This is a genomic window from Streptomyces sp. NPDC026500 (assembly GCF_055567635.1).
In genome coordinates, this window is the sequence record NZ_JBVHQB010000036.1 from 1 (window position 1) to 56,283 (window position 56,283).

At 68.1% G+C, this 56,283-nt stretch carries 51 protein-coding genes and 10 pseudogenes; 20 read left to right on the forward strand and 41 right to left on the reverse strand.

The annotated features are described in order from the left end of the window. Window positions 1-242: 242 nt before the first annotated feature. The 4 genes and pseudogenes from ACZ4N5_RS39330 to ACZ4N5_RS39345 form a co-directional block, all read right to left on the reverse strand. Window positions 243-596, reverse strand: coding sequence for a hypothetical protein (locus ACZ4N5_RS39330; RefSeq protein WP_467761779.1), 354 nt, complete (start codon window positions 594-596; stop codon window positions 243-245). 289 nt (window positions 597-885) lie between these two features. After that, window positions 886-1,083: pseudogene (locus ACZ4N5_RS39335) on the reverse strand (SpoIIE family protein phosphatase); the annotation flags it as partial. Window positions 1,084-1,150: 67 nt separating this feature from the next. Beyond that, window positions 1,151-3,832 carry a P-loop NTPase fold protein gene (locus ACZ4N5_RS39340; RefSeq protein WP_467761780.1) on the reverse strand — a complete coding sequence of 894 codons (2,682 nt, stop codon included), beginning with the start codon at window positions 3,830-3,832 and terminating at the stop codon, window positions 1,151-1,153. A gap of 760 nt (window positions 3,833-4,592) precedes the next feature. Beyond that, window positions 4,593-4,769, reverse strand: a complete 177-nt coding sequence (locus ACZ4N5_RS39345; RefSeq protein WP_467761781.1) for a hypothetical protein — start codon at window positions 4,767-4,769, stop codon at window positions 4,593-4,595. A gap of 1,311 nt (window positions 4,770-6,080) precedes the next feature. On the opposite strand from ACZ4N5_RS39345, the gene ACZ4N5_RS39350 reads away from it, so the two are divergent. Next, a complete protein-coding gene (locus tag ACZ4N5_RS39350) occupies window positions 6,081-6,401 on the forward strand; it encodes a hypothetical protein (protein ID WP_467761830.1) in 321 nt (106 codons plus the stop codon). A gap of 30 nt (window positions 6,402-6,431) precedes the next feature. On the opposite strand, the pseudogene ACZ4N5_RS39355 reads toward ACZ4N5_RS39350, so the two are convergent. The 3 genes and pseudogenes from ACZ4N5_RS39355 to ACZ4N5_RS39365 form a co-directional block, all read right to left on the reverse strand. Further along, a pseudogene (locus ACZ4N5_RS39355) lies at window positions 6,432-6,815 on the reverse strand (IS701 family transposase); the annotation flags it as partial. 368 nt (window positions 6,816-7,183) lie between these two features. Then, window positions 7,184-7,537 carry a hypothetical protein gene (locus ACZ4N5_RS39360; protein ID WP_467761782.1) on the reverse strand — a complete coding sequence of 118 codons (354 nt, stop codon included), beginning with the start codon at window positions 7,535-7,537 and terminating at the stop codon, window positions 7,184-7,186. An 82-nt stretch (window positions 7,538-7,619) separates the two neighbouring features. Continuing rightward, window positions 7,620-9,845 carry an RHS repeat-associated core domain-containing protein gene (locus ACZ4N5_RS39365; protein ID WP_467761783.1) on the reverse strand — a complete coding sequence of 742 codons (2,226 nt, stop codon included), beginning with the start codon at window positions 9,843-9,845 and terminating at the stop codon, window positions 7,620-7,622. A 7-nt stretch (window positions 9,846-9,852) separates the two neighbouring features. Between ACZ4N5_RS39365 and ACZ4N5_RS39370 the strand changes: the two are divergent. Beyond that, window positions 9,853-11,017: pseudogene (locus ACZ4N5_RS39370) on the forward strand (ISNCY family transposase); the annotation flags it as partial. A gap of 600 nt (window positions 11,018-11,617) precedes the next feature. Here the strand turns inward: ACZ4N5_RS39370 and ACZ4N5_RS39375 are convergent. The 10 genes and pseudogenes from ACZ4N5_RS39375 to ACZ4N5_RS39420 all read right to left on the reverse strand — a co-directional run bounded on the left by ACZ4N5_RS39375 (window position 11,618) and on the right by ACZ4N5_RS39420 (window position 21,892). Further along, window positions 11,618-12,124 carry a DUF4232 domain-containing protein gene (locus ACZ4N5_RS39375; protein ID WP_467761784.1) on the reverse strand — a complete coding sequence of 169 codons (507 nt, stop codon included), beginning with the start codon at window positions 12,122-12,124 and terminating at the stop codon, window positions 11,618-11,620. A gap of 304 nt (window positions 12,125-12,428) precedes the next feature. After that, window positions 12,429-12,699 (reverse strand): annotated as a pseudogene (locus ACZ4N5_RS39380) (IS701 family transposase); the annotation flags it as partial. Between the two features lie 917 nt (window positions 12,700-13,616). After that, window positions 13,617-14,534 (reverse strand): carbohydrate kinase family protein, encoded by a 918-nt coding sequence (locus ACZ4N5_RS39385; protein ID WP_467761785.1) that lies wholly within the window; start codon window positions 14,532-14,534, stop codon window positions 13,617-13,619. Next, complete coding sequence (gene melA / locus ACZ4N5_RS39390) at window positions 14,534-15,856, reverse strand: alpha-galactosidase (protein ID WP_467761826.1); 1,323 nt, start codon at window positions 15,854-15,856, stop codon at window positions 14,534-14,536. Before melA ends, ACZ4N5_RS39385 begins: the two co-directional genes overlap by 1 nt. An 8-nt stretch (window positions 15,857-15,864) precedes the next feature. Continuing rightward, a complete protein-coding gene (locus tag ACZ4N5_RS39395; protein WP_467761786.1) occupies window positions 15,865-16,704 on the reverse strand; it encodes a class II fructose-bisphosphate aldolase in 840 nt (279 codons plus the stop codon). A gap of 72 nt (window positions 16,705-16,776) precedes the next feature. Beyond that, window positions 16,777-17,691 carry a 1-phosphofructokinase family hexose kinase gene (locus tag ACZ4N5_RS39400; protein WP_467761787.1) on the reverse strand — a complete coding sequence of 305 codons (915 nt, stop codon included), beginning with the start codon at window positions 17,689-17,691 and terminating at the stop codon, window positions 16,777-16,779. Further along, entirely contained in the window at window positions 17,688-18,581 is an 894-nt protein-coding gene (locus ACZ4N5_RS39405; protein ID WP_467761788.1) for an SIS domain-containing protein, read from the reverse strand. Before ACZ4N5_RS39405 ends, ACZ4N5_RS39400 begins: the two co-directional genes overlap by 4 nt. Window positions 18,582-18,720: 139 nt before the next feature. Continuing rightward, window positions 18,721-19,569, reverse strand: a complete 849-nt coding sequence (locus ACZ4N5_RS39410) for a carbohydrate ABC transporter permease (RefSeq protein WP_467761789.1) — start codon at window positions 19,567-19,569, stop codon at window positions 18,721-18,723. Then, complete coding sequence (locus ACZ4N5_RS39415) at window positions 19,569-20,381, reverse strand: carbohydrate ABC transporter permease (protein ID WP_467761790.1); 813 nt, start codon at window positions 20,379-20,381, stop codon at window positions 19,569-19,571. Before ACZ4N5_RS39415 ends, ACZ4N5_RS39410 begins: the two co-directional genes overlap by 1 nt. 167 nt (window positions 20,382-20,548) lie before the next feature. Then, complete coding sequence (locus ACZ4N5_RS39420) at window positions 20,549-21,892, reverse strand: ABC transporter substrate-binding protein (protein WP_467761791.1); 1,344 nt, start codon at window positions 21,890-21,892, stop codon at window positions 20,549-20,551. A 328-nt stretch (window positions 21,893-22,220) separates the two neighbouring features. On the opposite strand from ACZ4N5_RS39420, the gene ACZ4N5_RS39425 reads away from it, so the two are divergent. Then, window positions 22,221-23,027 carry a DeoR/GlpR family DNA-binding transcription regulator gene (locus tag ACZ4N5_RS39425; RefSeq protein ID WP_467761792.1) on the forward strand — a complete coding sequence of 269 codons (807 nt, stop codon included), beginning with the start codon at window positions 22,221-22,223 and terminating at the stop codon, window positions 23,025-23,027. A gap of 835 nt (window positions 23,028-23,862) precedes the next feature. Beyond that, a complete protein-coding gene (locus tag ACZ4N5_RS39430) occupies window positions 23,863-24,012 on the forward strand; it encodes a hypothetical protein (RefSeq protein ID WP_467761793.1) in 150 nt (49 codons plus the stop codon). 123 nt (window positions 24,013-24,135) lie between these two features. On the opposite strand, the gene ACZ4N5_RS39435 is transcribed toward ACZ4N5_RS39430, so the two are convergent. The 4 genes and pseudogenes from ACZ4N5_RS39435 to ACZ4N5_RS39450 form a co-directional block, all read right to left on the reverse strand. Then, on the reverse strand, window positions 24,136-24,933 hold the full coding sequence (locus ACZ4N5_RS39435; RefSeq protein ID WP_467761794.1) for an alpha/beta fold hydrolase: 798 nt from the start codon (window positions 24,931-24,933) through the stop codon (window positions 24,136-24,138). A gap of 255 nt (window positions 24,934-25,188) precedes the next feature. Further along, window positions 25,189-25,374, reverse strand: a pseudogene (locus tag ACZ4N5_RS39440) (hypothetical protein); the annotation flags it as partial. 328 nt (window positions 25,375-25,702) lie between these two features. Next, window positions 25,703-26,398 carry a hypothetical protein gene (locus tag ACZ4N5_RS39445; RefSeq protein ID WP_467761795.1) on the reverse strand — a complete coding sequence of 232 codons (696 nt, stop codon included), beginning with the start codon at window positions 26,396-26,398 and terminating at the stop codon, window positions 25,703-25,705. A gap of 418 nt (window positions 26,399-26,816) precedes the next feature. Next, complete coding sequence (locus tag ACZ4N5_RS39450; RefSeq protein ID WP_467761796.1) at window positions 26,817-27,104, reverse strand: hypothetical protein; 288 nt, start codon at window positions 27,102-27,104, stop codon at window positions 26,817-26,819. A gap of 117 nt (window positions 27,105-27,221) precedes the next feature. Between ACZ4N5_RS39450 and ACZ4N5_RS39455 the strand changes: the two are divergent. Both ACZ4N5_RS39455 and ACZ4N5_RS39460 read left to right on the forward strand, forming a co-directional pair. After that, window positions 27,222-27,428 (forward strand): annotated as a pseudogene (locus ACZ4N5_RS39455) (SpoIIE family protein phosphatase); the annotation flags it as partial. Window positions 27,429-27,879: 451 nt separating this feature from the next. Continuing rightward, window positions 27,880-29,142: a SpoIIE family protein phosphatase gene (locus tag ACZ4N5_RS39460; RefSeq protein WP_467761797.1), complete on the forward strand. Its 1,263-nt coding sequence runs from the start codon at window positions 27,880-27,882 to the stop codon at window positions 29,140-29,142. Between the two features lie 1,104 nt (window positions 29,143-30,246). On the opposite strand, the pseudogene ACZ4N5_RS39465 reads toward ACZ4N5_RS39460, so the two are convergent. After that, window positions 30,247-30,573: pseudogene (locus ACZ4N5_RS39465) on the reverse strand (YxiG-like protein); the annotation flags it as partial. A 4-nt stretch (window positions 30,574-30,577) separates the two neighbouring features. Here ACZ4N5_RS39465 and ACZ4N5_RS39470 point away from each other — a divergent pair. After that, window positions 30,578-30,878: pseudogene (locus tag ACZ4N5_RS39470) on the forward strand (ZIP family metal transporter); the annotation flags it as partial. 211 nt (window positions 30,879-31,089) lie between these two features. On the opposite strand, the gene ACZ4N5_RS39475 reads toward ACZ4N5_RS39470, so the two are convergent. The 8 genes from ACZ4N5_RS39475 to ACZ4N5_RS39510 all read right to left on the reverse strand — a co-directional run bounded on the left by ACZ4N5_RS39475 (window position 31,090) and on the right by ACZ4N5_RS39510 (window position 37,246). Then, the gene (locus ACZ4N5_RS39475; protein ID WP_467761798.1) at window positions 31,090-31,740 is read right to left on the reverse strand and encodes a hypothetical protein; all 651 of its coding nucleotides are present in this window, start codon (window positions 31,738-31,740) and stop codon (window positions 31,090-31,092) included. After that, a complete protein-coding gene (locus tag ACZ4N5_RS39480; protein ID WP_467761799.1) occupies window positions 31,737-31,934 on the reverse strand; it encodes a competence protein CoiA family protein in 198 nt (65 codons plus the stop codon). The genes ACZ4N5_RS39475 and ACZ4N5_RS39480 overlap by 4 nt, the downstream gene beginning before the upstream one ends. 475 nt (window positions 31,935-32,409) lie before the next feature. Further along, a complete protein-coding gene (locus ACZ4N5_RS39485) occupies window positions 32,410-32,790 on the reverse strand; it encodes a toxin Doc (protein WP_467761800.1) in 381 nt (126 codons plus the stop codon). Window positions 32,791-32,793: 3 nt separating this feature from the next. Continuing rightward, window positions 32,794-33,975, reverse strand: a complete 1,182-nt coding sequence (locus ACZ4N5_RS39490) for an ATP-dependent DNA ligase (protein ID WP_467761827.1) — start codon at window positions 33,973-33,975, stop codon at window positions 32,794-32,796. A gap of 76 nt (window positions 33,976-34,051) precedes the next feature. After that, window positions 34,052-34,885, reverse strand: coding sequence for a transposase family protein (locus tag ACZ4N5_RS39495; RefSeq protein WP_467761801.1), 834 nt, complete (start codon window positions 34,883-34,885; stop codon window positions 34,052-34,054). Window positions 34,886-34,957: 72 nt separating this feature from the next. Beyond that, complete coding sequence (locus ACZ4N5_RS39500; RefSeq protein ID WP_467761802.1) at window positions 34,958-35,413, reverse strand: hypothetical protein; 456 nt, start codon at window positions 35,411-35,413, stop codon at window positions 34,958-34,960. 114 nt (window positions 35,414-35,527) lie between these two features. After that, window positions 35,528-36,043, reverse strand: coding sequence for a GNAT family N-acetyltransferase (locus tag ACZ4N5_RS39505; protein WP_467761803.1), 516 nt, complete (start codon window positions 36,041-36,043; stop codon window positions 35,528-35,530). A gap of 252 nt (window positions 36,044-36,295) precedes the next feature. Beyond that, the gene (locus ACZ4N5_RS39510; protein WP_467761804.1) at window positions 36,296-37,246 is read right to left on the reverse strand and encodes an alpha/beta fold hydrolase; all 951 of its coding nucleotides are present in this window, start codon (window positions 37,244-37,246) and stop codon (window positions 36,296-36,298) included. Between the two features lie 133 nt (window positions 37,247-37,379). Between ACZ4N5_RS39510 and ACZ4N5_RS39515 the strand changes: the two genes are divergently transcribed. Beyond that, window positions 37,380-38,036 (forward strand): TetR/AcrR family transcriptional regulator, encoded by a 657-nt coding sequence (locus ACZ4N5_RS39515; protein WP_467761805.1) that lies wholly within the window; start codon window positions 37,380-37,382, stop codon window positions 38,034-38,036. Window positions 38,037-38,404: 368 nt separating this feature from the next. On the opposite strand, the gene ACZ4N5_RS39520 is transcribed toward ACZ4N5_RS39515, so the two are convergent. The 5 genes and pseudogenes from ACZ4N5_RS39520 to ACZ4N5_RS39540 all read right to left on the reverse strand — a co-directional run bounded on the left by ACZ4N5_RS39520 (window position 38,405) and on the right by ACZ4N5_RS39540 (window position 42,557). Further along, window positions 38,405-38,587, reverse strand: a complete 183-nt coding sequence (locus tag ACZ4N5_RS39520; RefSeq protein WP_467761806.1) for a hypothetical protein — start codon at window positions 38,585-38,587, stop codon at window positions 38,405-38,407. A gap of 397 nt (window positions 38,588-38,984) precedes the next feature. Beyond that, the gene (locus tag ACZ4N5_RS39525) at window positions 38,985-39,122 is read right to left on the reverse strand and encodes a hypothetical protein (protein ID WP_467761807.1); all 138 of its coding nucleotides are present in this window, start codon (window positions 39,120-39,122) and stop codon (window positions 38,985-38,987) included. Window positions 39,123-39,368: 246 nt separating this feature from the next. Further along, window positions 39,369-40,446 (reverse strand): annotated as a pseudogene (locus tag ACZ4N5_RS39530) (IS630 family transposase). 52 nt (window positions 40,447-40,498) lie between these two features. Next, complete coding sequence (locus ACZ4N5_RS39535) at window positions 40,499-41,842, reverse strand: IS30 family transposase (RefSeq protein WP_467761828.1); 1,344 nt, start codon at window positions 41,840-41,842, stop codon at window positions 40,499-40,501. Then, window positions 41,748-42,557, reverse strand: a complete 810-nt coding sequence (locus tag ACZ4N5_RS39540; RefSeq protein ID WP_467761808.1) for a DDE-type integrase/transposase/recombinase — start codon at window positions 42,555-42,557, stop codon at window positions 41,748-41,750. Before ACZ4N5_RS39540 ends, ACZ4N5_RS39535 begins: the two co-directional genes overlap by 95 nt. A 197-nt stretch (window positions 42,558-42,754) precedes the next feature. Here ACZ4N5_RS39540 and ACZ4N5_RS39545 point away from each other — a divergent pair, with 197 nt between their 5' ends. Next, window positions 42,755-43,186 (forward strand): NfeD family protein, encoded by a 432-nt coding sequence (locus ACZ4N5_RS39545; RefSeq protein WP_467761809.1) that lies wholly within the window; start codon window positions 42,755-42,757, stop codon window positions 43,184-43,186. Between the two features lie 4 nt (window positions 43,187-43,190). Beyond that, window positions 43,191-44,228: an SPFH domain-containing protein gene (locus tag ACZ4N5_RS39550; protein ID WP_467761810.1), complete on the forward strand. Its 1,038-nt coding sequence runs from the start codon at window positions 43,191-43,193 to the stop codon at window positions 44,226-44,228. 339 nt (window positions 44,229-44,567) lie between these two features. Here ACZ4N5_RS39550 and ACZ4N5_RS39555 read toward each other — a convergent pair whose 3' ends face one another. After that, complete coding sequence (locus tag ACZ4N5_RS39555) at window positions 44,568-45,452, reverse strand: helix-turn-helix transcriptional regulator (RefSeq protein ID WP_467761811.1); 885 nt, start codon at window positions 45,450-45,452, stop codon at window positions 44,568-44,570. A 64-nt stretch (window positions 45,453-45,516) separates the two neighbouring features. On the opposite strand from ACZ4N5_RS39555, the gene ACZ4N5_RS39560 reads away from it, so the two are divergent. Continuing rightward, on the forward strand, window positions 45,517-46,299 hold the full coding sequence (locus tag ACZ4N5_RS39560) for a phytanoyl-CoA dioxygenase family protein (protein WP_467761812.1): 783 nt from the start codon (window positions 45,517-45,519) through the stop codon (window positions 46,297-46,299). Window positions 46,300-46,339: 40 nt separating this feature from the next. Here ACZ4N5_RS39560 and ACZ4N5_RS39565 read toward each other — a convergent pair whose 3' ends face one another. Beyond that, a complete protein-coding gene (locus ACZ4N5_RS39565) occupies window positions 46,340-46,867 on the reverse strand; it encodes a winged helix-turn-helix transcriptional regulator (protein WP_467761813.1) in 528 nt (175 codons plus the stop codon). A gap of 281 nt (window positions 46,868-47,148) precedes the next feature. Between ACZ4N5_RS39565 and ACZ4N5_RS39570 the strand changes: the two genes are divergently transcribed. Beyond that, window positions 47,149-47,646, forward strand: a complete 498-nt coding sequence (locus ACZ4N5_RS39570) for a tautomerase family protein (RefSeq protein ID WP_467761814.1) — start codon at window positions 47,149-47,151, stop codon at window positions 47,644-47,646. A gap of 28 nt (window positions 47,647-47,674) precedes the next feature. On the opposite strand, the gene ACZ4N5_RS39575 is transcribed toward ACZ4N5_RS39570, so the two are convergent. Further along, on the reverse strand, window positions 47,675-48,379 hold the full coding sequence (locus tag ACZ4N5_RS39575) for a hypothetical protein (RefSeq protein ID WP_467761815.1): 705 nt from the start codon (window positions 48,377-48,379) through the stop codon (window positions 47,675-47,677). Further along, window positions 48,343-48,675, reverse strand: coding sequence for a hypothetical protein (locus tag ACZ4N5_RS39580; protein ID WP_467761816.1), 333 nt, complete (start codon window positions 48,673-48,675; stop codon window positions 48,343-48,345). The genes ACZ4N5_RS39575 and ACZ4N5_RS39580 overlap by 37 nt, the downstream gene beginning before the upstream one ends. Window positions 48,676-48,819: 144 nt before the next feature. On the opposite strand from ACZ4N5_RS39580, the pseudogene ACZ4N5_RS39585 reads away from it, so the two are divergent. Further along, window positions 48,820-49,095, forward strand: a pseudogene (locus ACZ4N5_RS39585) (IS5 family transposase); the annotation flags it as partial. 56 nt (window positions 49,096-49,151) lie between these two features. Here ACZ4N5_RS39585 and ACZ4N5_RS39590 read toward each other — a convergent pair. Beyond that, the gene (locus ACZ4N5_RS39590) at window positions 49,152-49,631 is read right to left on the reverse strand and encodes a hypothetical protein (RefSeq protein ID WP_386341258.1); all 480 of its coding nucleotides are present in this window, start codon (window positions 49,629-49,631) and stop codon (window positions 49,152-49,154) included. Between the two features lie 10 nt (window positions 49,632-49,641). Between ACZ4N5_RS39590 and ACZ4N5_RS39595 the strand changes: the two genes are divergently transcribed. From ACZ4N5_RS39595 to ACZ4N5_RS39625, 7 genes are all read left to right on the forward strand, one after another. After that, window positions 49,642-50,430: a hypothetical protein gene (locus tag ACZ4N5_RS39595; protein ID WP_467761817.1), complete on the forward strand. Its 789-nt coding sequence runs from the start codon at window positions 49,642-49,644 to the stop codon at window positions 50,428-50,430. Between the two features lie 101 nt (window positions 50,431-50,531). After that, entirely contained in the window at window positions 50,532-51,326 is a 795-nt protein-coding gene (locus tag ACZ4N5_RS39600) for a S1 RNA-binding domain-containing protein (RefSeq protein ID WP_467761829.1), read from the forward strand. 230 nt (window positions 51,327-51,556) lie between these two features. After that, the gene (locus ACZ4N5_RS39605) at window positions 51,557-52,588 is read left to right on the forward strand and encodes a hypothetical protein (RefSeq protein ID WP_467761818.1); all 1,032 of its coding nucleotides are present in this window, start codon (window positions 51,557-51,559) and stop codon (window positions 52,586-52,588) included. Between the two features lie 864 nt (window positions 52,589-53,452). Next, window positions 53,453-53,755 carry a PIN domain-containing protein gene (locus ACZ4N5_RS39610; protein WP_467761819.1) on the forward strand — a complete coding sequence of 101 codons (303 nt, stop codon included), beginning with the start codon at window positions 53,453-53,455 and terminating at the stop codon, window positions 53,753-53,755. A gap of 5 nt (window positions 53,756-53,760) precedes the next feature. Further along, window positions 53,761-53,991 carry a hypothetical protein gene (locus ACZ4N5_RS39615; protein WP_467761820.1) on the forward strand — a complete coding sequence of 77 codons (231 nt, stop codon included), beginning with the start codon at window positions 53,761-53,763 and terminating at the stop codon, window positions 53,989-53,991. Between the two features lie 224 nt (window positions 53,992-54,215). Further along, window positions 54,216-54,863 (forward strand): hypothetical protein, encoded by a 648-nt coding sequence (locus ACZ4N5_RS39620; RefSeq protein WP_467761821.1) that lies wholly within the window; start codon window positions 54,216-54,218, stop codon window positions 54,861-54,863. 164 nt (window positions 54,864-55,027) lie between these two features. Continuing rightward, window positions 55,028-55,423, forward strand: a complete 396-nt coding sequence (locus tag ACZ4N5_RS39625) for a hypothetical protein (protein WP_467761822.1) — start codon at window positions 55,028-55,030, stop codon at window positions 55,421-55,423. Between the two features lie 166 nt (window positions 55,424-55,589). Here the strand turns inward: ACZ4N5_RS39625 and ACZ4N5_RS39630 are convergent, their stop codons facing one another. Further along, the gene (locus ACZ4N5_RS39630) at window positions 55,590-56,165 is read right to left on the reverse strand and encodes a hypothetical protein (RefSeq protein WP_467761823.1); all 576 of its coding nucleotides are present in this window, start codon (window positions 56,163-56,165) and stop codon (window positions 55,590-55,592) included. Window positions 56,166-56,283: the final 118 nt, after the last annotated feature.

Below are 56,283 nucleotides of genomic sequence, written 5' to 3' on the forward strand. Positions count from 1 at the left end.
AGGGCGCGAAGGTCGACATCCGGCTCAAGAACGCCCGCACCGCCGCACCGAAAACGATGAACATCGAGCAGCGGCGTGCCGAAGCACTGCCGGTCGGTTCGGCGGCTGGCGCGCTGTCGGAGGACCGGAGCGAGCAGTTGTCCGCGATCGGGATGCGGTGGGCGTAGCGCTCAGGCGCGACAGTGGGCTGGGCAGGACTTCTGCCCAGCCCAGTGCCGCCGATGCCGGGAGCCCGACCTTGCTCACAGCCCCGGCTCCTTGGGGTAGCCGGGGACACCGTAGCCCTGGTCGCGCAGCCACTCACGTGTCACAGCAGCTCGCTGCCGGAGGACGAGGTACGTGTCGGCGTCTCCGCCTCCGCCCGTGTGCATAACCAGCGTGTAGCCGTCCTCCATCACGTGTAGAAACGCGTCGGACATCTCGGCCACAGTGTCTTCGTCCAGTTGGTGCTCCTTGAGCCACCGGGTCAGCCGGTCACTGGCCTGTCGCCACTCTGTCTGGCGCTGGTCGGCATCCGTCGTGTTGGCCGCCAACTCGGCGTTGCGCTTGGTCGCCGTCAGCCGGTCGGAGGTGGCTGGTGATCGCGGACTGGGCAAGGTCGGCGCGGCGCTGTTCGTCCGGTGTCAGGGCACTATCCTGCTGCTTTCACGGGCGCTCCGACGGAAGCGAAGTGGTCGGATCCCGGTGACCGGCCGCAACGACGAAGCCATCGAGCCGTACAGATCGGTTCAGAACGGTGGTTCGTCCGGGTACGCCTTGGCGGGGACGGACGTCTGCGCTATGGCCCACGCGTCTTCTGCAGGTGGGGTTGCGGTCCGTGTGTGGCGGACGCGATCCCGCCGAAGCGGGCGGCGAGCAGCGCGATGTCGTCGTCCCGCTCGCCCTGCCTGAACATGTCGTTGGCGCACCTGGTAGCACCCGAGGTACCTCGGCCCGGCCGTGCGGCAGGACCGGCGGCGGATGGCCAGCGTTGCCGATGGTGATGCGGTTCGAGACCGGCTCGTAGTTGGAGTACTGGCAGGTCGCCATGCAGTCGGTACCGAGCCGCTGGGCCTGCTCGTCGAGGTAATGCAGCACCTCACGGTGACAAGCCGCCGCGGACAGTGTGGAAGCAGAGACCTTGCCAGGGACGGATACTGCCCCACTTTCCCTAACTGCTCGCCCAGGCTCTGGAGTGGAAACTGAACCGCGCCACCAGAGGGATCCACGGCTGGAAGCTCTTGGCCGCCGTCGCCATACTGGTCCTGAGTGCGATCCGATCCAGTACGGCAACGATGTTCGTGCAAGTGACACCCGTGGAACCGGTGTTGTCGCTCTCGGCCACGGCCCTCAACACGTCGCGTATGTCCACGTCTTCGGCTGCCTTCGCAAGAGCGATGAATATCTGCTGGGACGCGGCTGGTGACCCGACCAGCACCGCCAGAAGTACTTGGAGTGCCCGGTGCTCCGTGGCCACGAACGCGTCGAGATCCCCGGCCGGGATACTGATCCTGGCCAGTCGGTACAGGTTGGCCAGCCTCTTGGCAGCACGGGGAGTCGGCAGCAGTGCCCCGAGGAGGGTCATGAAGTCGCACTCAGCGGTGTGGAGTTGAAGAGTGTCGGGGCGTAGATCTCGCAGCTCCGGAACCGTCACCGGAGGCCGCTGCACATCGGACAGTAGCGAGGCAGCATCCGTATCGGACGGCGGCGAGCTCTCATCATCAGCGCCCGACTCTGCCGTCGCTCCCCCTGCCAACAGGCCGGAAGAACCAGCGTCGCCGGCTTCTCCGGCAGGCTGTCCTGCCTCAGCACCTCGTCCGGTCGGCGCCAGCAGCGAACGAAGATAACGCGCGGTGGCGTCCTCACTGGATCTGGCAATGGTGAACGGAACCTGGAAGATCTTGTCGAGATAATCCAGCGGACCTGTGTTGGGGCCGTCGGCAGTCACCTCGCCCGACGTCGGCGCCGGGCCAAAGAAGTCCTGGTGGTACACGTGCAGTGACTTGATGAGCCACTCCGGATCCACCGCCACTACCACGACGAAGAGCTCAAGTGCAAGCATCAGGTGAACGGCAGCGAGTACCTCCACCACGCGCTGCGGGGCACACCGGTCCAGGTCGTCGATGTAGAGGATGACGCGCTGCAGCGGGGGCGGCGTACGGGATCCCGGGTCGGTGCGCTCGAGCCATTCCTGATGTGCCAGTGCGAGGTCGCTCTCCAGTTGTTCCAGGTCGCGTCGCACCTGGCTCAGCAGGCTGCGATACGGCTCGTAGGGAGATGGCTCCTCGGAGCGGCGGCGAAGGAACTCCGACAGTCGTACAGCGGCGTCGATCCGGGCGAGCCGGTCCGCCGTCACCGCCACCCGCTCGTTGGCCTCCTTCAGATCCTGTCCGAGTCGCTCACCGGCCGCCGTAGCGATCTTCCGCATCGAAGCGTGCAAGGACCGCACTCGTTGCAGAGCCGGCTGCATCGCGGCGCCGGCCCCCAGTGCCAGGGGAAGGGCGGCGGCGATCCACGAACCCGCCAGTGCCCACACGACGAGCGCGGTGCCGAGCACCGCGATCCAGATCAACAGCACACGGCGGTTCGACCAAGCGGATCGGGTGATCATACCTGCTTCGGTCCACAGCAGCCGAGGACCGCGCAGCGGATCTCCTACGGCCGCCGCAGGGCCGGTCGGAGCGGCCTCTTCGGCGGCGTCTACGGCTGCCTGAAGGCGCTCGACGTCGGACCTGGCCTCGTCCAGCTGGCGTAGCAGTCGGTCGCGGCGCCGACGAACTTCCTCCACGGGAACCGCCGACGGCTGCTCGTCTGCCGGCTCCGTCGCGAGTTCCCGGAAGAGGTGGTCGACTAGTCCGGTCCACAGGTGATCCTCGGCGTAGTGCCAGGCGTTGAACCGCACCTGTCGTACGTTGGCGACAAAGGCCGACTGCAACTCCTGCTGCCGACGAACGCGTTCGGTCAAGGTCGCCACGTGCGCACGCATCTGCTCCATGGTGCTGGATTTGCCGGCGCCCCACTCACCGAGAAGCGCGATCGCCAGCGGCGGTGTAGTCGTCAGCGAGGTCGCGAGCATGGCGAGCATCTCGACGTCGCCCGCGTGACCAAGCAAGTCGACCTTGCTCGGGCGGTCGCTGCCGAGCCCAGCAAGGGCGCGTGGCCGCGGACTCGCGTGCGGACCTCCGCCGGAGTTCCACCGCCCACCCGCCCCAGTCCTGCGCGGGGACGTCGTGGACCGGTTCAGGTGATAAGCGTCGTGTCCCTCCCACAGCTCCTGGAAAAGCGATGCAGCCTGCGCGTCCTCGCTGTCCTGCAGTGCGGTCAGTGGGACAACGAGGCCACCCTCCCCATCGTTTCTGCGGGACTTCAGCACGCCACACACACCGGCGGCAGCAGGATCCACCAGGGGACCGCCCGAGGTCCCCGGAGGTATCTGGTCGCCGCCGACTCGCAGCGCGTCACCGAGCCCACCCTGATATGTCAGGGTGCTTGTCCACGGCTGCACCTCCCCCGACGTGACGGTGAAGCCGTATCCCCATACAGTGTCACCCGGCTCCAGCCGGCGCTCGGAGAGCCGCACACATTCGTGATCAACCGCCTCGGTTAGGCGGATTACCGCCAAATCGGGCAGCTCCCATACTTCTCCGCCGCTGGTTAGTTCTTGACTGGCCCACACCACGACACCATCTACTCGGATGTCACCGAACGCCAGCTGGACCCGACGGTGGCCTGCGTCAACGCTCTCCAGCATGCGTGAAACGTTGTGGCTACAGGTGATTGCCAGGCCGGGGGCCACGAAGAAGCCGCTGCCCAATAAGCGAGAAGGGTCGCCGGGAGTGTCGCTGTCCGACATCGGGACCTCGATGCGCGTGACTGACGCCCTGACTAACCTGTCCAAATCGGCAGTACCACGCTCTGCCACGTCCCTCCCCCAACGCCTTTGAAAAATGAGATGCCCTGTCAGCCCACGGTGGCAAGGATGCCCGCCATGGAGTCGTAGCTCGCGCGTACCCGCCCACGGTTGCCGAGGCGGTACCGCTCGAGGCGGATGGCACCGAGGCGCCGGGCTTCATAGATCTTGCGGGACCGCGGACGTCGTACAGGCGTCGTGTGATCTCGCCGATCTGCCGGTAGTACACCGGCCACGCCGAGCCCGGGTACGTGCGCAGGTGCTCGGTCGCCGGAATACCGCCGAGGAGCGATTGCACCGTGCAGTCCCGGCCGATGATCTCCTGGGCGAAGCCGACCGTAGGACGCGCGGCAGGAGAGGCGCGAGCACCGCGAGATACGGCAGGCTGGCGTACTCATTGCGCATCAAGGCCCGTTCCGAGGTGAACTGGCGCTCCGGCTCAGGAATCACCGCCCGCTCCCGGCCCGCGACGGTGACCCGGTACGTCGTGTTGTACAGCCCGGTGCCGACCTCGACCGCTGAAGCCACCTTGGTGTTCGTTCCGAAGGCGCGGCGGCAGATCGCCTCGATCTCCCCCGGGGCCACGGACTGCCGGAACGCCCCGGGGGCACGCGGGATGGGCCGGAACTCCATGAGCGTCTTCCTTCCCTTGGCGCAGCCTGCCATGGCACCGTATCGCGGACGACGGCTCGGGAAGGCCAGGTCACCGACGCCGCCGCTGGGGAAGACGTGGGGAACGTGTCCCGGTCAGCCGGGGTACGTGCTGTGCGGATTCGAGTTCGGTGCGGTCCTGCTCCAGTTCGAGCGACAGTTCGGCGGCGACCCGCACCAGCGCCGAGTTCCTCTCCCACTCTGCGGCCAACACCGCCTTGGCGTGCATGAGAGGTCCTACAAAGGCGTTGGACGTGGCGGTGGGTGACGAGGCAGGTGGCAAGGCCGAGGAAGGCCTCTTGGATGTCGTCGCGTCGTTCCCAGCGGATGCGCAGACAGCGGAAGCCGCGCAGCCAGGAAATGGTGCGCGCAACCCAGGCGCTCCTGCTGCTCGGCCGCCGCGCACTCCTGGCACACCCGGTACCGCCGCCTGCTTCGCTGACAACGCCCGCATCGGCGCGGCCTGGGCCGGGTCGTAGAGCGGGAACTCGCCCCACCCGTGCCCGCACCCGCAACAGCGCCACCGGCTTCTGACCAGCAGACAGCTTGAGACGTTGGGCCTGCAACTCTGTCGTCGTCCGGAGGTGCTGCAGGTGCTCCGGCACTTCCATGCGCCCGTACACCAGGCTGTCTTCTACCGGGCGCGTGTCAGCGGTCCTGGTGTCCGCCACGTCACTCCCCCTCCCCGCCGGCCGTGGCATCGAATTGCTCGTAGCCGTCCGGCTCGTCCGCCCTCGCTCCTCCTCCAGCGCGTCCCACGCCATCTCTTGGTACTTGTCCTCGTACGGGTCGTACGGTTCGCGGGCCTCGTCTGCCAGGTCCGCCCAGTACGCCGCGTCGGCCTCGGCTTCCCATGCGGTGCCTTCGGCCGGGCTCATCGAGGCCAGCCATGCCTCCTGCCGCGCCTGACGGTCCTCGTCACCGGCCGCGTGATAGCCGCGCCAGATGTGGACGGGCAGGTGGGGATACGGGGAGCACCAGGACCAGGTGCCGTCGAGCAGCTCGTGGCCGGCGGCGCGCGCGCAGCGGCCGCCGTCGATGGGATGCGCCAGGCCGGCGCAGAGCGGGACGAGTTCGGTCAAGGGCCGCGGGGCCGTACGGGAGGTGGAGCTCAGTTCGGCGAGGAGGTCGGGGAAGCGACGGCGCGGACCATCGGCGCGCATGCGCCGGGCCTGCCGCTTGCGGTGGTCGTTGCCGGATTTGGTCACGGTCGTCTCCGATACATCGGGTCCCCACACTTCCCGCCGGACGTCGCGTGAGGGGCGCAGCCGGGCAGACAGGTTCTTCGATGGTGCTGCGCGGGACCCGACTTCGGTCCTTGTCCGGCGACGCTTTCCCGGGTGCGGCGTGGGCGCGGGGCAGCAGCGGAAACGGCGGTTCGCGGCATGCCGTTCACTACGAGATCCACGGTAACGGGCGGCGCTGACAGCAGGGCCACTACACCACAAGGAGGGCGGAGACCGGAGACTGGTCGAGGTGGATGACACCTGGTCGAGTTGGAGACACCGGCGCCCGTACGGAGGGCTGGCATCATGCCGAGATGACCCACGACATACTGTTCTTCCTCGCCCCCGACGACGAGACTGCCGCCTCAACGTACCTGGGGGGACCCGGCCGGGCCTTTGAGTCTGTGACCTGTCACTTCATCGAGGCAGACAGCACCATCGTCGAGTGGGACATGTACTTCGAGCCGCCCTCGGCCGAGATCCCGCCACTGGAGCAACTCACCGGGTGGCCGTGGCCGGACGAGGTCATCGCCCCCACGAACGATGGCGTCGAGGTGTTCGCTCTGCCGCCACGGTTGACCCGGGCGTTGGCCGACGCCGGCTCCGCCGAACTGGCGGAGCTGGCACGCCGCTAGACCACGAGGCTCAGGAGCGCCGACGGGATGGCAGTTTTCGGTGCGGCCGGCGGTGCCGGAGTACTGCCGTTGGACGCCGGCCGAGGTGGTGCCCTTCTTCAGGAAGCCGGTGTCGTCGAGGACGAGGATGCCGTCGGGCTCGCCGAGTCGTTCGGCTACGTAGTGCTGGAGGTCGTCGCGGAGCTCGTCGGCGTTCCAGCGGGCGCCGTTGAGGAGCCGCTGCAGGCGGTCAGGGGTTCGGTGTCCAGCGTATTCGGCCAGTTGCCAGCCGTTCTTTCGGCCGACCGGGCCCAGCAGTCCACGGATGTAGTCACGCATCCTGCGACGCGGCTCGACGCGTTTGAAGCGGTGGCCGGTACGCAGGAACAGTTCCTCGAGCTCGTCGTTCCAGATCTCAACTGCACGCTCGTCGATCACGCCCGAAGGCTGCCCAGAGCGTTGCCACTACCGACGGCGGCTGCACACGATCGAGGGGCGGCCCGGGAAAGAGAACACAGGCCGGCAATCAGCCCACTACACTCACCGAAACCGCCCCTGAACAGGGAAAACGTCAAAGTGCTGCTGGAGTACTAGGGCGTCCTCCGCCGAGAGCCGCTTTGCGGGACAAGCTCCACCTGCCGCCCTAACAGTCACCCGTGGCCCGCTGGTCCTTCCGCGGCACCGACGCGAACACATCAGCGACATACAACGCCAACGTCGCCCGGACACGGTTCACTTCATGTGCGTCCACACATCCAACATGCTCGTAATCAGCACCGATCGGAAGACCTAACGGGGTCCTACTAGGCCACACGCGCGACGAAGAATTCGAACCGATACTCCTGCTCGCTGACCGCGGCCACCGTGCCGAGGTCATGCGCGAGGAACACCCATGGGGTGTTCCTCGCCTGCCGGATCGAAGAGAACCAGGCCTGCGGCAGGCTGAACTCGATCCAAGGGGCGAGTTCCAGTTCCGTGTACAGGAAGGCCGACGTGTGGAAGCCGTGCGAAAGAAGGAGCTCCTCCACCCAGGCGTCCAGAGTTTCCTGGGAAACCTCGTCGCTCAGTGTCGCATCCGGTTCAGTGGACATGTCCCAGAAACCGCGTACGGCTTCCATGACGCGCTCCGGCACACTCGCGGAGGACAGCGTGTGCATGGTGACGACCTCTGAGGCATCACGCAGTATGCGATCCAGTTCCTGGCGCTCTCGCCGCTCCCTCAGCGCACGCTGCAACTCGCTAACCACCGCATTTGCCCTGTTCGTAGTAGAGATGGTGCTTCGGTTGCATTTCCTTGTAGATCTTTCCGGTCATGTTCACATCTGCAGGCTCGCCCGCCTGCGGAGTTCCGGCATGGAAATGTGAAAGCGGCGCATTGGGATCAGCTGTGTGCTCGGCGATGACACGCATGCCGTGCGGTGTCTCGTACTGATAGTAGCGACCCCACGAGCCTCTGGGGTTGTAGTCAGGCTTCGTGATTGTAGGGTCCCAACGTTTGTATACGTAGTTCGGGGAGTTGGCTCGAGTGCTGTCCCCGCCGACCGTCCATTGGCGAATGGGCTGCGCGGAACGAGGGACACCAGCCATGTCCTTTGCGGCGTTGAACGCTTCGCGGCGCTCTGGATAGATCGGGTTGTGAGTCGCAGCGAGGCCAAGCGGGTCCATCCATCCGTGAGGATTGTCGACGTAGCTGCATGGATTCGGTGCGGGTGCCAGACCGAGCGGATCAGGGGTGACGTACCTCGCGGTCTGCGGGTCGTAATATCGGAAGTAGTTGTAGTGCAAGCCAGTTTCAGGGTCGGCGTACTGGCCAGGAAAACGCAAGGGGGTGTAGGCGGTGAAGTCGACGTTCCACCTGGTCTCGCCCCAGATGGTGGTGCGAGCGTGCCAAGCAATGTGATCGGTCTCGTCAACCAATTCAGTGGGAGCGCCCACCAGATCGGTGACGACCGCAAAGAAGCGGGAATCCAGGTCTGACTGCGGGCCGCTCACGGCGATTCCGTCGAGATCGCTCCCCCTCATGTCCGGGCTGCCGCCACCCACCGACCTTGCTCTGCGTTCGAGCTGAGCCAAGGGGCGGTGCCCCTGGTATTCCCAGGTGGTGACGACGCCCGTGCTGTGATCGTGCTGTTCGACAAGGCGCGTGCCCTCCCAGGCGAAGTCGATCTGCTCCACGACGACTTCACCATCGAAAGCCATTTTCCGTTTGGACGTGCGGCGCCCGAGGGCGTCGTAGGTGTAATGCCAGGTTGCGCCGCCGGGGGTGGTGACCTGTGTCAGTTGGTCTTCCGCATTCCAGTGGTAGTGCCAGGTGTCTTTTCTCCCGGAGAGGGTGTGCCGAGTACGCCGGACCAGCCTGCCTGCGTCGTCGTGCCGGTAATGCATTCGTCCCGCGACGCGAATACGTGTGCCGTCGTAGTCCCGGGCCCCGCGGGCTTCCGGGTGAGGATGTCTGTCGGGCCAGGATGCACGTACCTGGTTGCCGGCAGCGTCGTATGCGTATGTTTCCGACCAGTTGTCACCAGTGCCCTGCAGAGGACGGCCGATCGGGTCCAGAGTGTAGTGGTGTGCCACACCGGTCACCGCTTCAACGACATCCGTCATATGGCCATCGGGGCGGTAGGCATACGACCGGTCACGCAGCATCGTCTCGGGAATGGAGAGGGACTGGCTGATGATGTGGCCGAGTTGGTCGAAGGAATGGCTGAGGCTGAGTCGTTCGCCGACACGGCGGTTCGTCTCCCGCCCAGCTGCATCCCTTTCGAACCGCATGTGCCTCCCGGCGACGGACAGTTTCGCAGGACGTCCCGCCGAGTCATATGTCCAAGCGCTTACGGCACCGGTCGGTGTCGTACGCGAAACGCGTTGCCCGAGATCGTCGTAGGTGTAACTGACCGCGCGGCCTGCGACGGACTCCGAGCGGAGTTGTCCCCGCTCGTCCCAGCACCATTCGACATCCGTGCCGAGTGCCGTGGCCGTGAGAACCCGCCCCATGGCGTCGTAGGTGAAATCGGTGATTCGGCCTGCGACTTCCTTCGACGTCACCTGGTCGAGGACATCTCGTTCGTAGCGGATGAAGTCGCCGAGGGGAGTTACCCGCTCCATCAACTGGCCTGCAGGATCGTGCACATAGCGCTGCACACGACCGTCGAAGTCGGACTCGGCGACCTGACGGCCCGCGGCATCGTACTCGTAGTTCCAGGTCATCCCCTGCGGATTGGTGACCTTGGTGAGTCGTAGTTCAGTGTCGTAGGAGAACGCGTAGCGGACGCCGTCAGCACCGGTGCGCGCCGACAAGAGATCGAAGTATGTGTACTCGAACTTGTCGACTCCGCCGTGAGCGTCGATGTACTGAGTGCAGTTGCCCTCATCGTCGTACAGCCACTTCTCCTCACAGCCGTCCGCAGTAAGGCGGCGGGAGAGCTTTCCTTCCGTCGTCCACTCCAGGCGTGTCTCCGTACCCACCGGGTCGGTGAAGCACCGCTACCAGATCGGCTACGAGACGCTGTGCCGTGAGGTGGCGGACTCGCTGAGCTGGCGGCGGTTCTGCCGGAATCCCGCTGACCGCCCCGGTTCCGCACCCGACGACGCTGATCAAACTCGTACGCCGCAGCGGCCCCCGGACCAGCGAGCAGCTCAACGCCGCACTGCTGGGCAAGCTCGTGGAGGACAAGCTGTTGCGGTGCCGCAAGCTGCGCATTGACACCACCGTGATCGAAGCCGATCACCCCACGGACGCCGACCTGCTGGAGCACGGGGTGCGCAAGATGGGCCGACTAGTGCGTCGGATCAAGGCGGCCGGCGCCGCCAGGCGCACCCGCTTCCGGGACCGCAGCCGATCAGCAGGGCGCCGCTTGAAGGAGATCTCCCGCACCCTGCGTCGTCGCACCGGGCAGGCGTTGGGCGAGATCGACCGGCTCACTGGCGAGGTCGCCGCCATCGCGGCAGCGACACTGCGGGATGTGGCCGCGGTCGAGGACAATGCGCGGCGCGCACTGCGCGGGCGGCCGTCGGGGCGGCTGGCACACCTGGTCGGTGAGCTGACCGAGACGGTGGCGGGCACTCGACGCCTGCTGGAACAAACTGCGTTACGGCTGGCCGGGACCCGCAAGATCCCTGACCGCCTGGTGTCGTTAGCCGACCCTGACGCCCGGCCGATCCGCAAGGGCAAACCCCAGCACCCCACCCAGTTCGGCTACACCGCGCTGGTGGCCGAGACAGAGAACGGCTTCGTTGCCGATCACCAGGTCCACCGCGACAACCCGGCCGATGCCCCGCAGCTGGTGCCTTCGGTCGAGCGGGTGACGGCGCTGGTCGGCCGGGTGCCGGGAACCGTGGTCGCCGACCGCGGCTTCGGCACCGCGGCCAACGACCGGGCGCTCGCCGAGCTCGGGGTTGGGCGGATCGGTCTCCAACGCAACGGAACCCCGGGAAAGGCTCGCCGGGACTACGAACGCAGCCGCCCGTTCCGGCGGATGCGCAACTGGAGAGTCGGTATCGAAGCCCGTATCAGCCACCTCAAGCGCAGCTTCGGCTTCCGCCGCACCCGCCTCCGCCGACTGTCCGGCGCCCAGATCTGGGCCGGACTCGGGATCTTCGCCTACAACCTCCACCGGATGACCGTCCTCAGCCGGTGAACAGAGGCCACCGGCAGGCGACGACATACCGCAGCCTTCCCGAATCAGCCCTGCCACCAGGCTGAACCCTTTTTCAGGGGCAAGTAGCTAGTACTACAGCCGGTGGTTTCACGGAAATGAGCTCGGGCTGCTCGGGTGCGGTAGTGGCTGGTGCGGGCTCGGGCCTGGTGGCGGGTGCGCCAGCGGTGCCAGTGCAGGGCCAGCCAGGTTCGGGCGGTGCGGACGGGTGCGAGGACGATCCGGTCGTACAGGCGGCAGATCTCGTTCACGGTCGGAGGGCGGGTGCCGAGGGGACTGGCCGCATAGATCGTCTCCACGCTGCGAGGGATTGACATATCACCCCAGGCACCGTACGAGTCCACGTGATGAATGCCCGGATCCGGGTCTTCCAACCACTTCAAGGGATCAGACGAGTACAGCCTGGAAGAGATCAGGGACGCACTCAAAGTGCCCGCACACGTTCCCATGGTGTTCTGCGACCCCCGCGTCCGGACCTCACCCCGACGCGCCACCGGCACGGATGATCGACGTAGGTCGGCCACGTGGCAGGTCGGGGTGGCCGGGGAGGCCTATGCGCCGCACTGCGGCTGCGGCCCCCTGCTACGGGGTGCGTTGCACCGGGTTGATCTCGAAGAGACCGCAGACTCGTAGGTGGTACCGGACGAGTACGCTCCGGTGGCTGGCGGGCGGGTAGACCCGGATGTAGGCCGACGTCGGTCGGCACTTCGGCACGACGTCCGGATTGTTGGTGCGGATCGTTGCGTACACCGACCGGTGCGGGCGGACCCGCACGGTGGTCACGGGCTGGCCAGTGCGAGCGGCGGGGGCGCCGATCTGGTGGTGGCGGATGTTCACGACACTCACGCCGGGGTAACCGCGCAGGGCACAGGTGTGGCTGGAGGTGTTGGTGAACCGGATGGGGTAGAAGAGCGAACCCGCGCCGCCCGAGACCGGGGCGATGGACAGGTGCAGGTCGGCCACGTGGCAGGTCGGGGTGGCCGGGGAGGCCTGCGTGGCCTGGGCTCCGCCGACGGCGGTGCCGGTGGCGCCCAGGACGAGGGCAGCGGTAATGGCCGCCGCGCGCTTCGGGATGCGGATGGGGATCATGACGCACGCTTCCGTGCCAGTGAAGGACAGCGGCCCCGCATCCGGCGGGACCAGAGCGGTGGGAGCCGGAGGCCCGGCTCAGGGGACTGCGCGTGAGCTTGCAGCTCACATCTATTGAGACGACGAACACCGGGGGGAAGTTCGCATTGGTGTGGCGGGATTTTGACAGCCCGCACTCGCCATCCGGACCGGGCGCCGTGTCCGGGGCCGAGGGAGATCCTTGAGGAGGGCCATGTGGCCACCGAAGCGGCGGCGAAGGAGAAGACGGCGTGATCCTGAACAGATCGTACGGCCCGACGACTAAGTGGTCCAGGCGGAGGCCGTGCTTGAGTTCCCGGTAGTCGTGGCCGATGCGCCAGCGGATCTTGGCCAGGCGGACCAGTTCGGTCGGCGGGCAGGCTGGACAGCCAGTAGTCGGTGGGTGCTTCGGCGTCCTCGGGCCATTCGACCAGCAGCGTCACTTCGAGCAGGACACCGTCCCATTGGCCGTGTTCGGCGATGGCGGCGGCCTGGGCCAGACGACGGGCCCGGACCCCGGCCGGCCGCACCCGCAGCGCCAGAAAGCGCGAGCGGACCAGACGGCCCGGCTGCAGGCCGCCGGTTGCTTCGTCCAGGCCTGCCAGGCCGAAGGAAAGGCCGGGGGCGGTCCGGAGGAGAGGACCTCACCGATGGCGTCGCCGAGGGTGGCGAGTCGGCGTCCGTGCTCACGGCTGGGAGTGGGCTGGCTGTTCACCGCACCTCCTGCGGGTGCCGCGTCCTGCGCGGCCGGGTCGGATGGAGAGCCGCCAATCGGCCCGTCGACAGGCAACAAGACCGCAACCCAGGACTTTCGGCGCGATTGGGGGCAGAACGTCAGGTGGGCGGTGGCGGGGTTGGCGACCGCCGCAGCCTTCGCCGTACCGGCATGGCTGTGCGGGGCGGTCGTGCTGGCGCGGCTGCTGAAGGATCCCGCGATCCGCTGGTCGCTGGGCCTCCGCACTCGGCGCAGTGCTGGGCTCGTTGGCCGTCCTGTGGGGTCACGGCTTCGCCACCCGGGCCCCGGCGACCGGGACTTCCGGCTGCTCGGTCCAGGTCACGGCCGAGCATGCCGTTGCCATCGGTGGGGACAACCGGGCCCCTGTCTCCACCGGCGACGCCACCGTATCCGCCCCGCCCGCACCTGCTCAGCCCGCTGCCGGACCGCACCCCACCGCGCCACCACCGGCCCTGGACACGGTGTCAGCGTCTGGGAACCGTGCGATCGCCATCGGCGGAACCAACTCCGGTCCGCTGTCCACCGGTGACCAGCCTGGCCGGGAACACACGTGAAGTGGCCGTTCCAGCGGGCAGGGCGGCGACAGAAGCCACCCGCTACCGGACCCGAGAAGCGGGTGGAGGCCCATGCCGAGCGGGCTGTCGCCATCGGGGCAACAGTTACGCGCCCGTGCTGACCGGGGACCATTCCCGGGGTCGAACCGGTGGCCGTGCGCCCCGTAGTGGAGCTGCCGCCCCGCTACGGGGCGACAGCCGCGAACCGGGACGCCTCTTCACGGGTGGGCTGGGCCGCCGTGCCGCCGGCCGCACGGGTGGACATCGCTCCGCAGGCGCAGCCCAGGGCCATGGCCCTGGCCAGGTCCCCCGAGCCGAGCCATTCGGCGAGAAACCCGGCGTCGAAGCTGTCACCGGCGCCCACGGTGTCGGTCGGCTCGACCTCGGTGCCGCTCACGGTGAGCAGTTCGCCCTGGAACAGGGCCTGCGCGCCGCGCCGGCCGCGTTTGACGACCGGGACGAGGCCGGTCGCGGCGAGCGCACGCATCGCCTCGGGCACGTCATCGTGCCCGGCGAGCCGCAGCGCTTCGGCGTCGTTCGGCAGCAGCAGGTCGCACGCGGCGAGCAGCCCGGCCGGCAGCTTCCAGGTCCCTGCGGGGTCGTCGTTGGTGTCCAGGGAGGTGGTGCCGCCCGTGCGGCGCACCCGGTCGAACAGCGTCGGCAGCCGGGCCGCCAGCGCGGGCTGCAGAAAGAGGGACGCGGAGTGGACGTGCCGCGCCTCGGGCAGTTCGTCCGGGGCGAAGACCGGCAGGCATCCAGGGGCAGTGAGGATGGAACGGTCACCACCGGGCTGGTTGAGGCAGACGCTGAGCGCTGTCGGCAGGGTCTCGTGCCGGACGCAGGCGCTGATGTCGACGCCGGCCGTGGCGAGGGTGTCGAGGACGAAGTCGCCTGCCGCGTCCCGGCCGACCATGGCGGCCAGCGCCGTGGACAAGCCGAGCCTGGCCGCGCCGTGCGCGACGATCGCCGCGGAACCTCCCAGTGCGAGGACACCGGCGTCGACCAGGGTCTCGGCCTGGCCGGCGGGCGGCTGCGCTGGGGCGCCCATGACCAGTACGTCGGGATTGGCGTCGCCGACGACCAGCAGATCGGGGCGCCCCATCAGGAGGCCCGCAGCATTACGGGGCTGCGCAGCGCAGGCGCCAGGGCGTCGCCGTGGGCGGTTGTCATGGCATCGCACAGCGACCAGATCTGATCGACTGTCAGGGCAGCGGCGGTTGCCGGATCGGCCATGGCGGCGTGCCTGATGTGCTCTGGGTTCTCCTGTACGGCGGCCGCCACCGTCAGCTCGACGACGTTGAGGAAGCTCCGGTTGAGTGCGGCCAGTTGCGGCGGCAGCGCGCCGACGTGGTGCGGGTGCACGCCCAGCCGGTCGACGGTGGCCGGGACCTCGACGGCCGCGCCGGCCGGCAGGTTGGTGATCAACCCGGTGTTGGCGGTGGTGACCTGAATGGTACGTAGCTCGCCGGTGGCCAGGCTGTGGATGACCTGCGGGGCGTACTCGGCGACCTCCTCCGGTTCCTGGGGCGGGGGCAGCTCCTGTCCGGCGGCCAGGGCGTCGCGGACCTGGACGTATTCGGCGAGGTTGCCCTTGCTGATGTTGGGGTAGTCGCCCACCGGGATGCGGAGCCGGTCGACCTCCCCTGCATGGGTCAGGTACCAGGGCACGTACTCCGAGGAGTGCTCGCTGGTCTCGGTGGGGAAATATCCCAGCCTGCTGTACATGTCCATGCGGACCCGGCGGCGCAACTGCGGGTCGCGGGCGATCGCCTCGTGCAGGGCCGGGTAGAGGTCACGGCCCTGGTGCTGCCAGCGCAGAATCCAGCCCTGGTGGTTGACGCCCGCCGAGAGCACGTCCACCTCCTCGTGCGGGACGCCCACGATGGCGCACAGGTCGTGCACGGTCCAGAACACCGAGTGGCACAGTCCCACCGCCTTGACCTTGGGCGCGACGGCGGCCAGGTACTGGAGGTTCATGGCCATCGGATTGGTGTAGTTGAGCAGCCACGCGTCCGGGCAGACCTCCACGATGTCCTCGGCGAGCCCGCGCAGCAGCGGGAAGGTGCGCAGGGCGCGGAAGATGCCGCCGATACCGAGGGTGTCGCCGATGGTCTGGCGCAGGCCGAACGACTCGGGGACCTGGAAGTCGGTCAGGGTGGCCTGGTGGCCCCCGACGTTGACCATGTTGACCACCACGTCGGCGCCCTCCAGTGCCGAGCGGCGGTCGGTGCTGGAGGTGATCACCGGGGCTGCCCCGTTCTCCCGCGAGATCAGCTCGGCCAGTTCCTGGGCGACCTTCAGACGCTCGGGGTCGATGTCGTGCAGTGAGAGCCGCACGCCTGACAGTTCGGGGAGGAGGAAGATGTCGCGGAGCAGCTGTCGCGTGAACACGACCGAGCCGGCTCCGACGAACGCGATGCGCATCACGGGATTCAGCCTTTCTGGAGGATGTGGATCAGGCGGGTGGCTTCCGCGGCGATCGCGTCGCGGCCGGGTCCCAGATAGCGGCGGGGGTCCACCAGCGTGGGCTGCCCGGCCAGGGCGGTGCGTACGGCATGCGTGAAGACCTTGTTGAGCTGGGTGCCGATGTTGACCTTGGTGATGCCGTCGGCGACCGCGCGGGTCAGGCCGGCGTCGGCGACTCCCGAGGAGCCGTGCAGCACCAGCGCCACGGGGACCTGGGCGCTCAGCGCGGCGATCAGGTCGAAGTCGAGTACGGCGTTCTGGTCGAGCATGGCGTGCGAGGTGCCGACCGCCACCGCGAGGCCGTCCACTCCGGTGGCCCTCACGTACTCCGCCGCCTGCGTCGGGTCAGTACGCGCCCCGGGCGCGTGCACCCCGTCCTTGCCGCCGATCTCGCCGAGTTCGGCCTCGACCCATAGGCCGCGGGCGTGGCAGTGCTCGGCCATCTCGGCGGTCGCGGCCACATTGTCGTGATAGCCGAGCGCGGACGCGTCGTACATCACCGAGCTGAAGCCCAGGTCGGCTGCCCGCGCCACCAGGTCACGGTCGGTGGCGTGGTCCAGGTGCAGGGCGAGGGGGGCGGAACTGCTGTCGGCGATCGCGGCCGCGGCGGCCGCGATCGGGCCCGGGCGGCCGCGGTGGTAGTGCACCGCGTTCTCGCTGATCTGGACGATCACCGGGGCGGCGGCGCGCTCGGCCGCCTCGGCGACGGCCTCGATGTGCTCGATCTGGATGACGTTGAAGGCCGCGACGCCCCGGCCTTCGGTGCGGGCCGCCGCGACGATCGCCGCCGTGGACATGATGGGCACGGTTCTCCTCATTGGATGTCTGCTCTGTCGGCTTCGTCGGCGGAGCCGGTTCGTTCGGTGGACAGGGGATGCTCAGTGGATGCTTCGGGCGCCGATGGCCGGGCGGAGTCGCGCCCACACGGCAGGATCGAAATCGCCCGCCAGGGGCGCGGCGACCGCGGCCGCGGACAGCGCGGCGGCCTCGGCCAGCCGCTGCGGCCAGGGGGTGCCCCGCGACATGCCTCTGGCGAGCGCGGCGACCGCGGCGTCGCCTGCCCCGGTGGGGTTGCCCGAGATCCGCTCCGGGGGACGGGCCGACCAGCTGCCGCCGCCGGTGAACACGGTCAGCCCCTGCGGTCCCTGCGAGACGACGACAGCGCGGGCGCCCGCCACGCGCAGCGCGTCCGCGCCCCCGGCGACGTCGGCGCGGCCGGTGGCGCCGGCGAGTTCTGCGGAGTTGGGTTTGACGACGTCGGGGCCGGCCCTGACGCCTTCGGCCAGCGCCGGGCCGTCCGCGTCGAGGAGCACCGGGACACCGGGGGCCGCACGTATCAGGATGGCGTACGCGTCGTCCGGGACTCCTGGCGGGAGTGACCCCGCGAGCACCGCGACCCGGCAGCCGGCGGCGAGGGCGCGGTAGCGGTCGATGAAGGCCGTCCACTCCCCGGCTCCGACGTGCGGCCCGGCTTCGTTGAGCAGGGTCGCCTCGCCGACCTCGGTCTCCACGACGGTGACCGTGCGCCGCGTCTCTGCGACGATCGGCACCAGCTCCTCGGCGATACCTTCGTCCGCCAGCGCCGTGCGCAGCGTTCGGCCGGCCGCGCCGCCGGCGAACCCGGTGACCCGTACCGGCTCGCCGAGCGCGTGCAGCACCCGGGCGACGTTGACGCCCTTGCCACCCGCGCGGACCGCGGGCGGCAGGACCCGGTGCATCTCCCCGGGAGTCAGCCGCGGCACCTGGTAGGTGACATCGAGGGCGGTGTTGAGGGTGACGGTCAGGACGGTCATCGGGTGGGAGTGGGGCGCAGGATCACCGACCGGGTGAGGTTGCGGGGCGTGTCCGGGTGCAGCCCCTTGGCGGCGGCCAGTGCCACGGCCAGCCGCTGGGCGCTGACGAGGGAGGCGAGCGGGTCCAAGTCCTCTTCGATCCACAGGCCGCCAACGGCGGTCACCTGCTCGGCCAGTCCCTCGGGGCCGGGGCCGAACATCCACACCGCGGCGTGCTCGTCGGTGATCGCGATCGGGCCGTGCCGGTATTCCATGGCGGGATAGGACTCCGTCCAGCTCAAGGACGCCTCGCGCATCTTCAGCGCGGCCTCGGACGCCAGGCCGACGGTCCAGCCGGCGCCCAGGAAGGTGAACTGGGTGCGCTCGGTGACGCCCTGCGGCAGCGGCGCGGCGAGCGCCCGCTCGGCGTCGGCGACGGCCGGGCCGAGGTCTTCGCCGAGGTGGGCGCGCAGCAGCGCCAGGGTCGTGGTGGCGAACCGGGTCTGCACGACCGAGCGTTCGTCTGCGAAGTCGAGTACGACGGCCTGGCCGGCCGCGCTCGCGGCCGGGGCGGCGGGGTCGGCCGTGATCACGGTGGTCGGGGCGGAGGCGCGGTCGAGCAGGTCGAGCACTTCGGTGGTGGTGCCCGAGCGACTCAGGACGAGGTAGCGGTCGTAGGCGCGGTTGCCAGGGACTTCGGAGGCCGCAAAGGCATCGGTTTCGCCGTGTCCCGCGTCCTCGCGCAGCCGCGCGTAGGACTGGGCCACGAACAGGGAGGTTCCGCAGCCGATCACAGCCACCCGTTCGCCGGACCGGGGCAGGGCCGGCAGACCTGCCGCGGCGAGTTCGGCGGCCCTGCGCCAGCAGGCGGGCTGATCGGCGATCTCGGTCTGGACATACGTGGTGCTCACTGCGACTCACTTCTGGGAATCCGCGCGCGTCAGCACGCGGTGGATCGGATGGTGGTGAAGATGCCGGGCGGGGCCGGCGGGGAATCGGGCCCTTCGGCCCGTCCGCCTCGGGGCGGCGGGAGCTCAGCCCTTCCTGCGTTCAGCCCTTCATCCCGCTCATGCTCATGGTCTGGACGAACTGCCGCTGTGCGAAAAGGAAGGACAGGATCAGCGGCGCACTCGCCACCACGTTGCAGGCCATCAGCTCCTGCCAGTCCACGTGGTGCGGGCCCTGGAAATTGAGCAGTCCGAGCTGGATCGTGTAGAGCTTGGGATCGTTGATGGCGATGAGCGGCCAGAGCAGGTCGTTCCACGAGTTGAGCAGTGTGAAGATCGCCAGGGTCGCCAGCGCGGGCTTGGCCAGCGGCAGCACGATCCTCACCAGCACTCCGAAGGTGTTCAGGCCGTCGATCTTGCCGGCCTCCTCCAGCTCCTTGGGCAGCGAGAGGAAGAACTGGCGCATCAGGAAGACGCCGAAGGCCGAGGTGAGGAAGGGAACGAAGGCGGCCCCGAGGGTGTTGATCAGTCCCAGCCGGGAGAACATGAAGTAGGTGGGGATCATCAGCATCTGAGTCGGGATCATGATGGTGGAGAGCAACACCAAGAAGCCGACGGTCCGGCCCCGGAACGACAGCCTGGCGTAGGCGTAGCCGCCGAGTGAGCAGAGCACCAGGTGGCTGATGATCGCGACGCCGGAGACGACGACTGAGTTCAGCATCCAGCGGGCCACCGGGACGTCGCTGAACAGCCGGACGTAGCCGCCGATGTGCAGTGAGGACGGCAGGAAGCGGGGCGGGAAGCGGTTGACGTCTCGGTTGGCGGTGAAGGACGTGACGAGCATCTGCGCCAGCGGCACCAGAAACAGCAGCGACAGTGGCGCCAGGAGCAGGTGCCACAGGCTGAACGGGAGCCTGCGGCGGGCGGGCTGCTTCGCGGAGTTCAGCGCCATCAGAATGCCTCGTTCTTGCTGATCTTCGAGTACGCGTACATACAGAGCGTGACCAGCAGGGTGGCCGCGAAGAGGATGTAGGCGACCGCCGAGCCGTAGCCGTAGCGGGACAGGGTGAATGCCTGGTTATAGATGAAGTAGACGATGGTCTGGGAGGAGCCGAGCGGGCCGCCCTTGGTGGTGGTCAGCACCAGTTCGAAGATCTGGAGCACCGAGATGACCTCCCACACCCCGATGAATATCGTCAGCGGGGTGACGCTCGGCAGGGTGACGTGCCGGAAGACCTGCCAGCCGTTGGCGCCGTCCAGCCGGGCCGCCTCCACGATGTCCTTGGGGATGTCCTGGAGCGCGGCGAGGTAGACGATGACTGAGAAACCCAGGTCGCCCCAGAGGTAGATGAGGGAGATGACCCACATCACCTCGTGCTGGTCGCTCAGGAATCCCTGCCGTGGCAGGTGCAGTACGCGCAACGCGTTGTCGGCGAGCCCGAACTGCGGGTCGAAGATGAAGTTGGCGAGGATGCCCGACGCGGCGGCCGACATCACCAGCGGGACGAAGATGGCCGTGCGGTAGAAGGTGATGAAGCGGATGCTGCGGTTGAGCGCGGTGGCGATGAACAGGCCCAGGATCAGCACCACCGGCACGTACAGCACGGTGAACAGCACAGTGTGGTTCACCGCGGAACGCAGATCGGGGTCGTGGACCACGGTCCGGTAGTTATCCCAGCCGATGCTGTGGGCCGGGGTGAAGCCGTTCCACCGCTCGCGGGAGATCAGAAAGGCCCAGCCGGCCGGGAAGAGGGTCAGTCCCATGATGATCAGGGTGGCTGGCCCCGCGAACGACCATCCGGTGAGGTTGGCCAGCGTCCGGCGCCGCCGGGAGGTCCATCGCCTGGAGGGCGCCCCGGAGCCGGGCCTGCCGGGGACCTGGCGCGGCGCGGAGCGGGCACGCTCCTGGTCCGAGATCAGGATGCCTTTCATCAGTTGCCCAGCGCGAGGGAAGTGTCGGCGGTGGCGGCGGCCTTGCCCAGTGCCTGCTTGGGGTCCGCGCCGCCTTCCAGGACCTGGGCGACGGCCTTGCCGACGGCCTGCGAGAGCCCCTGATAACCGGGGACGGTGGGGCGCTCGGTGGTCGAGTTCTGCAGGTTCTTGACGAATATGTCCACACCCGGGTATTTACGGGCGAACGTAGCGAAGGCCGCACTGGACGTCTCGCTGTTGCGCAGCGGCAGGTTGCCGGTCGCCAGGTTGAACTGCGGGTCGATGCTGCTGGAGGTCAGCCACTGGGTGAACTCGTAGGACCAGTAGGCCCGGTTGGCGTCGTGGTGGTCGAAGAGGGTCCACAGGTCGGGGCCCGAGATCGTCTGGTGGTTACTGCTGCCGCTGAACGACGGCAGGTAGGAGACGCCGTAGTCGAGGCCGGCCGACACGTTGTCGGCGAGCTGCCAGGGGCCGCTCATGATCATGCCGATCAGACCGGACTTGAACAGGTCCGCGTACTTCTGGTCGTCCTGCGAGAGGTACACCGACTTGTCGTTGACGGCCATCTGCTGCAGGAGGGTGAGCGCGGACGCCCCGGCGTCGGAGTTGAAGGCGGCCTTCTTCCCGTCCTTGCTCAGTACGCTGCCGCCCTTCTGCCACAGCAGCGGCCAGAGGTGCCAGGTGGTGTCCTCCGACCCCGACACGGAGTAGGCGGTTCCGTAGACGTTGTGCGCCCGGTCGGTCAGCTTCTTGGCTGCCGCCCGGTAGTCGTCCCAGGTCCAGGTGTTCGTGGGGTAGGGCAGGCCGGCCGCCTTGAACAGCTTCTTGTTGTAGATCAGGCCGATGTCGTCCACGACGGCGGGAAAGCCGATTACCTGGCCTGCGGGCGTCGCCGTCTTGCGGGCGGAGGCGGGGAACTCGTTCCACTTCACCGACGGAGCGGCCACCTTGCTGGTGATGTCGAGAGTCTTGCCGCTCTGCTGAAGGCCGGTCGCCCAGCTGCCGTACGTGTAGGAGATGTCGGGGTAGGTGCCGCCGACGAACGAGGCGGTCAGCTTGGGCAGCAGGTCGTCGGCGGTGGGCGCACCGTTGGACATCTGGATGGTGACGTTCGGGTGCAGCTTGTGGAACTTGGCGGCGAGGCCTTCGAGCAGCTTTTCCGGAGCCAGGTCTTGCCCGGTCCAGATGGTGATGGTCGTCGGCTTGGCGGTGTCAAGGGACTGGTTCGAGCCAGAGCCCAAGCCCGAGCACCCCGAGAGGGTGACGGCCATCGCCAGGAGGGCGGCCGGAAGGGCGGCCGCACGGGTGCGCCGTCCGACGCTTTTCGCCGATCTGGTGTGCATGCGAGAGACCTTCCACATCGTGCAACGAGTGAGGGCGGGAGGGAGGTGGGGCGGTGGCACCGGGCAGCGTGCCGCGGTGACGAAAGGGCTGGTGACGAGTGGTGCGCCACGTGTGTTTGTCCGGCCCGGCGTGGGCCCAGTTGTACCCGCGCCGAACCCAGCCAGACAAGAACGGCTCAATAACGCGCATCTTTGTTGCGCGTTTCAGCGCGAAAGGAAGATGAATTGTCCCTGTTTTTGGGGTTATTGATGCGCGACTGAGTCCACACGATCATCTTCCGCGGGCGGTTGCGCGGTATGTTCCGGCCACCTGAGCATTGGAGGAGAAGTGACCGCTCCTGGACGGCACACCGACGCCGCACGGCAACCCAGCAGAGTCACGGCGATCCTGGACCGCCTGGCATCGGCTGGCTCGGTCAACGTTAACGAGGTGGCCCGCGAACTCGGCGTGTCCAGAGCGACCGTGCGCCGCGACCTCGCATCCCTTGAGGAGCAGAACCTGCTTAAGCGCACCCACGGTGGAGCGATAGTCGGCGAGGTCGCCTGCGAACTGCCCGTGCGCTACCGGCACGTGCACGGCAGGGAGCAGAAGCAGGCGATAGCGCGCGCCGCCGTACGCGGACTGCCCAGCGGCCCGTACGTGGCCGCGGTGACCGGCGGCACGACGACGAGCGAGGTCGCCCGACTGCTGGCGACCCGTGGTGAGCTCACGGTGGTCACCAACGCCCTGAACGTCGCCATGGAACTGGTGATGAGCCCGCGGGTCAAACTGGTCGTGACCGGCGGCGTGGCGCGCTCGAAGTCTTACGAACTTGTCGGTCCCTGGGCCGAGCGCACGCTGAGCAGCATCAACATCGGCACGGCCTTCGTCGGCGTGGACGGCATCAGCGGGCGCGGCGGCCTGACGACGCACGACGAGGTCGAGGCGCACATCAACGCAGTGATGATCGGCCGGGCGGGGCGGGTGGTGGTGGTCGCCGACGGCTCGAAGGTCGGCCGCAACCTCCTCGCGCGGGTCGTCGGAGTGGACGCGGTCGACGAGCTAATCACAGATTCGAGCGCGGACCAGGCCGAACTGGCCGCCATCCGCGCACAGAACGTCAAGGTCACCATCGCCGACGAAAGGGCCTCCTGACTGCTCCCGGGCGGTGGATCTGTACATTTCGCCGGTGAACGGCATGGTCTTCGCTATTGCGTGCCTCATCGGCTAGGTGGTGTTGGCGTCACAGGGCTGCAGATCCCCGGCTTGTGCACCCTCGCAACCGTTCGCAGCCACACGGACATGCCCGCCTACAGGCTTGCTGGAGTCGTCAAGTCTCTGTCTGGCGCATGGCCCGTGCGGGAGCACAGCGCCCTGAAGGACTGCCGCAACACCACTCGCGGTGCCCTCGACGCTGCTGGCCGCCAGTCCGACCCGCCTCACCTGCACACCGACGGCTGGCGCGCGGCCGCTCCCCGCGCTGCCGCCCGCTCAACGGCTGTGGTTGTGTCACTTTCTAGGGATGTCGTTTCGAGGTGCGTTCGGGAGTCACTCGCGCCGTTCTTCCATGATCAATGTCAATGAGAATCGCCGGCGGAACAGGCTGCGTAGCCCGCCGGGTTCAGAGTGAACACGGTTCCGGACCAGCGATCGCCGTCATCGCGGATGACCCACATGTCCACATTGCAGACCTCATCGAGGTCTTCTCCCGCACCGGGCACGAAGCAGATCTCGTATCCGTCACGCCTAATGGGAGCTACGGAGCCGGGGAATGCTCGGTGCCGTAGCCGCCAGCAGGTGAGCACTATCGCCGCCGGAACCAGCCGAGTTCTGGAGTCAGACCGTGCCCCTGCTGGTCGGCCGGGAGGCCAGACCGCTGATGGGGTGGCGTGCCCGCCCCACGGGGGCGTGAGCACTGGATCCATTAGGCCGCGTGCCGCGCCTTCCGCAGGCTGCACCGCTGTGTCAAGTACGAGACGGGGAGGGTCTGTTGCTGCTGATCGGTGATGACTGGGCCGAGGACCACCACGATGTCGAGGTCCAGGACGAGACCGGCCACAAACTGGCCGCCGCGAACCTGCCCGAATGGGTGGCAGGCATCGCGAAGCTGCACGAACTGATCGCCCGCCAAACACCGTGAACGTGCCCGCATCCGAGGCGAGATGGGCATGCGCTGGGGCAAACGCCCCCTCGCGACCGCTGCGTGAGCAGGCACCGGCACCCTGGTGAACCGTCTCGGTCATAGGACGAGGCGGCTCGCTGGTTACTTCGGGCCGGGCATCAGCTTTACCGCCTGCTCATCCGACAGAAAATCGAAGATCAGGCGGCTGACCAACTCGGGCTTCTCCAACGGGAGGCCGTGCGAGGTGCCCGGCACAATCGCGAGCTGCCCGTCGGGCAACGTCGTGCGCATCGCCTCAAGGTGCTCGACCGTCACCAGGTCGTCATCCCCGGCCATGATCAGTGTTGGCGCGCTGATCGTCGCGAGGTCGCTGAGCTTCGCCTCGGTCACGAGCAGCGCGGGAGCGATCTTGTCGAAGACGACCGGGAAGTGGTCCCGGCCGTCCGGCGACAGGGCCGCGTACGCCTCGACGAGCATCGGTGGCAGGTGATCGACCGAGAAGTTGTCCATCATCGCCTGCGCCCAGGGTCGGCCGCCGCTGATGTTCACCGCGGTGCCGATGAGTACCAGTTTCCGGACCAGGTCCGGGCGGCGCATGGCAGTGATCAGGCCGACGTTGGCGCCATCGCTCCAGCCCACCACGTGCGCCGGTCCGATCCCCAGCGCCTCGATGAAGGCGATGGTGTCGTCGGCCATGATCTCGAACGTGATCGGTCCCTCGACGTCCGGCATCCGCCCGTGTCCACGCCGCTCCGGACTGTAGACGCGGTACCGCTCGGCGATCAGCGGAGTGAACCCACCGCCGAAGACGTCGACGGTCGCGAACCCGCCGTGCAGCATGACCAGCGGATCACCGGTGCCCTGGGCCTCGTAGTAGGTGCGCAGGCCGCCGGCGACGACGTGATCCTTCACGATCTCGGTCTCGGTCCGGTCAGTCACGATGGCCCTACCTTCTTGTTGCGGGTCGGAACTGATCATTCGTAAGACCGGCGGTGGTCCCAGGGGTTCCGGGGCATTGGTGTCATGGCCCCGTCGTCCAATGACACCGGCTCGTGCTTGAGCGCCCCGAACGGGACACCCGAAGACATACCCGCGCCGAAGCCGACCGACCAGGAGTTCCCCCGAACGATGGAATGCCGCGCGGATGCCGGCCCTCTCGCGTCGGCACGACCCGCAACTCGGTAACGTTCCCGGTCAGAGCAGGTCCAGTGTCGAACCCGCCCACCCGGGACGGACGCAGCACCCACTAGTGAGGACGGTTTCGGCGAGGCATCCGTCGACGAGGTTGCTGCGGTACTGGCTCTGGAGGAGGCCCTGCTGAAGGGCGCGCATCAGGTGGTCAGGGTCGGTGCAGACGGTGTTGGCCTGGCTGCTGCGTCGCCGACTCGACGAACACCTACTCGAGGCCGGCCTCACCACCGTCTCGCCCGGCACGCCCCTGCCCCGCTTCGGCATTCAGCCCGGCCCTGAAGGACCGGGCACCCTGCCCGAAAGCAAGGGTGGTGCATGGAAAGCTGTGTGAAGCCGTAACCGGCAGGGGAAGCATGGCGGGGCGGACTGCACCCGGCGTGCACCGTGACTCAATTCCCTGGTCCGCTGCGCGCGAAACCCGAGCTCACAGGCGGTGAAAGCCATTCTGAATCGCTACGGGGCGCCCCGGGGTAGCGGCCCCCGGGGCGCGGTCCGAATTCGTCTGCCGCCGGTCGGTTCAGTCGTTGTCGTTGTAGAAGGCGATGCCGCGCCAGTCGGTGACGCACGAGCGGCTGAGGAAGATCCAGCCGATCGCGCCGTCGCGCACGACGATCGCCGGGTTCGAGCCGTTGGTGGTGAAGCGGTACATGACCGTCGAGCCCGGGTTGCCGGCGACATCGCGCAGCGAGCCGTCGCTGTAGGTGCTGGTCGTGTAGTAGTTGTAGTACGCCGTGCAGGCCGGGTTGACCGTGATCGCTGTACCGTCCGTGGCCGCGTGCGCGGCCGCGTTGAAGTTGTAGCCGACCGTCCGGCGGTGCGCGATGTCGTCCTTGGTCGCCTCGCTGCACGACTCCGCGACGGATGCGGTCGGGCTGGAGCCGAGGGCGCCGGGCGGAATCCAGGCGCAGATGTTGTTGCCGCCCCAGCTGCGCCCGTAGTGGTAGTTACTGGCGGCGGTCTCGTGGACGTCGAAGGACGAGCCGGCCATGGCGGTGCCGACCCAGTAGCCGCAGACCTTGTTCTGCATCCAGGTGCCGGCCGGGACGGTGCCGGAGTTGTTGCACGCTGCCGGCTTGGGGGAGTTCGGCTGGACGGTGTACCTGTTGACGTTCGCCTGGGAGGTGATGGGGAGCAGGCCGACGAGCGCGGTCGCCGCAGCGAGAACGGTGGCTGCGCGGGTGCGGCGCCGGCGGGTTGTACCGGTCCTGGTCATCACTGCATCTCCTTCGTGGCGGGATGGTGCGGTGGGGTGGAGCGGTCAGCGGTACACCAGGAGCCGAGGGCGGAGCGTCGGATCCGCGGCGGCGCGGCCGGCGAGCACCGTTCGGCGCCCGTTGTCCGCGGTGCCCTCGGCCCCGCGCGGGCTTCCGGATCAGCAGGAAGCCCAGCGCGCCTTGGTGCAGATGACGGAGTGAGTCGGTGACGTCGAGTCGGCCGGGGCCGGCTGCGGGGAGCACGGACAGCCGGCCGACCGGGAAGAGCGCAGCGGTTTCCCAAGAATCGGGTGACAAAGTCCCACAGCGTTCCCGAGGGTCTACCGCCGAGGAACTGCACGAGTTCGGGGGGAGGCACCGCCAAGGCCACGGCCTGTCCTGCCGTGCTCGACAGGACAGGCCCTACGCCGTTCCCGGTCAGCAGAACCAACCGTCCTGGACCCAGCCGTGGCGGTTGATGTAGCCGTAGGCAAAGCCGTACACCCAGCCGGACTGCTTGCTCTCCACCAGGAAGGTCTGGCCCTGGTAGAGGGTGCCCATCCAAGCACCTCCCGGGTCGGTGCGGACGAAGAGGTCCTGGGCGCAGACGGTCTCACGTTCGCCGATGGTGCCGTTGGCGGCCTGGGCGGGGCCGGAGCCGAGCAGCAGGGCCGCGCCGACGGCGGCTGCCACCGCCCCGGTGCGGACGGTGCGGGGTGCGGACATAACGTTTCCTCCCGAATCCCGGCTCACCAGGAGCCGTAGCCGCCGATGCATTCGTTTGGGATGCAGGTACTGGATCCCGATCTGCGCGTCCTGCGGGTGAACACAGCGGCAGCCGGGATGAGTGCCTTCGAGCCCGCAGACGTGCGCGGCCGCCACCTCACCGACGTGGTCCATCTGTCCGACCCTGAAGAGACCGTGGCGATGCTGCACGAGGTCCTCGCCACCGGCGAACCTGCGCTGGACAGGCTCGTACGCGGCCGCCCGCCCAACGACCCCGCTCACGAGCACGTGTACTCCGTCTCCGTGTTCCGGCTCCAGGACGCAGACGGCCGGGTGCTGGGCGTATCCACGGCGGTGGTGGACGTCACCGTCCGCGAGCGGGCCCTCGCCCACGCTCGAGTCCTCAACGACGTGCGAGAACGTCTGGGGCACACGCTCGAGCTGGACACCACATGCCGCGAACTCGTCGACGTCCTCGTGCCCGCCTTCGCCGACGCCGCAGAAGTCGACCTGCTGGACCCCGTCGTGCGGGGCGATGACCCCCCGCCCGGGCCCGTGGGACCCGCCATTCCCCTGCGGCGGATGTCCTTCGCCTCGGCGGACCCTCAACGGGACTCACTGGGCACCGGTACCGGTCCGTTCAGATTTCCTGGGGCGTGGCTTCAGTCCCTGACGGACCTACGCCCCCAGCTGATCACGTACCAGCCGGACGAAACCCCCACAGGCGGCCCGCGCGCAGGGCTCGCCGGGCCCACACTCTGCCATCGTCACCCCGATGACGCTGAGGAACGGCGTCCTGGGAATACTGAGTCTCTACCGTTCTCCCGACCGCGACCCGTTCGTGGACCAGGACCTCGACCTCGCGCTGGAAGTCGCTGCACGGACCTCGCTGCACGTCGACAACGCGCGCCGCTACGCCCGAGAACACACCATCGCCCTGACGCTGCAGCGCCGCCTCCTGGCCCAGCGCCCAGCGCCGCAGGCAGCCGTGGAGAGCGCCCACTTCCATCACTTGGCCGATGCCGGCGGCGGCTGGTTCGACGTCTTTCCGCTGTCCGGTGCGCGCATCGCCCTCACCGTCGGCCGCGTCTCGGGTACAGGCATCCACGCCGCCATGGCGATGGGCCAGCTGCGCACCGCCATCCACACCCTGGCATCGCTGGACCTGGAACCTGACGAACTGCTCGCCCGCCTCAACGAGACCGTGGCCCGACTTGCCGCCGAACGCGCCGACCTGCCGACCTGCGACCCTCTGCAAGGCCAGAAACTGACCGCCGACTGCCTCTACGGGATCTACGATCCCCTGGCCCTGAGCTGCACCCTCGCCCTCGCCGGTGGCCCGCAACCGGTACTCGCCCACCCCCACGGGGCCACCGAGACAATCGATGTTCCCGTCGCTCCCCCGCTGGGCGGCGGCAAAGACACCTTCGCCGGCACCCGTCTGGACCTCCCCGAGGGAAGCATCATCGCTCTCTACACGGACGCGTTCCTTCCCACGGGCGAGGCAGAAAGGAAGATCGGCCAGGACCGTCTGCGGCAGATCCTCGCCCAAAGCACACACCCCCTGGGCGACCTGCGCGACGAGGCCGTGCGCACCGTCCCCGCCCCCGACACCGACGCGGTGCTGCTCCTCGTGCAGACCCATGCACTCGAACCCAGCCTCGTCGCCACCTGGGACCTACCCGCCGAACCCGCGGCCATCGCCGCTGCCCGCGCCCGCACGCGGCGTCAGCTGACCCAATGGAACCTCGACGAGCTCTCCCTCACTACGGAGCTCATCGTCAGCGAACTGGCCACCAACGCCGTCCGCTACGGAACCCCTCCCATCACCCTCCGCCTGATCAACAGCGACCGTACGCTCACCTTCGAGGTCAGCGACTCCAGCCCCGTCTCACCACACCTTCGCCATGCCCAGACCACCGACGAGGGCGGACGCGGCCTTTTCATCTGCGCCGAACTCGCACAGAACTGGGGCGTCCGCTTCAGTGACAACAGCAAGACCATCTGGACGGAACAGGAAACCCCCCACCTGACATAGATCCCCCTATCGGTTGACCAGGAACCGATCCAGCCCAGCCCCTGCGGCTCCAACACCATGTCCGGGGCCAGCACTGGCACGGTGGGCTATGACGTCACCGGCGCCCCGGGGGCTGCCGGCGGTGCACCGGCCGGTACCGGGAAAGGCGCTCCGCAGCGCCCTGGGGCGTGGAGGCTGAAAGGAAGGCCAGTGCTGATTCAGGCAATTGGAGCCGTGCTGCCAGCGGCACTCACGCTCGCACTGAGCCCTTCCCACTCACCGGGATCATCCTGATCCTGGCTGGCCAGCAGGACCGACGCAAAGGGCTGCTGTTCACAGCTGGATGGATCGAGGAGCGAAGCGACCGCCCGGTCCTGCCGTACTGACCACAGCGGCAGGGGTCGCCTCCCGCAGAGGTCTAATGGGCGGGAGGCGACACCTCATGATGTTCTCTTGCCGGATATAGGGCGGTCGACTCGCCAGCACGGAGTAGCTACGGGCACAGCCTCACCCAAGTGACCGTGTCGGCATGGTGGTGACCGGCGGAGACGGGCAGGATCACTGCCAAGCGGGGATGAGGACCAGGTCGGGGACGGTCAAGCTCGCCCCTAACGGCTGGCTTTCAGTCTCACCGTCGCGAAGGCGCCCACGGCATCGCACCCTCCCAGCTGACGAGGTGTCTGGAGCCGTCCCAGCGGCGCCCCCGGCCCCCAAATCAAGGAGCCCGGCAGCCGCGAGGAACGCAGAAATCTGCGCCCGCGCCTGCCCAGAGGCAGCCAAGTACTCGCTGCCTGCATCCGCCGGATCGACTTCCGGAACAGGGCCCCGCAGCAGCCGAACAACATCCAGGTCAATCATCCGAATGCATCTCCCAAGCACGGAAAGCATCAGCTTGCCGCGCTACTCAGGAACTCAGACTCACCAAGAGCAGCGTGTCGGACCGCCGCAGTCAGCCTGCGCGTCTCCCCAACGCACGACGGTAGCTTTGCGGTCACAGCTATAACTGCGCAGGCCCCGGGGAGCATTGGCCAATGCCCGCACCGCCAGGGATCCCTACACACGGGAGAGGGGCCCGACAGCAGTCGGTCAGTCAAGGAACGCTCGCAGGTTCACGAACCCTGCCCCCTACTCCGTGACGAAGGGGGCGAAGCCGACGGGGACCTCGCTGACCTGAAGGTCGGAGAAGAGCAGGATCAGGTTGTGCGCGTGCGTTTCCATGCGTACCTCGTGAAAGTCGATCCCCAGGGCGTTCGACCAGCTTCGGGTCACCTCCGAGTCGGGTAGGAGTCTGGCTCCCGGGTACAGGCAGTGCCACTTGACGCCCCAGACATATCCGTCGAATTCGGTACCGGTTTCCTGCTCGATGAGCCGATCGTCCAAGGAGACCCGCCAGGTCTCCGCCGGCACCGACGTCTCACACCGGGCCTCGACGCAGTGCCGGAAGAGATACCGCTACGTTCCCGAGGGGTTGTCCAGTTCGGCGGGTATGAAGAAGGCCGGCCGCACCAAGGGGTACGTCTTAGGTGTCTGGGCGGCGATCGCCGCAGCCAACACGGTGTCGGCCGTCCTCGGCTACACGGTGGTCGGGTCCTTCTCCCCCGCCGTGATCGCCGCGGTGACCGCAGTGGCAGCCGGGGGCGATCCTCGCCATGATCGCCGACACGATGATCCCTGAAGCATTCGACGACGCCCACCTGGCCATCGGACTGATCACCGTCAGCGGCTTCCTCGTCTCCTTCGCCCTCTCCCACACCTGAGCCCTGGAGTGTGAAGCAGGGGGACACCACCGTGGCGCTGTACTGCCGCCTGATATTGATCCGGCAGGCGGAGGACGCTCGAGGGAGCGAGCGTGTCGAGCAGCTGGGCGTGCCATGACAAGTCGGTTCAGGACGGTGCGTCAGTAGACGGTGCCGGGGCCGACCCAGTACAGCTCGAAGATGTTGGTCCCGGGGGCCGCGAGGAGCACCTTCACGTCGCAGAATGCGAGCTGCGCCATGCGCGCAAGGCCCGCGAGGTCGCCAACGACGACTGGCGTTGTTCCGCCCAGGCGCCCAGCCGCGCCGGGAGCGCCACCGCCACGACCTGGGCCGTGCCACCCCTCTTCCTCTCGTACAGGGGCCGGCCGTCTCCGTACTTTGGCGAGGGCGCCCCGAAGAACGTGTCGAAGCCCATCGCGCCGCGCACGATCATCTCGAAGGACCACCACCATCCGGGGCCGATCCCGGTCCGCGCCCAGAACCGCTCGTAGACCGCGGCCTTCGCTTGCTTCGCCGCTTCCTGCCTTTCCCAGAGGGCGATCGCTGCCTGCCGCTCTTCCTCCCAACGGGCCTGCTCCGCTTGCTCCTGCGCGCGCCTGCGCCGCTGCTCCTCGAGCGCCGCAGCCGCATAGGACGCCGCGGTCCAGAACACACCGCTGTAGCCCCCCGGGTGGTCTTCGTCCCAACCGTGGACATGGCCGTCCACGCACTGGATCAAGCGGCGATCGAGGATCCACTGGACTGCGTCGCTGAGGCTGACACTGTGCCAGCCGCTTTCCGCCTTGTAGCGGGCGATGACGCCGCGCACCGTGCGTGGGGCCTCCGAAGGACCGGTCAGATGCAGGGACGGCACCGCAGTCATCCACTGCCGCTGCTGGTCTCGGTCGTCAAACCAGCAGACCTCCACACACCGTCCGCGGCGTACCGGTTGGTGCGCTCACGCACCTCGCGTTCGGTGATCGGCGAGAGCTGTGCCTCCAGCGCGCAACGGCGACCGTCCGCACAGACCGCCAGCACATCCGCCCGCCACCCGCCGTGCGGAGCAGCAACCTCCAAAGTGGAGTGCCAGCCGGCAGGGGGTGCGCCCTCCAGTCGGTCCGCCCTCCGCTGTCGCTGCGCTGGTGCGGTGTTCCATGCCGGGGGTCGTCACTTCCAGCATGGATCGAACCGCCCAGGAGTCCGGTACATACAGCAGCGGGTACCGGCTGGTGGACATCTCGTCGCCGCCACCGTCTGTCGTTGCCGTGGCGGGTGCTCATGAAAGAGGCCGTCATAAGCGATGTGCCCGCGGGCGTCGCCGTGTGTTGTCGGCGATGAGGATCAGCCCGGTGATGGTGGTGACCAGCAGGTCGCCGGGCGTAGCGCTTGGAGCAGGTAGGGGGGACGGGGCGTACCGACACGGTGGAGACGATGCGGTTGAACTCTCGGGGAAGGGGCTGGCGGGTGAGATCGCAGACCGCGGTGTTCGGGTGCAGTCCAGTGGCGGCCAGCCGTCGGATGCCACCTGCACGAGGCAGGGGTCGACGGAGGCTCACACGGTGCTGTGCCAGGAGCGCAGCCGGTCGGCGATGTCGTAGACGGTGAGTCGTAGCGCGCGAATGTCGGTGATCAGGTCTCGCCACGGCTCGAAGGAGTCGTCGACTTCCTGCCCGGAGGCTCTGATGTAGGCCACCGCCACGCCGTACGCGAAATAGGCGTTGCGGGCCGGCAGCGGACGCAGCAGGACCAGTTGCTCCAGCAGGGCGGCGGCCCTCCAGTAGGCGTCGGGTTCGCCCGCGTCCAGCTGGGGTGTGTTCACCCGGTGCCGGGCGACGGCTGCCACCAGGCCGGAGTAGTCCCGGACGCCGAGCTCCTTGCCGAGCAGTTCCTCTTGCCGGTCGAGGAGCCATCGGATGTCGATGTGTAGGTCCAAGGGTCAGGCCGCCTGCCCCGCGGCGTGTCGTTGGGCTGGGGCGTCGTCGGGGAAGGCGTCGTCGAATGCCTCGGCCAGGCCGGGTCGGGCGATGATGCCGCGGAACTCGGCCGTCGCCCTGCTCAGCGCGATCTGGTTCTCTTCGTCTATGGCCAGCTCGGCCAGGTAGGCGCGCACGCTCTGTCCGCGGGCTGCGGCGACCGCAGCGAAGCGGTCCCTGGTCTCGGAGTCGACCTTCACGGTGGTGTCAGCCATATACCGAGTATGCACCCACGGGTACCTTTGCGAATACCCGTTTCGCAACTCCGGCCTTCTGGCTACTTTCCGTCGTCGATTTAGCTCCGGCGACAGGTCGCCACGTACCCGCCGCACCCGCGGCCTGTGCCGATAGCGGCCGAACTCCAGCCGGTCCTGGTCGACCTCGATCTCGACCACCACCTCAGGTTCCACCGGCAGGAAGCGCACCGGGTCGGCGCCGGGCAGTCCGCCCACCGTGCCCGGCAGCTCACGCATCTCCCCGCCCGCAGCGTGCAGGAGCGGCGCCACGGCGGCACGGACGTGCTGAGGGAGCGGAAGGCTCACAGCCACTGCGCGCATCCTCCCGCTATGCGGCCGACCCAGCACGAGGGCCTGGGCCGCCGGAGTCCGGCCGGTCACCCCGATGACAACCGCCTCGGTGGTGTGGCGCAGGCGCCACTTCACCCAACCCGAAGCGAGGCCTGCCGCGTACCGCCCGTCAGCCCGCTTGCACACCAGGCCTTCCACCCCACCCAGCGCACCGACCCACTCCAGAGCCTGCTCGTGGTTCTCGGTGGCCGGTACCGCGCGCAGCGCGGGCGGTCCTTGCTCGAGGAGGTGCAGCAGTCCGGCACGACGTTCGGCGTACGGCCGCTGCCGCCAGTCCCGCTCGCCGACCGCGAGGACGTCGAAGAGCGCGACGTGGACAGTGAAGTCGGCACCACTACGAGGGCCGCGGCTGCCGGTCCGGCTCTGCAGACGGTCGAAAGCCACCCCCGATCCGTCCTTGAGGACCGCGACCAGCTCGCCGTCCAGGACCGCGTCCGGCAGGCTCGACGCAGTGCGCGCGATGTCGCCGAACTGGCGGGACAGGTCAGTGCCGTGGCGGCTCCACACCCGCCGGGTCGCGGTGTGAATCTGGGAGCCTCCGCCAACTTGAAGTCGCAGGTCAAAGGGCTGGTGTGACCGGTCCTCCGGGTACTCGTGCTGGTCGTGGGCGGGAGTCCACGGAGAAGATCATCCGTCAGCGGTTGACTTCGAGGTTCGTCAGGACGAGCAGAGCGCGCAGGAGTTGGGTGGCGTGTGCGGGATCGGCACGGAGTTTGGCGAGGACCCGCCAGTTCTTCAGGTGGGCGAAGCCGTGCTCGACCGGTGCACGTCCGACGGCGAGGACTCGGTTGGCTTCCTTCTGGCCTGGGGTGAGCTTGTGGGTGCGGGTGGCGGCGTAGCCGGTGACGATCACTGGGTCGTGGATGTTGTTGTCCAGGCCGCGGAAGCCGAGGTCGGCCAGTGCCCCGAGGCCGGCGGCGCGCAGGTGGGCCAGGATGTGGTCGTGGCGGGCGGCGGTGTTGTCGTGGGTGCGGCCGGGCCGGGCGGCGGATATCCAGATCAGGCGCCCGTTCTCATCGGTCAGGGCGAGGAAGTGCAGGCCATGGCTGCGGTGCTTGCCGGAGTAGTTCCGTCGGTCGGCCTTGCCGGTGCGGCGCGTGGTGCGGATGAGGGTGCCGTCGATCAGGACCACCTCGCCGCCCTGCTTGGCGACCTTCTTCAGGGCGCGGTCCAGGCGCGGGGCCTGGGCGGCGAGCAGTCCGATCAGCTCGTCCCGCCAGCGGCGGACGGTGGGCTCCGACACGTCGTTGCCGCCGGCCATGTCGGCCAGGCGCTGGTCGTGGCGCAGTACGGCCAGGACGATCACCGCGATCTTCCCCGCTGGCAGGATCCGCCACCTGGACCGGATCGCCTTCAGGTGGCGCCGCAGCAGATCGGCGAGGTGGTTGACGGTGCGCGTGGACAGCGGCAGACGACACTGGTAGACAAGCGGGCAGGTGTCCTCGGCAAGCTCTTTGGTATTCGTCACACAATTCCAACGGCCGCCGGGGGCACCCCGGTTACGCCCGTCCCGAGCCGTTCCGAGCGGCGGTGCTCCCGGTCACAGGCGGGTGGTGAACCGGCCGTCAGGTAGTTTGCGGAGCCAGCCGCGATCGACGAGTCTGACCAGCTTGCTGCGTAGCGGTTCCAGCTTGGCCTTCACGCTGACGTCCACCCCCACCACCTCGCCGACCTCGCGGGCCATGACCGGTCCGGCAGCCTGCCGCACGGCGGTGATGATGCGCTGGTAGTCCCAGGGAAGTGAGCCCTCCTCCACACCCGGTTCGCGGTGCGGGATCAGCATCACTGCTCGTCCGGCCACCTGCCCGGGCATCGGCCCGGCCGAGGCGCGTTCCTCGGCGAGCTGCCCAGTCATCCGTTCAAGGACACGTTCGGCGACGGCGAGTTCGTCCCTCTCGGCCCGCACCTCCGCCAGCTGTTTCGCCAACTGTTCTTCGAGTTCGTCCAGTTCCGCGCGCCGCGCGGTGATCCGTTCCAGCAGCTCGGGATCCAGCATCCAACAGATCGTAGAAGGCCGCCCGGTCACGGTGAGCGGGAACCGACAAGTCGGCCCCTGAAGATGGAGATGGGGGACCTCGAACTGACAAGGATGTGCCCAGCGTCGCTCGACTCAGAGCACGCGCTGGTACCGGAGCTCAGCGAGTGTGATCCCGTCGTAGACGTCGTCCTGAGCCGCACCGTCAGCCTGGTAGCCGGCCCGCTCGTAGAAGCGCTGGGCCCCCTGGTTGTCACAGAGAACCCACAAAACTGACGCCTTGAAGCCCTGGCCCTTCATTTGAGCATGTGCCTCACCCAGGAGGATCCGGCCGATGCCCTGGCCGATCAGGTCCGGTGAGATGTACAGGGCGTAGACCTCACTGACCCGTTCCACACCGGGCAACTCACTTCGACACGGCCCGAAGCAGATCCACCCCACCGGGCCTCGGTCACCGAGCGCCACAAGGTCTCGTGACGTTCGTCCGGGTTGAGAAAACCGCTGCCGCCGTTGACCAGCATCATCTTCCACCGTCATGGCATCCAAATACGTCTGGGGAACGATGCCGGCGTACGCCGCCTGCCATCCTCGGACTCGGATCGTCGAAACGGCCTCGATGTCGGCCGCATTCATCTCCCGCACGTGCACCATCGCGCCACCGTAATGGCACAGGTACCTCAGAACGAACTGCTTTACCCCGCTGGCTGTGCCTCCCCCAACGAGAGCGGCTCCTGACGCACGATCTTCTCCGCGGACTGCCGCCCACCACCAGGGTGAGTCCCCCGAGCGCGGGTCACACCAGCCCTTTGACCTGCGACTTCAAGTTGGCGGAGGCTCTGGCATCGCCATCCATCCCACTTCGGTTATGCGCTGTTGGACAGTTCGCGTCTGCGGCCCTCGCGGCTACGCGCCCGTGGCGCGCCGTGCCGCCGCAGGATCGAGGGAGTCGATGTCCTCCATGAAGCTCAGCATCCGGGGGTTGACCAGGTCGGGGTGGTCGATCTGTGGGCCGTGGCCGGTCGCGGCGACGATCTCGGCGCGGGCGCCGGGGATCAGGCGCGGTACGCGTTCCGCCTGCCGCTTGGGGTGTACGAGCAGGCTGCGCTTGCCCATGATCAGGTAGCACGGCGTCCGGATGGAGCCCAGTTCCGCGTCCGACAGCGGCAGCGGCGCGGGGCGGCGGATCCGGAAGGCCTTCACGCTGGCCTGAATCATCGCGCGGAGCTCGGGGACGACGATTACCGGCTGCTCCAGCCACTTGGCGAGGCGAGGGCGCCACGCCTTCGGGGCGTACGTGGCGAAGAGGCTGGCGAAGATCCAGACGAAGAAGCGCAGGCCGACCTTCTCCAGGCCGCCCGGGTCGAGGGCTGTGACCGAGGCGAGCCGCCCGGGCCGAAGGTGGGCCTGGTTGATGACCAGCCAGCCACCGTACGAAGAGCCGACCAGGTGGACCTTGTCGAGGCCCAGCGCATCGAGGGCCTCGTCCATCCACTGCGCCGCGCGCTCGGGCTGCCACATCGGTTCGCGCTGGACGCTGCGGCCGGGGTCGCCGGGAGTGTCGAGAGCGTAGACGGGGCGCTCGGCGCTGAGGGCAAGGGTGTTGGGATACCACTGGGCGGAGCAGCCTCCCGAACCGTGTATCAGGACCACGGGTGTGCGTGACTCGGCTGCCGGGTCGGCTGGGCCGTACCGGTAGACGTGGGTGGTACCGAAGGTGGTCTCGACGTCCGTCTCGGAGCGGATGGGCGCTCCCTTCGCGTAGAGGACGTCGCAGGTGGCGAAGTACCGGTCGCGCAGTTCGTCGCTCACGTAGTGGCCGATGTCGCGGCGTACTCGGGTCGTGTTCTCGGGCACGGGGCACCTCCAGGAAGATCCGCTCTTCGTGATACGAACGTACCATATTGTTGATACGACGGTACCATGAAGACGTTCGGACCAAGCCGGACGAGCCCCTGAACCACCCACCCCACGGCCGGAGACAGCACTGATGCCAAAGCGCGTGGACCACGAGGAACGGCGCACACAGATCGCCGAAGCGCTCATCCAAGTCGCCGGGCGGCGAGGGCTGCACGCCGTCGGAATGCGCGACGTGGCCGCCGAGGCCGGCGTATCCCTCCGGCTCGTGCAGTACTACTTCGAGACCAAGGAGAAGCTGCTCTTCTACGGCCTCCAGCACCTGACCGACCGCTTCACCGAGCGGGTGGGCGCCCGCCTGGCCGCCGCCGGCCCGAACCCGGGCCCGCGCGCGACGATCGAGGCGCTGCTGCTCGCCTCCCTGCCGACCGACCAGGAGGGCCGCACCTTCCACCTCCTGTACAGCTCCTACTCGATCCTGTCCGTCACCGACGGAGCACTCGCCGCCCAGCCCTTCATCGACAAACCCGACGCGGCCGAGAACGCCCTCACCGGCTTGCTTGAAGGAGCCCAGGCGGCAGGCATGGCCGATCCCGGCGTCGACGCACGCACCGAGGCCATCAGCCTGCTCGCCATGACCGCGACCATGGGCACCAGCATCCTCGTCGCCCAACGGACACCAGAGTCAGCCATCGCCGTACTCCGCCACCACCTCGACCGCATCTTCACCGCCAGCGGCCGCACCACCCCGGGCGCCGGACAACAGACAGACACCAACACCTGTCCATAACTTCGGCTCCAACATCCAGCCCGACGACTCGGGAACGGCCTCGACCGCGCGCGCCAGGGCAAGCAAAGCAGGCAGAGCAAACGGGGGCACCGCGACCTCCAGCAGGGACCGGTTCTCGTGCACAGAGCTGGCTGCCGACGGTGTCCTCCAGTGCCCTTCGGGAGGCATCAGGAGCGAGCGAGCCCGACCCCGCCAGAGCGTTACGGGGGCCGGGCTGGCCGTCAGACCCTAGACCGTCACGGGGAAGTCGGATGCCCACTGCGGCTGCGGCTGGACCGGTCGCGCCAGCGGCGCCGCCGCCATCGAGGCGGTCCGCATCAGGAGACCCCGAGCGGCAGAGGCTCGGGTCGCTCGTCGGCGGCCGGGCCTCACGCACGTTTCACGCAGGTCGCCGGGATCTGCCCGCCGTGCACCACGCGCCAGACCGAGCCGTTGCGGCCGCACTTGCGGTACGCCGGGCCGCTCTGGGTCCGTGCGATCGCCTCGACGCACGACAGGACGACGTCGCCGCGGTGGACGTAGTGGTCAACTGGGCTGTTCGGCTTGGCCACCCCCGTCGTTCCATGCCGGCCGCCGCACCGCGACCACCCGTCCCGTCACCCGGCACTTCGTCGCACACACTGCCCGGGCCGACGCGTGCTGAGACGAAGCCGCTTCGGCTGGCGGGGCCGCCAACACGCCCGCAGCCGCGGCCCAGGAGGACATGAGTCGTTGTCGGATCATGCCCGGACAACCGCTGCTGCCACCAACTGTTACGGCTTCTGTGAGGCGATCACCCGACAGGGAAGGACCGCCCGGGTGACAGGTGTTGGAGTGTCAGGCGCCGAGATGTTCGCTGAGGCAGACGTACGTAGGGGCTTGCTGGTCGTCGAGGCTGCTGTAGTCCAGGACGGCTGGGTAGGTCTGGCGCGTTCCTGGGTACAGGGGTGTGCAGGCCTGCTCGGTGTCCTAGAAGACGGCGTAGTCCCCCGGTGCATCCCCGGTGCCGGCGGGGTTCACCAGGTCGGCGCCGCACTGGGCGCCAGGGGCGTTCATCAGGAGGACGCCGTCGCGGGTGGTGTCGCTGGCGCTGCCGGTCCAGGCCACGCAGTAGAAGACGCTTGGGTCTCCGCCGGTGGACGGCTCGGAGATGATGTCGACCCGCTGCAGGGTGGGTGGGCCGCCGCACAGACGGTTGATGTCCTTGATGTAGTACGGGGCGCCGATGGCGCAGATGTCCTTCTTGGACTCGCAGGTCGCCGGGCCCGTGGGCAGCTTGTAGGTGACCGGCAGGCATGTAGCGGACTCGGTTGCCGGGGTGTTCTTAGCTTGGCATTTACTGACTTCGGCTCGTTAGGGTGCCGTTGAGACGTCGAGGGTCAGGCCGGTGCCGGCTATGAAGCCGTCGAGGGTGTCGGGCCGGTATTGCAGGCGCTTGAGCCGGTTGCGGACGAGGGCCTCGAGTCGGTCGAGGGCGACGACGGCGAGGTTGGCCAGGCTGCGTTTGACGTGGGCCCAGACCCACTCGACGGGGTTGAGGTCGGGCGAGTAGGCGGGCAGCAGGAACACAGTCAGCCATGCACGCTCGGCGGTCAACTCACGCATGGCATGGGAGACGTGGGTGTTCAGGCGGTCCCAGACCAGCACGATCGGCGCCTTGACGAGCTGATGGACGCCGTCGATCAGTGCGATGAAGTCGCGCTCGCCCATGCTGCGGCGTTCGCCCTTGCCCGCGGGGTGGGTACGCAGACGGTGGCACAGGCGGGTGCGGGAGCCGGGCCTCATGGCGATCAGTCCGGCCACCGACAGGCGTCCCGAGCGTCGGCCGCTGACCGTCACGACCGGGGTGCGGCCGCGTCGGCCCCACGTGCGCCCCTTGGGCGGCCGGCGGGTGAAGCCTGCCTCGTCCTCGAAGCAGAGGTAGCCCCCGCAGGCCGCCCGGGCTCTTTTACCTCCGCCCAGGTCGCCTCCTTCCACGCGGTCACGGCCTGCTCGTCGCGTTCGGCGACCCGCCGTGCGGGAATCTGCGGGCTGAAGCCGAGCCGGTGCATCAGCCTCGTCGCCCCGGAGACGCTGTAGGAGACGTGGAACTTCCTGCCGATCAGCGTGGCCACCCTCGCGGCGGTCCACACCTGGTCCTCCACCCAGCCGTGCGCGGCCGGACCCTGCTCCAGATACGCGGCCAGTTTCTCAGACAGTGCGGGGACAGACGGCACCGCGAGCCGCTCGGACCACGCGAATTCAGAGCTCCCACACCACCGGCCCGCCACAACTCGTGCCACTGGTAAGCCGACTTCCCACTCACCCGCAGGCGCCGTGCCACCTCCAACGGCTTGATGCCCTGCTCGAACAGCTCAGCCGCCTGCATCCGCACCGACTCACGTCGCTGCCGACCCGCAGCGGTCAGCCCGCCCCCATCCGCGTATCTCACACACAACGAGATACCGCCACCACACCAGGGCTATCAGGCATTCCGGGACACTTCACCCTGACGAGCCGAAGTCAGTAAATGCCTCGGCCGGGGTCCTCCAACCAAGTGTCTTGCGGGGTCTGGTGTTCAGCGCGTGAGCAACGGCTTCGATTTCTTCGGCGGACCAGCGCGAGAGGTCGGTGCCCTTCGGGAAGTACTGGCGCAGGAGTCCGTTGGTGTTCTCGTTCGTGCCTCGCTGCCATGGGCTGTGCGGATCGGCGAAGAACACGGGGATACCGGTCTCGACCCTGAACTGCGTGTGCGCCGACATTTCCTTGCCGCGGTCCCATGTCAGCGACCGCGTCAGCTGCTCGGGGAGCATCGACATCGTGTTGGCGAGTGCCTTCTTCATGGAGATCGCTCCGTAACCTGCCAGTGCTGGGCCGTTCTTCGTTCGAGGGATCGTGCCGTATCCCTCTTCGCGGGGCAGATGAACCAGCATTGTGAACCGGGTCGACCGCTCGACAACGGTGCCGATCGCGGAACGCTCCAGCCCGATGATCAAATCCCCTTCCCAGTGGCCGGGGACAGCGCGGTCATCGGCCTCGGCGGGCCTCTCGCTGATCAACGCTTCTGGCGTGACGTGCGCCCAGGTCTTCCGCCGTGAACACGCCCGCGGCGCACGCAGAGCGCGACCGGTCCGAAGACATAGGATGAGCTCGCGTTTCAGCGCCCCGCGACCCTGAATGTAGAGAATGTAGAGGGCTTGGTAGATCGCCTCGTGACTGATGCGCATGGATTCATCATCCGGGAAATCAAGCTTGATCCGGTTCGCGATCTGCTCCGGACTCCATGCCTGAACCCACGCACGATCCTTGCGATGCGGCTTGTTCCGCCCCGACCACGAGCCCGTCACCGGCCCCGCGATCGGCATGCCGCCAGATGCGGTGATCTGGCCGGACAGCCTCTCCTGGACGTAGGCGTGCAACCTCGGGTTGGTGACCAACTTCGCTGTCTTCGGACGCCGAGCCGCCCTATCTGCTTTCCACTGCGCCACCGACGCCCGGTAGCCGAGCTTCCCACTTCTTGTGGCGGCGTTGCGTCGCAGCTCTCGGGAGATCGTGCCTGGATTACGACCGACGTCTCGAGCGATCTCGCGTACTCCCTTGCCCTGGGCCCTGAGCAACGCGATCTCCTCTCGCTCGGAAAACGACAGGAACCTGCCCGAGAGCGGCTTCGAATCGAACGGTCGCATGCCGCCACACTGGCGGTACCAGCGCGTCGCGACCGCCGGCGCCACGCCGATGACGGCGGCGGCCTCCTCAGCGAGAAGGCCCTTGGCGATCTCCGTCCAGAACGCCGCTTCGACATGACGCTGATACCTCGGACGCCCTGGAGACCTCAGCTTCCGACGCAGCGCCCGGTCCGCTCCCTGTTGACGACGCACCATCCAACACCTCCATGCGTACGAGGTGTTGCGACGACCAGTTGAATCCGCCCTGCGACCCGGCATCGCTGTGGTGTATCAACTCGCCTTTCTGGTGCGGGTGTTGGTCTCGGTCGCGCTGCCACAGAGCCATCTCCAGGGCGTCCAGGACGAGGCGTGTCTCCTTCGAGGTGGCCGCGGACCAGCCGACGATGCGGCGGGAGAAGGCGTCCACGACGAAGGCGACGTAGACGACGCCGGCGAACGTGGCGACGTGGGTGAAGTCGGCGACCCAGCAGCGGTACGGGGCCGGGGCGACGAAGTCGCGGTCCACGAGGTCGGGGGCCCGCTGGGCGCTCGCGTCGGGGTTCGTGGTGATCACCTTCTTGCCGCGGACCGCACCGGTAATGCGGAGTTCGCGCATGAGGCGTTCGACGGTGCAGCGGGCCACCGTGACCTCCTGGCGGTTCAGGTGCCGCGCCCACAGGCACGCAGCGCCCGGGGCCGATCCTCCGCACCGTCGCCCGGCGCGGCGATCCGTGAAGCGTTCGACGACACCCACCTGGCCGTCCGAGCCCGTTCTTCTCCCCCGCATCGACTGGGGTCTCAAAGCCACGATCATCGCTACGACGAAGGCGACGTCGTAGCTGAGAGCGCTGGGCAGGCCCAGCTTGTGCAGCAGCTGATGGGCGATCTTCGCACCCATCTGGCCGACGCTGAGGAGTTCTCGGGTCTTCCGCTACGGGTAAAATTGAGACAAGAGGAGAAGTAGCTGGCTCGGGGTGCACATTGCCTCCGATGGTTCGGCAGGGTTTCCTTCTCCAGGAATATCAGGCTGTCCCGTATCGGGGTGCAGGTGAGAGTCAGGCCTGTCCGCACCGTACCGGTCAGTAGAGGCACGCAATGGATCCATGGCTGATCTGGTTGATCATCGCGGCCGTGTTGGCTGCGGCCGAGATCTTCACCGTTACTGCTGCGCTCGGAATGCTAAGTGTGGCCGCATTGGTCACGTCGGGGTCCGCCGCGGTCGGACTGCCACTGCCGTTTCAGTTCTTGGTGTTCACCGCCGTAGCGACAATCAGCGTGCTGTTTGTGCGCCCCCTTGCGCTGCGCCACGTTCGCCAGCCCCAAGCGGAGAGGTTCGGCGTAGACGCACTAATTGGCAGGGGTGCGTATGTCGTCTCAGAGGTGACGGGCCTGGGCGGCAGGGTCCGCATCGGCGGTGAGGAGTGGACGGCCCGCGCCTACGACGAGACGTTGGTGATTCCTCCTGGAAAGATTGTCGACGTCATGGAGATCAGCGGCGCCACCGCGATTGTCTACCCCCGGGACTGAGACCATGGAAAATACGGCGTTGTTGATTGCCGGCCTGATCGTGGCGCTGATCGCGGTTTTCACCGTGGTGCGGGCGGTCCGGATCGTGCCCCAGGCGCGTGCTCGTAATGTCGAGCGACTCGGCCGCTACCATCGGACCCTGAATCCCGGCCTCAGTCTGGTAATCCCTTACATCGACCGTGTTCGACCGGTGATCGATCTGCGCGAACAGGTCGTTTCCTTCAAGCCACAGCCTGTCATCACCGAAGACAATCTGGTTGTCGAGATCGACACCGTTCTGTATTTCCAGGTCACCGACCCACGAGCGGCTTTCTACGAGATCGCGAATTTCCTTCAGGCGGTCGAGCAGCTTACCGTCACCACCTTGCGCAATGTCGTGGGGTCCATGGACCTGGAGAAGACGCTCACCTCACGGGACACCATCAACAGCCAGCTTCGTGGTGTGTTGGACGAGGCCACCGGAAAATGGGGGCTGAGGGTCAACCGGGTGGAGATCAAGGCCATCGACCCTCCGCAGTCCATCAAGGACGCCATGCAGAAGCAGATGCGAGCCGAACGGGACAAGCGGGCCGCGATTCTCGGGGCTGAGGGGCAACGCCAGTCGCAGATCCTCACCGCCGAAGGCGACAAGCAGGCTGCTGTCCTGCGTGCTGAAGGTAACCGGACCGCTGCGATCCTCCAGGCCGAGGGCCAGTCGCGGGCCATCGACGAGGTGTTCCAGGCCGTGCATCGCAATGATCCCGACCCCAAGCTGCTCGCCTACCAGTACCTTCAGACGCTGCCCCAACTCGCGCAAGGCTCGGGCAACAACTTCTGGGTGATCCCCAGCGAGATCACCTCCGCACTCCAGGGCGTGTCCCGCGCCTTCAGCGAGGTGCTGCCCCAATCACCGGCTACCCGCGATAAGCCCTCGGACGACATGGTCGCCCAGGCCGCCAACGACAAGGCTCAGGCGGAAGAAGCCGCTGCCGCGGCCCTCGCCGACGCAGCCAAGGCCGAGGGTGCCAAGCCCGATGCACTCCCAGCTGACCCGCCTTACTGAAGGAGGGCGGCATCTCTGCCAGCGCAACTCGCGCACCGGAAGCCTCCGAGCGCCTGCCCATCTGGAATTCAGGGTGCGACGTGGATCAACGAACTCCGGGCTGGCCGAAGCCGCGGTTTCCACGCGCTGGAGAAGGACATCCGAAACTGGATCAAGACCTGGAGCGAGAACCCCCGCCCCTTCGTCTGGACCAAGAGCGCCGACGAGATCCTCGGACACCTCGCCGCATATCTTGATCGAATTCCCGGCGCAGGAGACTAGGAGAAGCCTGCCGATGCCAGCTTTCGGCTTTCTCCGGCGGAACAACGCCGCCCAGCCTCCTGGCCAGACGGTCCGGTCCTACGCCCGAGCTCGCAGGCGGTAGGCGGAGGGGGTGGTGTGCTGGTAGCGGCGGAAGACGGTGGAGAAGTACTGGGAGGAGGAGAAGCCGAGCGTGTGGGCTATTTCGGTGACGCTGACGTCCGGGTCCCGTTGCAGCCATTCCCGCGCGTAGTCGGTCTTGCGGCGCAGCAGGTAGTCCTTGGGGCTGGTTCCCGTCACGGTGCCGAATGCTTGGTAGAAGCGACTGGTGGACAGGCCCGACACGGCGGCCAGGTCGGTGGCGTCGATGGGCTCGGTCAGGTGTTCGTCGATCCAGGCCAGGGTGCGGGCGATGTCGCGGTGCATCGGGTCGGTCGGTTCTGGGGGTCCGGTCAGGGAGTGGGCCAGGCTGAGCACCGCGGTGGACAGGATGTGCTGCAGTTGTGCGTCGTGGTTCCAGTGTCGTGGGCGTGCGGCGAGTTGGAAGGCACGTTTCAGGTCGGCGGTGGCGTCCCCCGGGGCGGTTCGGATCACCGCTTCCGGAGTGGCGGCGAGCAGGGCCACGGCGCGGGCGAGCGCCTGCGATGGAGTGCCGCCGGCGCTTTGCACGATGAGCCAGGTGAGTTCACCGCGGGGCTCTGCGGTCGTGCCGGTCAGGTAGGTGCGGCCCGGGGGGAGGCTCAGGACCTGGCCGGGGCCGAGGTGGTGTGGCGTGCCGTCGACATCGAAGGTGAACGCGCCTCGGGTGGGCAGGGCCAGGACGGTCAGCGTGCGGTGGCGTTGGGGTGGCAGAGGATCGTGCGCCTGCAGGTAGCGGTAGCGGCCCAGGGCCATGAGCGGCGCCATTCCCCGACCGGCCAGATCGACGACGGTCCTCTCGTCGGTGGAGGTCAGGTTGATGACGTCCGAAGAGAGGGGAGGCATGCAGGGAATTTACGGCGGGGGAAAGCAAACGCCAACCCTTCACACCTCGCCGTAGCTTCGCGGCATGAACATCAGCACCGAAGCAACACGCACACAGACCTTTCGCGCCGACGGCTTCGCCCGCGTCGGGCCGCTGCTGTCCGCGACGGAGGTCGCGGCTTATCGCGGGGTGTACGACCGTTTTCTGAGCGGTGAGATCGATTGCGGGGACAAGCGCTCCGACCTGGGCGCCGGTAGCGGGCGCCCGGCCGGCGCGCGGGAGAACATCACGCAGATCATGTGGCCCTCCGTACTCTTCCCGTCGCTGCTTCAGATGCCCTTGCACGACCGGGCACTGGCGGCAGCGCAGGAGCTGATCGGTGACGACGTCGTCCTGGACTTCGACATGCTGATCGACAAGGCCCCGCACACCGGTGTCCCCACGCCGTGGCATCAGGACGCGGCCTACTGGGTGGGGCTGCCCGACACCCGCGCGGTCTCGATCTGGGTGGCGCTGGACGAGGCGAGCCTGGACAACGGCTGCATGTGGTACGTCCGGGGATCCCACCAGGGCCCCATTCGGCCGCACTGGCCCGCCGGAACCGGAGGCGGCGCAATCGAGTGCGACTGCTCCGAGAGCGAGCCCGGAGCCACACCGGTCCCTCTGGCCCCGGGTGAGGGGGCCGCACACGGCGGAGGCACCCTGCACTACTCCCGCGGCAACACCACCGACCACCACCGGCGGGCCTACATCCTCAACTACCGCCCCGCCGCAATGATCAAGCTGGAGCGCGAGCAGGGGATGGACCACGGCCTTCAGAACAACCAGCGCGCCGTACGCAACTCCGACGCCGGACCACTGGCGTGACTCGGCCAGAGGTGAGGCCGGAGGCGTCAAGCCGCCAGCCTCAGGTGCGGGTGTCGCGCTCCGTGTGCTGGTCGGGTGTCAATCGCCTGCGGATGTTGGGGTCTTCGAGCAGCCGGGCCGGGAAGCCGGGTCCGGACCGTACGACAACGTCCTGGTGGTGCAGCGGATCACCGCACCAGGAGCAGACGACCCGCGCCTGAGTGTCGTGGTCGCACGTGGTGTGGCGCATGACCACCGGGATGCCGCCGTCGTCAGCCTGCCAACGATCGCCCCAGGCGTTGATCGCGGCGAGTACGCCGAAGAAGTCGCTGCCCTTGTCCGTCAGAAGGTACTCGTGCCGAACCGGGTCCCTCTGGTAGACGCTCCGCCGCAGCAGGCCCGCGTCCTCCAGGCGCCGCAGCCGGTCGGTGAGGGTGTTCCTGGCGATACCGAGCGTATTGATGAAGCCGTCGAAACGTGACTCGCCGTAGTAGACCTCGCGCAGGACGAGCAGGGTCCAGCCGTCGCCCAGGACGTCCACAGTGCGGGCGATCGAGCAGGGCCAGTTGTCGAACGAGGTCCGTCTCACACCACAGACGTTATCAGTTTCATCATGGGATCCACTTGTGCTCGGCGGCTGGCCCCGGTTAGCGTCCCGTTAGTCTCATCATGCAACCAATGAGGAGAGGTCGACCTCCACACCTGCGGACGTGACCCACGGTGGCATCTGATCGGCCAGCTTTGCCGCTCGCCGTCCCGTGTCAGCGCCGCGCCGCTGGGGTCCGTCATCGCCTACTTGACGCTGCTCTGCCTCTCCCCACCTACCCCCGCACCGCACACCGGTGCACCCTGCTACGAAGGAGCGCCCCCATGCCCATGCTCGACGTCTACATCCCCGCCGGCGCGATCGCCCCGGACGCCGAACGCACCCTGATGGACGAGCTGACCTCGATCCTGCTGCGCGCCGAGGGCGCAGACCCGACGAGCGCATTCGCCCGGCAGATCTCCTGGGCGTTTCTGCACCGCCCCGAGGTCTTCGTAGCCGGCGCCATCCCCGACAAGCCGCACTACCGGGTCATCGCGGGGGTTCCCGAGGGCCAGCTCAACGGCGCAGCCAAGAAGCAGCAGCTCGTTGCCGAGGTCACCGACGCCATCGTGCGCGCGGAGGGGGCGAACGACGAGCAGGCCAGGGATCGGGTCTGGGTGTTCCCGCTCGAGATCCCCGAGGGCCACTGGGGTTCCTTCGGCGGCATCCAGAGCCTGGCCAACATCCTGGGCGCGGCCATCGGCGACGCCGACAAGGGCCGCGGCGTCGCCCAGCACCGCATCTCCCAGAGCCGCCAGGAACGCGGCCTCCCCACCGCCTGAGCACCCGCCAGGCCTCGTGATCATCAGCTCACAGCTTCGTGTCGAGGGTGGGGCCCGGAACGGAAAACGCCGGCGGCCCAAGGGACTTCCCTGGGCCGCCTCGCGCCAGGCCAGCATCGCGGCGGCGCCTACCCCGGTCACACCCGGCAGGACATCGGCAGGGCGTCGGATTCGTCACCAACGCCTTCATGCTCGAAGACCCGGAAGAAGCACTGGGTGATGCGACACGCGCAATGAACAGACCACCCGCGCCGAGGCCGGTACCCGTCACCACGGCTGACCAGGCAGCGAACCGGGCGACGATGTTGCCCCCCCCCAGGGCATCGACCAGATCGGAGTTCAGCCCGGCCGCGGCACTGGGGTGGATGACGGTGGCCAGGAGGACCAGTGCGCCCAGAATCATCACCATGAAGCCTGGGGCGCAGGCGGCAGCCGGTAAGACAGCAGGCCTCTTCCGCTGTTGCGCCGCGCCGGGCAGACCGATGCCGACGGAGCGGGAGCGTTCCTTCTCGGCGTTCAGCGCACGTTCGGTGATCGCCAGAGCCTCCGCCACGACGGCTTCCTCGCGCTCATGACGGTAGGGCTGCCCTTCCAACGCCGCCATGGCGTCCTGCACGCCCAGCAGTTCCCTGAGCAGCGCGCGGATCGTGTCCTGCTCCCACCGGCGCCCCTGGCGCTCTTCGGCAAGTCGCCCGGTCAGCTCGCCGATGCGGGACCGGGCTTCGGCAAGCACCGCAGCCGCCCCCGCACCGCCTGATCCTTCTCGGCCCCAGCCCGGGTGATGTCGTGCGCGCGCTGGTTCTTCCCTTGGACGTAGCGTGTTTCGAGATCGGCCAGTGCAATGGCTACTTCCTCGCACCGGGCCTGCGTGGCAGCGACCTCGTCGGCGCGCCGACATTCTGCATGCCGGTCGGGGTGAGCCGCGGCGAGCGCTTCCATGTAGAGCGCCCGGGTCCTCTCGCGCACCTCATCGGTAGCGGCGGGGCCGCACGCGGCCAGGATCCTGTCGACGAACTCCCGGCCGGGCATGCGGGTCTGGTTGCCCCTGCATTGACGCCCCCGTTTCTGCCAGCAGCCATCAGCATGCATGCGCGGCGGATCTCTGCGCATTGCCGGTGCCCGGCAATCTTCGGCTCTGGATCCAGCGGGTCCAGGCGCCAATGAACCTTTTAGGCGTACGGCTCCCGCGCGAACCGCGCCTACCTGCGCAAGCGCGACATCCGCTGCACGATCCCGGAGAAGCGCGACCAGATCGCCAACCGCAAGAAGCGCGGTTCCCAGGGTGGTCGGCCGCCAAAGTTCGACGCCGCGGATTACAAAGAGCGCCATGCGGTGGAGTGCGGCATCAATCGCCTCAAGCGCCACCGAGCAGTGGCAACGAGGTACGACAGGCTCGCCGTCCGCTACGAGGCGACCGTGCTGGTCGCGGCCATCAATGAATGGCTGTGACCTGCACGGTGGCGGGGACCTCGCGAGGCTGGGACGAGCTCAGGGCTGGTGACACATCACTCGATTCCGAGGGGTCCGATGCCCAGGTCCTCACGCATGAGGCGGCGCATCTGCGCCATAGCCTTGCGTCGCCGCTCTATCAGGGGCGCGTCGTCGGCGGAGCCGACAGCCACTCCACGGGCATAGGCGTCGCGGATCGCGCGCAGGCGGTGGAACGCCTCGTTCCCCGCCTCCACGACCTGCGGGGGGCCCACGAGCCAGAGGCGTTCGCTCGCCGTGTAGATGCCGGTGCCGCGCACGGCTTCCCGCACCGCCGCGTCGCGTGCCGACTCGGACATGTGGTCGCCCAGGGCGACGGCCCGTATCTCCTCACCCGCGGCTTTGAGGGCGGAAACATACTCCGTGTAGACCTCGCGCCGTACTTCCAGAGCGTGCCTTGCTTCCTCCCGCCGCCACCGGTTGCGATCGGCGATCAGAGTGGCTGCGATGCCGATGACGGCACCGGTCAGTGTGGAGAGCAGGGGCGTCCAGTCCATGTGTCGCAGCTTGTCGAAACCGGTGCCCTGGCACCAGTGCTTTCGCTATGAGAGCTTCGACCTGGTCCTCGCCCTCGCCCGCCGTGCCAGCCGAGGCAAACGGCCCACCGACCTGGCGCTGCTCCTGTTCGCCGACGGGCACCCGGTGCCGGAGACGACGGTGCGGGCCGCCTTCCGCACCGCGGTTGACTCCGTCGCCCTGCCTGGCGAGGACGACAGCCTGGGCGATGATGTGGAGCTGGAAGAGCACGTGGACCATGTCGCGAACCGCCTTGCCGAAGTCGGGCAGACCTTCGTCCTCGTTCCCGCCCGAGCCAGGCGTATCGACGAGCGCATCGCCCGCATCCTGGGCGAACTCCCCGAAGAACTGGCCGAGCTGGACAAGAACACCGAGCCCACGCCGATGACTCCGTCCGACGCGTCGCTGGCCGCCGTGACCACCGTCCTTGGCGGCACCATGTCCGTGCAGGAGATCGGGGACCTGCTGCGCGGGATGAACCCGTCCACAGCGGCTCATCCGTTCGCCTCGCTCGTCGAGACCACCCAACAGGACGCTCATCCCGCCGACACCGGCAGTGGCGAAGACGGACGCATAGACGCCAATGTTGTCGCCGCCGTTGGCAAAGGTGACCGCGGCGACCTCCAGTGGGCCCGGCCCACCCTCCCTGGTCTCTTCGGCACTGCCGTCGCGGTGGTCCTTCCACGCCTGCCAGGCGGCCTTGATGTGGCTGAGTACGGTAGAGGGCCCTTGAGCATTCCGATCGGCCCCTGTGCACGGTGGTTGGCCCCGCGTGAGTGAGCCGTGACACGCTAGTTGGAACCTGGTCACAAGAGTTGGAACCAGTGCGGCCGGCGCCGACTAGGCTCACCCCCGTGTCCGATCCAACCCCTGACCCTCGCATGCAGTCCTTGATCAACCAGCTCCGGCCGGGGACCGTCAGAACGGTGAGGGTCACCGGGTTCGACGGAGCGGACGTCTTGGTGCAGCTCGTAGATGCCGAAGGTGAGAAAGCCGAGATCGCTCGGATTCCTCGACAGGAGGCGTCGATACGTCGGATGGACCATCCATCCGAGCTGTTTGAGGTCGGCCAGGAGATCAACGCCGAAGAGATCGGGCGTTGGCGCGAAGGTCAGTTTCACCTCTCCGCCAGGGCATGCGAGATTCCGGCCTTGCGGTCCTTCCTCCTCGCGTTTGAACGAGGGCAGGTCGTTTCCGGGACGGTCTCGGAGGTTCACAACTTCGGGGTCTTCGTTCACGTCGATGGCGAACCGGACGGCCTCTGCACCGGCTTTATCCGGGTGCCGGACCTGACATGGGGCTGGATCAACCACCCTTCCGAAGCAGTCGAAGCAGGCCAGCGGATCTCCGCTGAGGTGATCATTGCCGAGACTCGAACCGGACAGGTCACGCTCTCGCTGAAGACTCTGCAGGATGATCCACTCATTCGGTTTGCGGATCAGGTCGGCCGGGTTCTCACCGGACCGATCACCAAGATCGTTCCTTTTGGTGTATTCGTGCAGCTTGCTCCCGACGTTGTGGGGTTCCTTCACCTCTCAGAGGTGGCCGACGAGCCGGTCAAGACCCCTGACAAGCTCGTCGACGAGGGCGAGCTGATCACGGTGGAGGTCACCGAGGTCGACCTCCAGCGTCATCGGGTGCGGCTGAGCGCCGTCGGTGGAGCGGACAGAACCTAGCGAACTGGTGCCAAGAAGCCTGTCAACTCGCGGTTGGTTGCAAGAAACGTGACCACTTGGTGCCAACAAGCGTGTCCCACTGTCCAGAAGCCACCAGCTCGCCGGGCCTCGCTGGTTCCAACTAACGTGTCCAGGCTCAGTGAGCGGCTGGATCATCCGGCGAGTGGCTTCCGATGGGCCGCCGGGCCCGTCATGATCAAGCTCCGGGGGTTCAACGGTGGGGGTGTGGTGTGAAGGACTGGCGGACGGATCCGACGTTCGCGATGTGCCAGCAAGTGGCGGACGGGGCGGACCTGGCCTTGTTCTCGGGCGGCCCGTTCGACGTGCGAGCGGTGGTGGCCGGCATCCTGTCCGAACCCCGACAGAGCTTGGACCTCGATGCCGTCCCGTGGGGCAACTTCCCCCATGGGCACGACGTCCGAAAGGCCGTTCACCTCCTGCGCGCTGACGGCGAACCCGGCGTGGACGCGACGGGTGTGCTGTGGGGCCTGTGCGCCAACGACAGCCGGGCCGCTGCCGCCCTCGCCGTGCCGTTCCTCATCCCCCTGGCCATCAACGCCCACCACCCACACCGCGCCGCCGTCCTCGCCGTACTCTCCGGCCCCGCCCGTGCCCGGCACCACGGCATCGCCTCCCGCGAGGAACTCCTCCTCCATCGCAACGATCCCCAGCGCGACGCCCCCGACACCCACGACGACTACGGCTACGAGGTGACCGGCTACCCGGCCGGCTGGTCGGTGGCCGCCGCCCGAGCCGCGATCACCACAGACACCCCCGCACTCCTGCCCCTCCTCGGAGACTCCGACCCCACCGTCCGCGTCGATGGCGCATACGTCCTGGCGACCGCCGTCCACCCCGACCACATCATCCGGACCGCCTTGGCCAACGGATTCGCCGCCGAAGGTGACGCCCTGGTCCGCGCCGCCCTACTCCTGGCCACCGCCGAGATCACCCGGGCCCACCCGCACCCGCCGACCGGCACGTGGCTGCGCGAACGGTGGCACGACCGGACGGAGGCCCCCGAAGCCCGCCTAGCGGCGGCGGTCGGCTGGCTCTGCCTCACCGACCAATCCGCACCCGAGGAGCTCCGCCGGACCGTCGACGCCCTCGCCGACGACGAGCACGCACACGCCATGGAGGCCCTGCCGTGGATGAACGCCGCCTCCGGCACCAACGAACCAGGACTCCTGCGCTGTAGACGCTACATGCTCCACCCAGAAGAACCCGACCCGGAAGCGGTCTTCTGGGACTCCCTGTTCTGAGCAACCGGGCTGTGGTTGTGCATCGGAGTTGTCCAGCGGGGCCAACTGCGGTGCTCGGTCACACTTGAGACCCAGGGCGAGCGGCAGCAGGCCAAGGTAGGGGATGGCGGACTCGGGCAGGAACATGGCGCCAAACGCGGCGGCCACCGCCACGGCGAGGATCGAGGCGAACCCCAGGTACTGGCCCAGCACGATCCGCCGGGCGGACCCGGGATGGCCGGCACCCTGGGTGAAGAACAGCACCAGGTGACGGCGAACAGGCCGGCCGCCTGCCCGATGATGCCAGGTCCACGAGTAGCCGCTCTCCGCCGATGCGGTTGTCCCGGCGGCGCAACCGGGAGCCCGTACCGCCGGTGGTCGAGGGGTCAAGGCTCGGTGCTCCATTCTCGTGAACATCGAACACGACGCACGCCGGATGCACGATGCCACCGCAGTACGCACCGCGGGCACCGAGGAGCAGTTGCGGCTGCACCCGAACGTGAGAGCCGAAGTCGATTCCGGCTATGCCGGTCTGGCCCGCGACTTCCCCGGCCAGGTCAGCGCCCCGCCGAAGAAACCGGCAGCGGACGCCGGGCCGTCCGAGCGCAACTTCTACGACTATGCGCGCCGCCGCCAATCCCAACGGCGGATCCATGGTCGAGCACGCCAACGCAGAGGTCTAGCAGTGGCGGGCGCTGCGACGCTGGACCGGCGAGCGCGCCGACCTGCCCTAGGTAATCGCCGCGATCGGCGCCCTGGTCTCCGACCGCAGCGCCAAGCGTCCGACTCGCAGCAGGCCAAGCATGGAACTCGACCTCGTCCGCGCGACGGCCTGCTGATACACCCTGAGCCGAACCGCTAGGCCAGCACATCCCAAGCCCTATCGTGCGGCTACTCGTTCGACCTCGTGAAGGCGAGCGGCTGTGGTGGGGCCAGTACGTACCGCTGCTGCACGTCGTCTGCGTGAGCGGACTCCCCCTGACGGCGGCCGCCGACAAGCTCGGCCACGAAGACCTCAGCGACGTCGGCATCCTCCAGCTCGCCGGCGTCCTCGCCCCCGTCGTCCTCCTCGCCGACGACCGCGACCTGATCCGCCACGGCGTGGCCGCCCGGGACTGGCCCGCCCTGCGGGCCCTGCCGGGAAAATCGGCGCGGCCGAGCAGGCCGTACAGGGCAGCACCGCGGTGATGGAGGTGTCCGGCCGCTCCCTGATCGGGACGGCACGCCTGGCACGCGCCCACCCTCTGGCCGCCGGCGCACTGGCGGCCGCCGGCATCTACGCGTACAGCAATCGCGCCCGACTCCCGCAGGCCCGCGCGACGCTCTCCCGGATCGGCCTGGACGTCGTGCAGCTTCTTGCCGAACCGTTCGCCCGGCACGAGCTGCACAAGGGGACCGTCGGGCGGAGGAGGCAGGCTGGGTAAGGTCATGGGCACCCTCGGCGTCCTCGGCGACGTCTACATGATCTGGGATGCCGCGCGATCGTGGCAGCGGGGCTGCGACAGCTGGATCGTCTCGTGCGACCCGCCGCCGATGGCGTGAGAACGCGCGGAAGAAGCTGAGGAAAAGGACTATGTCGAAAGAGCGATTGACCGTATGTCTCCCCCGGTGCGCCCCAGAGGACGTGCCTCGAGCCATCGGTGCGGCCATGGCGCCCTACGACTACAACCGTGACGAGGGACCCGGCGTGCCCGACGTCGAGACCTGGTGGGACTACTGGAAAATCGACGGCCGGGGAGGCGAGTTCCGGGTCCTCCCCGGGCATGAGACGGATCCCCGCCTCATCCGAGGGACGGAAACCCTCACCGGACAGCCGCGCAGCGTACCGCCCTCACTCTGTGACGGCGGACCGCGCGCCCTGCTCGACCTCGAGACCCCCCGCGCGCTGGCGGCGGCCAGTGTGCGCCGGGCCTTCGAGGCCTGGCAGACGTTTTCCTCGGCGTACCCGCCCGCGCGCCCCGCGCACCAGTTCTGGGCCACGCACTTCGCCGATCCCGAGGGCTACCCGCAGGCACAGGCGATTGAGGACTTCCGCACGCAGCCGGTCATAGCGGCGCTCATGGACCAATCGGAACTGGAGGACCTCATCGGCGGCGACCCAGCTGCTCGCTTCAGCTATAGCCTCGACTACCTGATCCGCGACGCCACAGACAGCGCGCTTGCCACGCAGGCCTTGCTGACCCTGGACGGACAATGGCTCACCATCGTCGGCAGCGAGCTCAATCGCTATTTCAACGACTACCTCGACGAGCTTCCGGCCGACGCGTTGGTCGTTCGTGTGAAGTATCACGGCTGAGACGGCTGGATCTGCAGATGCCGCCGCACCTGCCTGGCGTATCCGCGTCGTCGCGCCTTGCCTTCTCGGCGCGTTCGCGCGATGCCTGGTCGGCGCGTAGGCGCGCGGCGCGTTCCTGCTCGGCGCGCTCGGCGCAGGGCGGGCACCACCGCGGCCCGCGCCACGTGTTCGCCGCCCGTGCGGCAGCGATCTCCTCGTCCGTCGCTGTCACCGTCCGGCAGTCCCGGCCGGGGCACGCGCGCGACCACAGCGTGTACCGCTCTGCCTCGAACTGCCGTTGGATCACCCCGTGCAGCCAGCAGGGCTCGCACCTCCCGTTCCGGCGCTGCCGGTGGGGAGCGAGCGAGACCCGGCCGCACCGCCAACAGGTCCGCGACTGGAGCTCCAGGCGCTCCTGCTGCTCGGCCGCCGCGCACTCCTGGCACACCCGGTACACCACGTGGCGGCAGACCGTGTTGCAGTTCGGGCAGGTACGGCGGCCCTGCATCGCCGCCGCCTGCATAGCCGCCGCCTGCTTCGCCGACAACGCCCGCATCGGCACGGCCTGGGCCGGGACGTAGAGCGGGAACTCGCCCCACCCGTGCCCGCGCCGGTACACCCGCAGCAGCGCCACCGGCTTCTGACCGGCAGCCGGCTTGAGACGTTGGGCCTTCAACTCTGTCGTCCTCCGGAGGTGCTGCAGGTGCTCCGGCACTTCTTTGCGCCCGCACACCAGCGGGCTGTCTTCTACCAAGCGCGTGTCAGCGGTCCGGGTATCCGCCATGTCACTTCCCCCTCCCCGCCGGCCGTGGCATCGGATTGCTCGTAGCCGTCCGGCTCGTCCGCCCCTCGCTCCTCCTCCAGCGCGTCCCACGCCATCTCTTGGTACTTGTCCTCGTACGGGTCGTACGGATCGCGGGCCTCGTCTGCCAGGTCCGCCCAGTACGCCGCGTCGGCCTCGGCTTCCCATGCGGTGCGCTCGGCCGGGCTCATCGAGGCCAGCCATGCCTCCTGCCGCGCCTGACGGTCCTCGTCACTGGCCGCGTGATAGCCGCGCCAGATGTGGACGGGCAGGTGGGGATTCGGAGAGCACCAGGACCAGGTGCCGTCGAGCAACTCGTGGCCGGCGGCGCGCGCGCAACGGCCGCCGTCGATGGGATGCGCCAGGCCGGCGCAGAGCGGGACGAGTTCGGTCGAGGACCGCGGGGCCGTACGGGAGATGGAGCTCAGTTCGGCGAGGAGGTCGGGGAAGCGACGGCGCGGACCGTCGGCGCGCATGCGCCGGGCCTGCCGCTTGCGGTGGTCGTTGCCGGATTTGGTCACGGTCGTCTCCGATACATCGGGTCCCCACGCTTCCCGCCGGACGTGCGCGTGAGGGGCGCAGCCGGGCAGACAGGTGACGGACCTTCCGGGCCGAAATGCCCGGAATGCTGAGACCTGA

Coding starts and splice junctions, on each gene's coding strand:
- ACZ4N5_RS39340 (WP_467761780.1), bottom strand. CDS start 3,832: ATGTCGGACAGCGACACTCCCGGCGACCCTTCTCGCTTATTGGGCAGC.
- ACZ4N5_RS39345 (WP_467761781.1), bottom strand. CDS start 4,769: ATGCACGCCAAGGCGGTGTTGGCCGCAGAGTGGGAGAGGAACTCGGCG.
- ACZ4N5_RS39350 (WP_467761830.1), top strand. CDS start 6,081: ATGACCCACGACATACTGTTCTTCCTCGCCCCCGACGACGAGACTGCC.
- ACZ4N5_RS39360 (WP_467761782.1), bottom strand. CDS start 7,537: ATGCACACGCTGTCCTCCGCGAGTGTGCCGGAGCGCGTCATGGAAGCC.
- ACZ4N5_RS39375 (WP_467761784.1), bottom strand. CDS start 12,124: ATGATCCCCATCCGCATCCCGAAGCGCGCGGCGGCCATTACCGCTGCC.
- ACZ4N5_RS39385 (WP_467761785.1), bottom strand. CDS start 14,534: ATGGGGCGCCCCGATCTGCTGGTCGTCGGCGACGCCAATCCCGACGTA.
- melA (WP_467761826.1), bottom strand. CDS start 15,856: ATGCGCATCGCGTTCGTCGGAGCCGGCTCGGTCGTGTTCACGCGACAG.
- ACZ4N5_RS39400 (WP_467761787.1), bottom strand. CDS start 17,691: ATGACCGTCCTGACCGTCACCCTCAACACCGCCCTCGATGTCACCTAC.
- ACZ4N5_RS39410 (WP_467761789.1), bottom strand. CDS start 19,569: ATGGCGCTGAACTCCGCGAAGCAGCCCGCCCGCCGCAGGCTCCCGTTC.
- ACZ4N5_RS39415 (WP_467761790.1), bottom strand. CDS start 20,381: ATGGGACTGACCCTCTTCCCGGCCGGCTGGGCCTTTCTGATCTCCCGC.
- ACZ4N5_RS39420 (WP_467761791.1), bottom strand. CDS start 21,892: ATGCACACCAGATCGGCGAAAAGCGTCGGACGGCGCACCCGTGCGGCC.
- ACZ4N5_RS39445 (WP_467761795.1), bottom strand. CDS start 26,398: ATGACCAGGACCGGTACAACCCGCCGGCGCCGCACCCGCGCAGCCACC.
- ACZ4N5_RS39450 (WP_467761796.1), bottom strand. CDS start 27,104: ATGTCCGCACCCCGCACCGTCCGCACCGGGGCGGTGGCAGCCGCCGTC.
- ACZ4N5_RS39460 (WP_467761797.1), top strand. CDS start 27,880: ATGACGCTGAGGAACGGCGTCCTGGGAATACTGAGTCTCTACCGTTCT.
- ACZ4N5_RS39475 (WP_467761798.1), bottom strand. CDS start 31,740: ATGACTGCGGTGCCGTCCCTGCATCTGACCGGTCCTTCGGAGGCCCCA.
- ACZ4N5_RS39500 (WP_467761802.1), bottom strand. CDS start 35,413: ATGCTGGATCCCGAGCTGCTGGAACGGATCACCGCGCGGCGCGCGGAA.
- ACZ4N5_RS39505 (WP_467761803.1), bottom strand. CDS start 36,043: ATGGTGCACGTGCGGGAGATGAATGCGGCCGACATCGAGGCCGTTTCG.
- ACZ4N5_RS39515 (WP_467761805.1), top strand. CDS start 37,380: ATGCCAAAGCGCGTGGACCACGAGGAACGGCGCACACAGATCGCCGAA.
- ACZ4N5_RS39540 (WP_467761808.1), bottom strand. CDS start 42,557: ATGGGTGCGAAGATCGCCCATCAGCTGCTGCACAAGCTGGGCCTGCCC.
- ACZ4N5_RS39545 (WP_467761809.1), top strand. CDS start 42,755: ATGGATCCATGGCTGATCTGGTTGATCATCGCGGCCGTGTTGGCTGCG.
- ACZ4N5_RS39550 (WP_467761810.1), top strand. CDS start 43,191: ATGGAAAATACGGCGTTGTTGATTGCCGGCCTGATCGTGGCGCTGATC.
- ACZ4N5_RS39555 (WP_467761811.1), bottom strand. CDS start 45,452: ATGCCTCCCCTCTCTTCGGACGTCATCAACCTGACCTCCACCGACGAG.
- ACZ4N5_RS39560 (WP_467761812.1), top strand. CDS start 45,517: ATGAACATCAGCACCGAAGCAACACGCACACAGACCTTTCGCGCCGAC.
- ACZ4N5_RS39570 (WP_467761814.1), top strand. CDS start 47,149: ATGCCCATGCTCGACGTCTACATCCCCGCCGGCGCGATCGCCCCGGAC.
- ACZ4N5_RS39580 (WP_467761816.1), bottom strand. CDS start 48,675: ATGCCCGGCCGGGAGTTCGTCGACAGGATCCTGGCCGCGTGCGGCCCC.
- ACZ4N5_RS39590 (WP_386341258.1), bottom strand. CDS start 49,631: ATGGACTGGACGCCCCTGCTCTCCACACTGACCGGTGCCGTCATCGGC.
- ACZ4N5_RS39600 (WP_467761829.1), top strand. CDS start 50,532: ATGCAGTCCTTGATCAACCAGCTCCGGCCGGGGACCGTCAGAACGGTG.
- ACZ4N5_RS39620 (WP_467761821.1), top strand. CDS start 54,216: ATGGCGCCCTACGACTACAACCGTGACGAGGGACCCGGCGTGCCCGAC.